The following is a 48807-nucleotide window of genomic DNA, read 5'->3' as shown; positions in this document are numbered from 1 at the left end:
CGACCGGCGGGCGCGGCGCCTCGGGCGCGGGGGCCACGGCGGGCGGCTGCGTCTCCCACGCGGCGCGGATGCGGAACTGCTCCTTGTCGCGCCCCCGGGTGACGGGCGAGGCGAACTCGACGCGCTCGAGCCGCGGGGAGTCTTCGAGGAGCGGGATGAGCAGGCTCGCCTGCGAGGCCTGGCCCGTGAGCTCGACGCCCTTGGCGTCGAGCGCGAGCATGGTGAGCCACGCGTCGCCCGGCAGGATCTCGGTCACCTCGCGCAGCACGGGCAGCGGGCGCATCGCGCCCGTCTCGAGGGCGGCGACCGTGGCGAGGAGCCGGCGCTTGCTCTCGAGCTCGCGGAGCACGCGCTCGACGGTGCGCACCTCGGGGTCGATGCGGGCGGCCTCCGCGTTGAGCACGCCGAGGTGCCGGCGCTCGCGAACGCCCGGGGCGAGCAGCGCCCCGAGGCCCAGGAGGAGCGTCGCCGCCGCCACGCCGACCGTGAGCCACTGGGGCCGCGTGAGGCGGCGCGGCTTCAGCGCCGCCGGGATGAGGTCGAGGGGCCGGATGCCGTGGCCCGACGCGACGGCCACCGCCAGCTCGGCCGCGCCGCGGGGCCCGTCGCCCGCGGCGTCCAGGCGTCGCCGCGCGCGGTTCGTGTACGGGGGCGCCGTCACGGGCGCGCCGAGCGCGGCGAGATCGCCGCCGAGCGCGTCGGCGTCATCGCCCGACGCCCAGACGGCGTCGCACTCACGCCAGCGGGCCACGGGGAAGCTCCGGCGGACCTCCGCGACGAGCGTCGCCCCGTCGGCCGCGGCGAGGCTCCGGCTGAGGACGAGGTCGGCGCCGCGGACGAGCAGCAGGTCGGTGGCGTCGCCCGCGCGATGGAGCCACGCGACGCGCTGCCCGCGTGCGGGGCGCACGAGCGCGAGGAGGTCGTGCGCGGCGACCGTCACCGACAGGGGGCGGAGCTTCGCCTCCTCCGCGAGCCGGAGCGCCGCGTCCACGACGCGCCGGTCGGCGGCCGCGACGAGCACGCGCCGGGCCTCGCCCGGCGGGGCGGGCGCGCCGTCGGGCGCGAGCGGCAGGAAGTCGAACGGCGCGTCCTCCGCGGGGAAGGGCAGGTGGCGGTCGAGCTCGAAGCGCACCATGTCGCGCGTCTCGCCGGCGACGGGCGGCAGCTCGATGGGCTTCACCGTCACCGCCGAGCGCGCCAGGCCGAGCGCGACCGCCCGCGGCGCGAGCCCCCGTGCGTCGAGCTCGGCGCGGAGCGCGGTCGTTGGGTTCTCCGCCTGGACGACGAACGTGTCCACGCGACCCCGCCGGACGGCGGCCACGCTCAGCCGATTGCCGAGCAGGACGACGCCGAGGCGGAGGAATCCGATTTTCATGCCCGTATAAAGTATGGTGTTTGACGGATCAAAGGGCCACAAATTCTTGCCCTCATTCGGGCCTCCGGTAATCTCCGTACGCTCAGCGGAGCCCGGACCACCAGAGGATCGCCACGGAGGTGGGAACGCCGGGGCGCTTCCGGATCACCGCGGTCACGCGCGCCGCGACGCGCCCGGCCACGATGCCCTCGGCCTCCACGCGGAAGGTCTGCGTCGAGAAGCCGAGCCCGCGGCCGCTGAACCGGTCGGGGACGGCGGTGTAGGGCGTGACGTGTCGCGCCTGCAGGATCTCCACCACCTGGGCTTCGGCGAGGCCGAGGGCCCTGAGCACGGCCGGCGACGCCGTGTTGATGTTGACCTGACCCGTCGCGTGGACCGCGAGGAGGTCCACGAGCCCCGGCGCTCCCGCCGTGCCGCGATAGATCTCGGGCGTCACGCCGCGGACCTGCAGGAGCTCCGCGACGGAGTCGAGGTTCGCGTTGTGCGAGCGGTAGGGTACGGGCAGGGCGAGGTAGTAGTCGCTCTCCGCGCCGTTGAGGCGGTGCTCCTCGTTCGCGTCGCGCCAGTCCTGGAGCGAGTCGCCGATGACGTCGCGCACGCTCTTGTCGAGGCCGAGGCCGAGCAGGAGCCGCTCCATCTGCTCGGGCGGGGCGGTGTTGACGTTGAGGCGCGCCTCCTCGTCGGTGATCCGGTAGGAGAAGCGGCCGCCGGGGAACGCCACCTGCTCGCGCGGAAGGTGCGGGAGCGGGAGCGGCGGCGTGCCCGTGTGGAAGGTGAGCCGGCCCTGGTCGTCCATGGCCACGTACGTCGCGTCGGCGACGAGCTCGCGCGTCGCCTGCGCGATCGCCGCCTCCGCGAGGTGGAGGGCGATGACGCCGTCGCGGTACGCGCGCACGGCGGAGGCCTCCAGGCGCATCGAGTAGGCGAACTCCGCCCCGACCACGCCGACGATCGCCATGACGAGGAGCACGACGATCAGCGCGATCCCCCGCTCGTCGCGCGTCATTGTAGCGGGGCTCGCGAGTCCGGCTCGCGTCGTGGGTGGCCTGCCGTAGGCACGTGGGGCGTCATTGGCCCGTGGTCTCCCCGACCCGCAGCGAGACGGTGAAGGGTGGGAGCGTCTGCGCCCGGCCGTCGAGCGTCGCGCCGACCGCGACGCGGACGGCGCGCGGCGTCGCGTTGTCGGTCCGCGCGTCCCACCGGTCGACCCACTCGCCGCCCACGTCCAGGTACTGGAAGGCGAGGGCGGTGACGCTCGGGTCGTGGAAGACGATCTCCGCGTCCGTGAACGGGTTCTGGTTCGGCAGCGGGCGCTGCCGGATCACGAGTCCCGGGCGGTCCGCGCTCTCGTCGAGCACGATCACGACCGCGGTGAACGCGATCGGCACGGCGAAGGGGAACGGCGGCGACTGCGTGACGAACTCGAGCCGGCTCGCGCCGCCGACGAAGAGCACGACCGGGTCCAGCGTGGGGCCGGGGGCGCCCCGGTACGGATAGGCGCCGCCGAGCGTGCGCGCGAGCGCCTGCGCGATGCCACGCACGTGCTGCTGGGTCTCGGCCCGATCCTCGCCGCGGCGCCAGGAGGCGAGCGCGACGCGCAGGCCGCCGAACGCGATCACGAGGAGCGTCGCCACGAGCGCGAGCGCGAGCAGCACCTCGAGGAGGGTGAAGCCGCGCGGGCGCGTCGCAGGTGCGGGTGGCGTCATCGTGTCACGGCCTTCTCGATCGAGGCGCGCAGCGTGACCAGCTCGACGTGGCTCCGGTCGCCCCAGCCCACCCGGACCGCGATCCGGTAGATCGTCCACGATGCCGTCGCGCGCGAGCGTTCGAGCTCGGGCGTCGGGTCCACCGTGATCGTCCGCTCCCACGTGAACGCTCCTTCCGTCCCCGACTGCTTCTCCTCGGCCGGAACCAGGACCTCGCGGATCTTCTGGTCGGCGAGCAGCATCGCCTGCTGGTGGTCGCCGGCGGTCTTGAGGAGCCGGAGGCCCTGCGCGAAGCCCTGGATGGACGCAACGATCGCGATGCTCAGGATCGCGAGCGCGACGACCACCTCGAGGAGCGTGAAGCCCGACTCGGGCGCGCCGGCCGTGGGCGCGCGGGGCGTCATTGTCGGATGCTCCGGACGCGGCCGGTGATGGGGTCCACGGTGACGCGGTAGCTCACGCTGCCCGAGGCGAGCCGGTACTCGCCCCCGGTGGAGGTTCCCTCGGGCGCGAAGCGAACCGTGCCCGCGTTCGACGACGCGGGGACGATCACGAGGCGCTCGGGGAAGACGCGCGCGCGCAGCACGTCATCCTCGCCGGCCAGGAGCGTCAGCCGGTGCGCGTCGGGCTCGACGACGACCCGGAGCGCCTCGCGGCGCGTGATGGCCTGTTCGCGCGCGTGGCGGAAGAAGGCGGCGAAGCCCGCGACGTCCGCGCGGGCGCGGACCGAGTCGGTGCTGCGGCCGATCGCGGGGCCGACGAGGCCGACCGCCAGCGCGATGACGAAGAGGGCGATGACCAGCTCGAGGAGCGTGAACCCGCGCGCGCCTACTTCTGCGCGTTTTCCCATGACATGATGTCGGCGTTCTCCCCTTCGCCGCCGGGCTGGCCGTCGGCCCCCTCCGACCAGAGGTCGTAGTCCCCGTGCTGGCCGGGACAGCAGCGGTACTTGTACGCGTTGCCCCATGGGTCCTTGGGCACGTCCTTCTTGAGGTAGGGGCCGTTCCAGTTGGCCACGTTCGGATTCCGCTGGAGCGCGTCGAGGCCCTGCGCGCCCGTCGGATAGGCGCCGGTGTCGAGGCGGTACTGATCGAGCCCGGCGCCGAGCAGCTCGATCTGCGCGCGCGCGGCCGCCTGCTTCGACTGGCCGACGCGACCGAACAGCCGCGGCCCCACCAGGCCGACGAGCAGCCCGAGCACGATGATCACCACCAGCAGCTCGATGAGGGTGAACCCGCGCTGATCGCGGCCGATCCATGCGCGCGCGGGCCGCCTCACCCCTCCTTCGCCAAGGATGATCCGGCGCCACGTCGGGCGCCCGGGGCGGCGAGCCTCTCCGAGACCCGTGTCGTAGGCGCACGGAGGCCGCCACGCTGGAAGACCGACGTGACGCGCCTGATGGCAGTCGTGGTCGACGAGGGGCTCGCCGGCCCCGGACGCGAAAGGTGACCGCCGGGTCATAGCGGGATCTCGTTGATCGAGAAGATCGCGAGCAGCATCGCGACCACGATGAACGCCACGATCAGTCCCATGCCGAGGATGACCACGGGCCCGAGGAGGTCGAGCGCGCGCTTCATCTCGGTGCGGACGTCCGCCTCGAAGGTCTCGGCCACCTTGAGGAGCATCTCCTCGAGCCGCCCCGTCTCCTCGCCGACGCGCACCATGTGGATCGCGAGCGCGGGAAAGCGCGCCTGTTCCTGCATCCCCGCCGCGATCGTGCCGCCGCGCTTGACGCCGTCGGCGAGCCGCCCCACGGCCCGGCCGATCGCCTGGTTGGTCATCATGTCGCCCACGACCGCGAGCGCGCCCATGACGGGCACGCCGCTCTTGAGCATCGTGCCGAGCGTGCGGGCGAAGCGCGCGGCCTCGATCTTCAGCGCGAGCCCGCCGATGAGCGGCAGCCCGAGCAGGGTCTGGTCCCACGCCACGCGGCCCTCGGGCGTCCCCGTCCAGACGCGCCAGCCGAGGACGACGGCGAGGAGGCCGAGCAGGCCGGCCCACCAGTAGCCCTGGACGACCGCGCTCACGGTCATGAGAATTTGCGTCGGCAGCGGCACGGCCTGACCGAGGTCGGCGAAGATCGTCGCGAAGCGCGGCACGACGAACGTCAGGAGGAAGACGATCGCGCCGAGCGCGACCGTGAGGAGGACGGCCGGGTAGGTGAGCGCCCCGATGACGGCCTCCGCGAAGACGGCGCGGGCCTCGAGGAACTCCGCGAGCCGCCGGAGCGTCACCTCGAGGACGCCGCCCTTCTCGCCGGCGCGCACCATGTTGATGTAGAGGCGCGAGAACGGGCGCGGGTGGTGCTTCGCGAGCGCCTCGCTGAGCGAGGCGCCGCCGCGCACGGTCACGAGGAGGTCGCCGACGAGCGCCCGGGCGCGCGCGTGCGGGGCCAATTCTTCCACGATGGCGAGCGCGCGGTCGAGCGGCAGCCCGGCCTCGACCAGCGTCGCGAGCTGCTGGGTCAGCGCGAGGAGGTCGCGCTGGCTGAAGCGTGCGGAACCGCCGAACGCGGGCCAGCCCGTGCGCTCGGCGTGGGGCGCGACGCGGATCGGGTAGTACGCGTCCTTCTGCAGCCGCTCGACGACCGCGCGAGCGTCGGGCGCCTCCATCACGCCGTCGATGGTCTGGCCGCGGCGGTCGGCTGCCCGGTAGACGAAGACGGGCATCGCGCGCTCAGGCGTCTTCCTGCGTGACGCGGAGGATCTCCTCGACCGTGGTGACGCCCGCGCACGCCTTCCGCCAGCCGTCGAGCCGGAGCGTGACCATCCCGTGCTCGACCGCCTGGCGGCGGATGTCGCGGCTCGGGGCGCGCCGGAGGATGAGGCTGCGCGCGTCCTCCGTGATCGGGAAGAGCTCGTAGATGCCGGTGCGCCCGCGGTAGCCGGTGCCGCGGCACTCGTCGCAGCCGCGCCCGCGCCAGAGCTTGGCGCCGGCGGCGCCCTCGATGCCGAGCGCCTCGAGGTCGGCGGCGTTCGGCGCGTCGGGCGTGCGGCAGGCCTGGCAGACGCGCCGCAGGAGGCGCTGGGCGAGGACGCCCTCCAGGACGGAGGCGACGAGGTAGGGCTCGACGCCCATATCTTGAAGTCGGGTGATCGCGCCCGGCGCGTCGTTGGTGTGGAGCGTCGAGAAGACGAGGTGGCCGGTGAGCGCCGCCTGGATCGCGATCTCGGCGGTCTCGAGGTCGCGGATCTCGCCGATGAGGATCACGTCCGGGTCCTGCCGCACGATGTGGCGGAGCCCGGTGGCGAACGTGAGCCCGATCTTCGGCTTCACCGGGATCTGGTTGACGCCCTTCAGCTGGTATTCGACCGGATCCTCGACCGTGATGATCTTGAGGTCCGTCGAGTTGATCTTGTCGAGCGCGCCGTAGAGCGTCGTCGTCTTGCCGGAGCCGGTGGGCCCCGTGACGAGCAGGATCCCGTGCGGCCGCTTGATGAGCGCGTCGAAGCGCGCGAGCGTGTCCGGCGCGAAGCCGAGCTTCTCGAGCGGCAGGAACACGCTCGCGCGGTCGAGGAGCCGCATGACGATCGATTCACCGTGCACGGTGGGCATCGTCGAGACGCGGATGTCGACGCGCCGGCCGTGGAGCGTGACGCGGATGCGCCCGTCCTGGGGCAGGCGCCGCTCGGCGATGTTCATCTCTGCCATGAGCTTGATGCGCGAGGTCACGGCGGCCTGGAGCCGGCGCGGCGGCGCCTCCTGCTCGAAGAGGATCCCGTCGAGCCGGTACCGCACGCGGAGCGTGTCCTCGAAGGGCTCGATGTGGATGTCCGACGCCTCGGCGCCGATCGCGTTCTCGATGAGGAGGTTCACGAGGCGCACGACCGGCGCCTCGAACGCCATGTCGCGCAGGTGGTTCACGTCTTCGTCGCCCGCGGCGCCGCCCTCGTCTTCCATGCCCTCGACGATGCGCTGGAGCGGCGTCGCCGCGCCGTCGTACGTCCGGTCGATCGCCTCGCCGATCGCGTCGGGGGCGCTGACGACGAGCTTGACCGCGAGGCCCGTGGACTGCTGGAGGTCGTCCACGACGAGCGGATTGAGCGGGTCGGCGGTCGCGACCGTCAGCAGCCCGTTCTCGACGCTGACGGGACAGACCGCGTACTGGCGGAGATACTTCGCCGAGAGGTTCTTGACCACCGGCAGCGCGGACGGCAGCTCGTCGCGCGAGAGGAACTGGAGGTTCTGCTGCCTGGCGAGCGCCCGCAGCACGTCCTCGGTCGTCACCGCACCGAGCGCGACGAGCGCCTCGCCGAGCCGCTCGCCGGTCGTCCGCGCGCGCGCGAGGCCCTGGGCCACGACGTCCGCGGTGGTGAGTCGCTCGGCGACGAGGATTTCGCCCAGCAGGCGGGGAGACTGCCCGGTGGCCATGCTATGCTCGCGTGATCATGGTAGCATACCTGCTCTTCACGGCCGCCGCGGCGGCCGCGGATCTCGCCGGCGCGCTGATCGTCGTCGGCGCCCATCGCAAGGGACTCGCGCCGCTCCGCTATTTCGTCGCCGCGGGCGCGGGCTTCATGCTGGCCGCCGCGTTCGTCCGGATGCTCCCCGAGGCGGCGCACGTGCCGCACGCGTTCCTCTTCGTGCTGGTCGGCTACTTCGGCGTCCACCTCTTCGAGCACACGGTGGCCCCGCATTTCCACTTCGGCGAGGAGGTGCACCCCGAGGCGCTGCTCGCGCCGTCGGCGGGCTACCTCGCGCTCCTCGGCCTCGGCGTCCACACGCTCTTCGACGGCGTCGCGATCGCGGCGGGCTTCATGATCGGGCCCGCCCTCGGCGCGATCCTGTCGATCGCGGTCTTCCTCCACAAGATTCCGGAGGGCTTCACGATCGCGTCCGTCATGCTCGCCGGCGGCCGCTCGCGGGCGGCGGCCGTCGCGGCGGGGGCGACGCTCGGCGTGCTGACGATCGCCGGCGCCGTCGCGACGAGCTTCGTCGCCGAGCGCCACGTGGGCGTGGCGCTCGCGCTGTCGGCGGGCGTGACGATCTACGTCGCGGCCTCCGACCTGATTCCGGAAGTCAACCGGGACGGGGGGCCCGCGCTCGCCTGGACGGTGTTCGGCGGCCTGGTCCTCTTCGCGGTCGCCGACTGGCTCCTGGCGCCCCTCGGCGCGTCGTAGTCCGGCTCAGCTCCGCGGGACGATCGTCAGCGAGGGGAGCGAGAGCGCCGGCGGTACCGGAGCGGCGGGGCCGTCGTGGCCGTCGAGCCACGCCTGATCCGGCTCCGTCACGCGTACGAGCTCGTCGTAGGCCACCCGGCCGTCGAGGACCTTCGTCAGGCCGTCCTGGAACATCGTCTGCGCACCCTCGGTCCCGCTGAGGCACTGCCGGAGCTCGGCCTCGCTCGCCCGCGCCACGATGAGCGCGCGGACCGCGGGCGTGACGACGACGAGCTCGAAGACGCCCATCCGTCCCACCGCGCCGAGGCCGCGGCAGCGCTCGCAGCCGGGGCCCCGCTGGAAGAGGCGACCCTCGCCTGCTCCGAGGCGCACGAGCAGCTCCGTCGGTTTCATCGCCGCGTCTCCTCGATCGCTCGGGCAAAGACCTCACACGCCTATCCGGTAATTGCCCGAGCGCAAGAGACGCAATTCGGATACCAGGACGGCACCGGGTTCAGGCCCAATGACGGCGGGGACTTCTGGCGCATCCGGGCCCGGAATATTCGGAAACGCCGCCGGCGGGTGACACCGCGGGTGACAACGAGTGACAAAGTTGGGCATGCCCGGGCGCGCCGGGGGGCCGTGTTATTCTGGCGCGCGATGAGCGTGCGAGCGGCGCTCGTGCTGCACGGGCCCAACCTCAACCTCCTCGGCACCCGCGAGCCGGCCGTCTACGGACGGGTCACGCTGGCGCAGCTCGACCGCCTGATCCGCGAGCACGCCCGGCGCCACGGGATCCGGGTCGACTGCCGGCAGTCGAACCACGAGGGCCAGCTCATCGACTGGCTCCAGGCGGCCGAGCGCGAGGGCTTCGGCGGCGTCGTCTTCAACCCGGGCGCGTTCACGCACTACTCGATCGCGCTCCGGGACGCGGTGGCCGCCATCGAGCTCCCGGTCGTCGAGGTGCATCTCTCCAACGTGCACGGGCGCGAGGAGTTCCGCCGCCACTCGGTGATCGCCGCCGTCGCGCGCGGCCAGATCTCGGGCTTCGGGCCGCAGAGCTACCTGCTGGGGCTCGACGCGCTCGCGGCGCTCGCGCGCCGGCGCCGATGACCCACCGCGGCCGCCCCGCCGTCTGAGCGACGGCGGGCCGGGGGAACGGGTGATCCGTGGTGGAGCTCGACGATTCCGCCCTGGTCGAGCGCGTTCGCGCCGGCGACGTCACCGCGTTCGAGCCGCTGGTCGAGAAGTACCGGCAGCGGGTCTATCGCCTCGCGTGCAACGTGCTGCGCGATCCCGAGGAGGCCCGGGACGTCGCGCAGGAGGCGTTCATCCGCGCGTTCCAGGCGCTGCCGAACTTCCGCGGGCAGTCGGCGTTCTACACCTGGCTCTTCCGGATCACCCTGAACGTCGCGTCCGACCGCGCGCGCCAGCGCGCCGCGCGCGGGCGCGCCCTGGGCACCGAGCGGGTCGAGGAGGGAGACTGGGAGCGGACGCTGGTGGACCCCGGGGAGACACCGGCCGACTCGGCGGCGCGGGCCGAGGACCGGAGCCGCATCGAGCGCGCCCTCGAGTCTTTGCCGGAGCATCACCGCGCGATTATCATGTTGAGTGATCTCGAGGGGCTCTCGTACCGCGAGATCGCCGAGGTGCTGGGGATCCCGATGGGAACGGTGATGTCGCGGCTGCACAACGCGCGCAAGCGCCTGCGGCGGGCGCTCGGGCCGCTGCTGCTCCTGCTTCTCGCGCTGCTGGCCCTCGCGGTCATCGCGGCCGCGGCGGAGGCGCAGCAGGTGGTGAGCTTCGGCGCCCGCGTGGTTCTGGCGAGCGACGCGCCGCCGCCGGTGGCGAGCCGGGGCCTGGCCCCGGCGGCTCCCGACGAGCGCCTCGACAACTTCCTGCCCAAGCTGCGCCGGCTCTTCCGCTACAAGGAGTACACGTCGCTCGAGCGCTACCGCGGCGAGGTGCCGATGGGCGCGACGCAGCGCTGGCCCGTGCCCGGCGACCGCCGGCTCGACATCACGCCGGAGGCGCTCGAGAAGGGCGCCGTGAGGTTCCAGGTGCGCCTCTCGAAGGGCAGCGTCACCGAGCTCAACACGCACATCCAGGCGCAGACGGGCAACCCCGCCGTGCTGGGCGGCCCCCGGCACGCCGACGGCGTGCTGATCATCATCGTCTGGCCGAACCCGGCCCCCTGAGCGGAGACCGCGTGGGCAAGGGCGAAGAGCGGTACTGGGAGGAGCGGGCCCGGATCGAGCAGGGCCACGTGAAGTACCGCGAGAAGCTGCGCGAGGAGGGCAAGCTCTTCGTCCGCGACCGGCTGAAGCTCCTGCTCGACCCCGGCTCCCCGTTCCAGGAGGACTGGCTCTTCGCGCGCTCCGAGGAGGCGGACACACCCGCCGACGGCGTGGTCACGGGCGTCGGCACGGTCGGCGGGCGCCCCGTCTGCGTCATGGCCAACGACTACACGGTCAAGGCGGGCTCCTGGGGCGAGAAGACCGTGCAGAAGATCGTGCGGATCCAGGAGAAGGCCGCGCGCCTCCGGGTCCCGATGCTCTACCTCGTGGATGCGGCGGGCGGGCGCATCTCCGAGCAGATCCGGATCTTCCCCGGGCGCTTCCACGCCGGGCGCATCTTCTACAACGAGGTGCAGCTCTCGGGCGTCGTCCCGCAGATCTGCATCCTCTTCGGCCCGTCGCCCGCGGGCTCGGCCTACCTCCCCGCGCTCACCGACGTCGTGATCATGGTGGACGGCAAGGCCTCCCTCTACGTGGGCAGCCCGCGCATGGTCGAGATGGCGATCGGCGAGAAGATCACGCAGGAGGAGCTCGGCGGCGCGCGCATGCACTGCGAGGTCTCCGGCTGCGGCGACGTCCTCGCGGCCTCCGACGAGGAGGCGATCGAGCTCGCCAAGCAGTACCTCGCGTACATGCCGCAGTCGTACCGGGAGCCGCCGCCGGCGCGCGAGGCGGCCGAGCCCCCGGCCGGGCGCGCGATCGAGGAGATCGTGCCCTACGACCAGCGCAAGTACTTCGACATGTACGAGGTCATCGGCCGCGTGGTGGACGCGGGGTCGTGGTTCGAGATCAAGCGCCTCTTCGCGCGCGAGGTGATCGTCGGCCTGGCGCGCCTGGGCGGCCGCGCGGTCGGGGTCGTCGCGAACCAGCCGAAGGTGAAGGGCGGGGTCCTCTTCAGGGACTCCTCCGACAAGGCCGCGCGCTTCATCTGGCTCTGCAACGCCTTCAACGTCCCGCTCGTCTACCTCGCCGACGTCTCGGGCTTCATGGTGGGCAGCAAGGTCGAGCGCGAGGGGATCATCCGGCACGGCGCCAAGATGATCTTCGCGACCTCGCAGGCGACGGTCCCGAAGATCTCCGTGATCGTCCGCAAGTGCTACGGCGCCGGGCTCTACGCGATGTGCGGCCCGGCCTTCGAGCCCGACGCCGTGCTCGCGCTCCCGCAGGGGCAGGTCGCGATCATGGGGCCCGAGCCCGCGGTCAACGCGGTCTACTACAACAAGATTATGGAGCTGCCCGAGGGCGAGCGGGCCGCGTACGTCAAGCAGAAGCGCGAGGAGTACGCGCGCGACGTGGACATCCACAAGCTCGCCTCGGAGATGCTCGTGGACGACATCGTGCCGGGCTCGGCGCTGCGCGACGAATTGATCAAGCGCTTCGCCTACGCCCGGACCAAGGTCCACGAGTTCCCGCAGCGCCGGAACGGCGTCTATCCCGTCTGAGGCTCACCGCAGGAGCGCGTCGGACTGGACGTAGAGCTCCTGGAGCTTCCACTGCCCGGCGCGCCTGACCGCCCGGAGGCGCAGCGTCGCGGGCCCGTTCTCGAAGGCCGCGTCCGCGGAGTAGGTCATGGTGACCACGGGGCCCTGCAGCGTGAAGTTCACGACGTAGTGCTGGCGGGTGGCGCCGCCGTAGCGCTGGAGGGCGCCGAGACGCTTGGAAAAGGCGTCCATCAGCGCGTCGATCCGCGCGCGGGGCGCGACGCTCAGGAGCTCCGGGCTCGCCTCCGCGACCAGCGCCTCCGCGCTCCACGCCGAGATGATCGGCGGCGTCACGCGGTCCACGTAGGCCTTGCCCGCGGCGTCGGCCCGGACCGCGACCCAGTAGGCCGCGGCGAACACCCCGAGCCCGGCCACGATCAGGACGAGGAACGCCGAGCCGAGCACGATGAGCGTCTTCTTCATCGCGGCCTCCGTGGCGCGCCGAGGCCCGGGCCCGACGGCGTCCAGGGATTACTATAGGTGGCGCTGCGACCGGCGGCCAAGCGGAAACGGCGGGGGATCGGCTAGCCGCCGAAGCGGCGCCGGGCCTCCGCGAGCTTCTCCGCGATCGGCGCGGGCAGGCGTGCGCCGAACTGGTCGTAGAACTCGCCGAGGTCGCCGAGCGCCTGCAGCCACTCGGCGGCGTCGCAGCGGAGCGCCTCACGCAGGCGCTCGGGCGGGAGGTCGAGCCCGTCGGTGTCGAGGGCGCCGGGCGCGGGCACCCAGCCGATCGGCGTCTCCTCCGCGCGCGCCGTGCCGCGGATGCGCTCGACCATCCACTTCAGCACGCGCATGTTCTCGCCGTAGCCCGGCCAGAGGAACCGGCCGTCGGCGTCGCGGCGGAACCAGTTCACGCGGAAGATGCGCGGCGGCGCGCCGAGCCGACGGCCCGTCGCGAGCCAGTGGGCGAAGTAGTCGGCCATGTTGTAGCCGCAGAACGGGATCATCGCCATCGGATCGCGGCGCACGACGCCGACCTTCCCCGTGATCGCCGCCGTCGTTTCGGTGGACATCGCCGAGCCGAGGAAGACGCCATGGGTCCAGTCGAAGCCCTCGAACACCAGCGGGATCACGTTCGAGCGGCGCGAGCCGAAGATGATCCCGGAGATCGGGACGCCCTGCGGGTCTTCCCAGTTGGGCGCGATCGACGGGCACTGCTGGCAGAGGACGGTGAAGCGCGAGTTCGGATGGGCGGCGGGCCCGTCCCCGGGCCGCCACGGCCGGCCCTGCCAGTCCACGACCCCGGCGGGCGCCTCGGGGGTGAGGCCCTCCCACCACGGCTCGCCCGCGGGCGTCAGCGCGACGTTGGTGAAGATCGTGTTCGAGCGCACCATCGCCGTCGCGTTCGGGTTGGTCTTGGGGCTCGTGTTCGGCGCGACGCCGAAGAAGCCGCGCTCGGGGTTGATCGCGCGGAGCTGGCCCTGCGCGTCCACCCACATCCAGGCGATGTCGTCCCCGAGCGTCCACGCGCGCCACCCGGGGAGCCGGGAGACGACCATCGCGAGGTTGGTCTTGCCCGAGGCGCTCGGCATCGCCGCGGCGAGGTAGGTCACGCGGCCCTCGGGGTCCTCGACGCCGATGATGAGCATGTGCTCGGCGAGCCAGCCCTCCCGGAGCGCCTGCGCCGACGCGATCCGGAGCGCGTGGCACTTCTTGCCGAGGAGCGCGTTGCCCCCGTAGCCCGACCCGACGCTCCAGATGAGCTTCTCCTCGGGGAAGTGGAGGATCAGGCGCCGGTCCGGCGACAGGTCGCCCAGCGAGTGGAGGCCCGCGACGAAGTCGTCGTCGCCGCGCATCTGTCTGATGGCCGCCGGGCCGACGCGCGTCATGATGTGCATGCTCGCGACGACGTACGCGCTGTCGGTGACCATGAGCCCCACCCGGCTCATCGCCGAGCCCGCCGGGCCCATCAGGTACGGGATCGCCCACATCGTGCGGCCGCGCATGCCGCTCCGGAACAGCGCGCCGGCCTTCGTCTTGGCCTCGGCCGGCGCCATCCAGTTGTTGGTGGGGCCCGCGTCCCCGCGCTCCCGCGAGCAGATGAACGTGAGCTGCTCCGTGCGCGCGACGTCCTGGGGGTGGCTCCGGTGGAGGTAGCAGCCGGGGTAGGTACGCGGGTTCAGCGGCAGGAGCGTGCCGTCGCGGAGCATCGTCTCGACGAGCCCGTCGTACTCGGCCTCCGAGCCGTCGCACCAGACGACCTCGGAGGGCCGGGTGAGGGCGGCGGCCTCGTCCACCCACTTCTCGGCCAGGCTGGTCACGCTCATGCGTGTCCTCTCTCCGTCCTCGGGTAAACGACCGATGCGGGCGCCGCCCGCTGCGGCTCGTGGCGATTGTCACCGCGGGTCCGCGCCCGTGTCAACGAGAAGCGGCGCGCGTGCTAGCATCGCCGCGTGACGGGTCTCGTCCGGGCCGTGCGCTATCTGACGATCGTGCCGGTGCCCGGGGGCGTGGCGCACGGCATGGAGGCGCTCGGCCGCGCCGCGCCGTGGTTCCCTGTGGTCGGGCTCGCGCTCGGGGCCGTGCTCGCCGGCGTCGAGCGGGTCGCGGGGGGCCTCTTCCCCCCGCTCCTGGCCGCGGCCCTCACCGTGACCGCCTGGAAGGCGCTGACCGGGGGACTCCACCTCGACGGCCTCGCCGACTGCCTCGACGGCCTCGCCGGCCGCGACGCCGAGCAGCGGCTCCGCATCATGCGCGACACGCGGCTCGGCGTCTTCGGCGCGGTCGGGCTCGTCCTCTTCCTGCTCCTCGAGACCGCCGCCGTGGCCGGGCTGCCGCCGAGCGCGCGCACGCGCGCGCTGCTCGTCCTGCCGGCGCTCGGGCGCGCGACGCCGGCGCTCCTCGCGCGGTGTTTTCGACCGGCCCGCGCGGACGGTCACGGCGCCGCGTTCAGGGACGGCCTCGGCGCGGGCGCCGCGCTCCTCGCTCTCGCGCTGGCGGCGGCCCTCGCGCTCGCCGTGCTGGGCGGCGTCTCGGGCTCGCTCGTCGTCGTGATGTCCGTCGCCGCGGCGTTCGCGCTCGCTTTCTTCATGGCGGCGCGGCTCGGCGGCGTGACGGGGGACGTGCTCGGCGCGGCGATCGAGGTCGCCGAGCTCGCCGGGCTCCTGGCGGTGTCGGTGTGGGCGCGCGCGCGACCCTGATCTACCTCCTGCGTCACGGCGAGGTGGTCCTCGCCGAGACGCGCCGCTTCATCGGCCACCTCGACGTGCCCCTCTCCCCGCATGGCGAGCGGCAGAGCCGGGCGCAGGCCGCGCGGCTCGCCGGCGTCAAGCTCACCGCCGTCTTCGCGAGCGATCTCATGCGCGCGCGGCGCACCGGCGAGATCATCGGCGCGCCCCACGGGCTCGCGCCCGTCGTGGTCGGCGCGCTCCGGGAGATGGCGATGGGCCGCTGGGAGGGGCTCCGCGCGGAAGAGATCCGGCGCCGCGAGCCCGCGGCGTTCGCCGACTGGATGGCGCGCGTCGGCGAGTTCCCGTTTCCCGAGGGCGAGAGCGTGGCCGACCTCGAGGCGCGGGCGTGGCCCGCGTTCGAGGCGATCGTCCGTGCCCACGCGGGCGAGGCCGTCGCGATCGTCGCCCACGGCGGGACCAACCGCGCGCTCGTCTGCGCCGCGCTCGGGCTGCCGCGCGCGCGACTCCTGGCGCTCGGCCAGGACTACGGCGCGCTCACGGTCCTGGCGCGCGTCGGCGCGCGCTGGGAGCTCCGCCGGCTCAACGAGCGCGCGGTGCTATAATCCGCGGGCGCATGCGGAGCGCGTGTGACGGGCCCGAATCGTGAGGCGCCTCTGCTCTCGATGTACGCGGGGATGCTGCGCGTGCGGCTCTTCGAGGAGCGCGTGCGCGAGCTGTTCGCCGGCGGCAGGATCCCAGGCTTCCTCCACACCTCGGTAGGCCAGGAGGCCGTCGCCGTCGGCGCGTGCGCGGCGCTCCGGCCCGACGACTACGTCCTCTCGACGCACCGCGGCCACGGCCACCTCGTCGCCAAGGGCGGCTCGCTCGGGGGCCTCATGGCCGAGCTCTACGGCAAGGCGAACGGCATCTGCCACGGCAAGGGCGGCACGATGCACATCGCCGACGCGTCCGTGGGCTACCTCGGCGCCAACGGCGTCCTCGCGTCGGGCTGCGTCTTGGCCCCGGGTGTCGGCCTCTCGATCAGGCAGCGGAAGTCGGGCCAGGTGGTCCTCACGTTCTTCGGCGACGGCGCCGCCAACCGCGGCCCGTTCCACGAGGGCGTGAACCTGGCGGCCCTCTGGAAGCTGCCGGTCGTCTTCCTCTGCGAGAACAACCGTTGGGCCTCGACGACGGCCGGCGCGCTCTCGGCCGCCGGCGGCTCGATCGCGCGGCGCGCCGCGGGCTACGGGATCCCCGGCGACTCCGTGGACGGCAACGACGTGCTCGCCGTCCACGACGCCGTCTCGCGCGCCGTGGCCCGGGCACGTGCGGGCGAGGGACCCTCGCTCGTCGAGGCGCACACGATCCGCTGGGTCGGCCACTTCGAGGGCGATCCGCAGGTCTACCGCGGCAAGGACGAGGTCGCCGAGGGGCGGCGCACGGACCCGATCGCGCGGCTCGAGCAGACGCTCCGCGCGCGGGCGCTGCTCGACGACGCGGGGGCGCGGCGGATCCGCGACGGGATCACGGCCGAGATCGACGCCGCGGTCGCGCACGCCGAGGCGAGCCCGCTGCCCGAGGCCCGCGACGCGCTCACCGACCTCTTCGCCTACTATCCATGGCGGGATTGATCGTCCTGGGGGGGAGCGATCGCCGCTCCTCCCCCAGACCCCCCCACCGGGACGGCGCTCCATGCCGGTGATGGACTTCGGCGACGCGCTCAACCTGGCCCTCCGCGAGGAGATGCGGCGCGATCCGCGCGTCTACTGCATCGGCGAGGACATCGTGCTCGGCGTGCCGTTCGGCGTCACCAAGGGGCTCGTCGACGAGTTCGGGCCCGAGCGCGTGCTCAACGCGCCGATCTCGGAGGCGGCGATCGTCGGCTCGGCGCTGGGCGCGGCGATGACGGGCCTCGTCCCGGTCGTGGACATGCACTTCGCCGACTTCGTCACGTGCGCGATGGACGAGGTCGCCAACCAGATCGCGAAGTCGCGCTACATGTTCGGCGGCCAGGTGGATTGCCCGCTCGTGCTGCGGATGCCCTACGGGATCGGCCGCTCGGGCGGCGGCCACCACTCGAACTCGGTCGAGGCGTGGTTCGTCAACATCCCCGGGCTCAAGGTGTGCATCCCGTCCACGCCGGCCGACGCGCGCGGCCTGCTGAAGACCGCGATCCGCGACCCCGACCCCGTGCTCCTCTTCGAGCACCGCGGCCTCTACCGCGTGACCGGCGAGGTGCCGGAGGCGGAGGCGCTCGTCCCGCTCGGCGCGGCCGACGTGAAGCGCCGCGGCCGCGACGTCACCGTGATCGCCACCGCGCGGATGGTGCACGAGGGCCTCGAGGCGGCGCGGCGGCTCGCGGAGGAGGGCGTCGAGGTCGAGGTGGTGGACCCGCGGAGCCTCGTGCCGCTCGACCGCGAGACGCTCGCCGCCTCGGTACGGCGGACGAACCGCGTTGTGATCGCAGAGGAGGGGCCGATGCGCGGCTCGACCGGCGCCTGGCTCACCTGGGTGATCATGGAAGAGTGCTTCGACGATCTCGACGCGCCGATCGCGCGCGTCGCCGGGCCGAACATCCCGATCCCGTTCAGCCCGCCGTTGGAGAAGTTCGCGACGCCCGACGCGGACGCCGTCGTCGCGGCCGTCCGCCAGGTGCTGAAGTAGCCCGTCACCGAAAGGAGTCGCCACTATGAGCCGACTGACCGGCCCCGGCGGCGTCGCCGCCCTCGCGCTCGTGCTGCTGCTCGTGGCCGGCCCGTCGCTCGCCGCCCAGGACCAGCCGAAGGCGGGAGGCGTGTTCAAGGCGGCGATGATCGGCGAGCCGCCGACGCTCGACCTGCACACGACGACCGCGGTGATCGTGCAGCAGATCACGTGGCACATGTACGAGGGGCTCTACACCTACGACGCGAGCTACGGCGCGATCCCGCTCCTCGCCGAGAGCCACGCCGTGTCCGACAGGGGCCGCACGTACACCTTCACCCTGCGGCGCGGCGTCAAGTTCCACAACGGCAAGGAGCTGACCTCGGCCGACGTGGTGCCCTCGCTCAAGCGCTGGGGCCGGCTGGCCACGCCCGGCAAGCAGCTCTGGAAGAACGTCGAGGCCGTGGAGGCCAAGGGGCCGTACGCCGTCGTCATCTACCTCAAGGAGCCCTCGGGCTCGCTGCTCATGGGCCTGGCCCGACCCAACAACGGCGCCGTCGTCTACCCCAAGGAGGTCGTCGACGCCGCCGGCGACAACGCCGTCAAGGAGTACATCGGCACCGGCCCGTACCGGTTCGTCGAGCACAGGCCCGACCGCCACCTGCGGCTGGCGCGCTTCAAGGACTACGTGGCCCGGACCGACCCCCCCGACGGCTTCGGCGGCAAGCGCACGGCGTACCTGGACGAGATCCTCTTCATCCCCGTGCCGGACGTGGCCGTGCGGCTCGCCGGCGTCGAGACGGGCGAGTACCACTACGCGCAGCAGATCCAGCAGGACCAGTACGATCGCGTGAAGACGACGCCGGGCGTCGTGCCCGCCATCATCAAGCCCTCGGCGTGGTCCACCGCCGTGCTCAACCACAAGCAGGGCCTGATGACCGACCGGCGGCTCCGCCAGGCCGTCCAGGCCGCGCTCGACATGGAGCCGATCATGGCCGCGGGCTTCGGCAACAAGGCGTTCTACCGCCTCGACCCCGGCCTGCAGTTCCAGGAGCAGCCGCAGTGGCACAGCCGGGCCGGCGCCGAGCTCTACAACCAGAAGAACGTCGCGAAAGCCCGGAAGCTCCTGCAGGAGGCCGGCTACCGCGGCCAGCCCGTGCGCTGGATCAGCACCAAGGAGTACCAGTGGATGTACAAGAACGCCCTCGTCGCCAAGCAGCAGCTCGAGGCCGTCGGCCTCACGATCGACCTCCAGGTGGTCGACTGGGCGACGCTGGTGCAGCGGCGCAACAAGCCCGAGCTGTGGGACGTGTTCTCCACCGGCTTCACCTTCAACCCCGAGCCCGCCTTCAGCACCGCCGCCATCTGCAACTGGCCGGGGTGGTGGTGCCACGAGGACAAGGAGCAGTGGATGGAGGCGCTGGGGCGGGAGACCGATCCCCGCAAGCGCCGGGCGATGTGGGAAAAGGTGCAGCAGATCCTCTACGAGGACGTCGGCCGCGTGAAGTTCGGCGATTATTTCACGCTGGAGGTCCTGCGCAAGGAGGTGCAGGGGCACCGCCCCACCAACGAGCTGAACCTCTGGAACGTATGGCTTAGATGAAGACCTACGTCGCCCGCCGGCTCCTGGCGCTCGTCCCGGTGGCGCTGGTGGTGGCGACGGTGGCGTTCGTGCTGATCCACCTGGCGCCGGGCGACCCCGCCTCGGTCATCGCCGGGCCCGACGCCTCGGCCGACGACGTGCGGCGCATCGAGCGGCAGCTCGGCCTCGATGCGCCGCTGCCCGTGCAGCTCGTGCGCTGGTACGCGCGGCTGGCCCGGGGCGACCTCGGCCAGTCGATCTTCCTGCGCAAGCCCGTCACCGAGGCGATCCTCGACCGCGTGGAGCCGACGCTGCTGCTCACGCTCTTCGCCATCGCCATCGCGGTGGCGATCGGTGTGCCGGCCGGCGTGATCTCGGCGCGCCATCACGACTCGGCGACCGACCAGGCGCTGATGGTGGTGGCGCTGCTGGGCGTGTCCATTCCCAACTTCCTGCTGGGGCTGCTATTGATCCTGTGGTTCTCGGTGTGGCTCGGCTGGTTCCCGGTGGCAGGCTACTCGCCCCTCGAGGACGGTCTGGCGAGGACGCTGCGCTCGCTGGTGCTGCCGGCGTTCGCGCTCGGTCTGGTACAGTCGGCGCTGATCGCGCGCATCGCGCGCTCGTCCATGCTGGACGTGCTCGGCGAGCCCTTCATCATGGCCGGCCGGGCCAAGGGGCTGGGCGAGCGGGCGGTGGTCTACAAGCACGCGCTCAAGAACGCGATGATCCCGACGGTCACGATCATCGGCATCTCGTTCGCCATCCTGATCTCCGGCGCGGTCGTCGTCGAGACCGTCTTCAACATCCCGGGGCTCGGGCGGCTCATCATCTCGGCGGTGCTGCGCCGCGACTACCCCGTGATCCAGGGCGTGGTGCTCTGCATCGCCGGCGTCTCGATGCTGATCAACCTGGCCGTGGACCTGTCGTATCTCGTCTTCGACCCGCGGGTGAAATACCGGTGACGGTGCGCCGCGCATGAGCGTCATCGCGCTGCCGCGCCCCGGGGCGGCCCGCGCCCGCGTCGGCCCGCGCTGGCTCGTCGCGCTGGTGCGGCGCAAGACCACGCTGGCCGGCGCGCTCGTGATGCTCGTCATCGCGGCCGTCGGCGCGCTCGCGCCGCTCCTGGCCGGCGACCCCGCCCACATGGACGTGGCCGGGCGCCTCGCGGCGCCGGGCCGCGCGCACTGGTTCGGCACCGACGACGTGGGGCGCGACGTCTGGAGCCGCGTGGTGTACGGCGCGCGGCTGTCCTCGCTCGTCGGGCTCGCCGTGGTGGCGCTGTCGTTCGTGGTCGGGGTGGCCTGCGGGCTGGTCGCCGGGTATTATCGCCGCCTGGACAACCTCGTCATGCGCGTGATGGACGGGCTCATGGCGTTCCCGGCGATCGTGCTGGCCATCGCGCTGATGGCCGCGCTCGGGCCGAGCGTGGTCAACGTGATCGTCGCCATCGCCGTGGTCTACTCGCCGCGCGTCGCCCGTGTCGTGCGCGGCTCGGTGCTCGTCATCCGCGAGACGTCCTACGTCGAGGCCGCGCGGGCGCTGGGCGCCTCCGACCTGACGCTGATCGGCCGCCACGTCCTGCCCAACTGCCTCTCGCCGGTGATCGTCCAGGCGAGCTTCGTGTTCGCCGCCGCCGTCCTCACCGAGGCGGCGCTCTCCTTCCTCGGCGTCGGCGTGCCGCCCTGGGTGCCCTCGTGGGGCAACGTCCTCGCGGAGGGGCGCCTCTACCTCCAGCAGGCCCCGTGGCTCGTCCTGTATCCCGGCGCCGCCATCATGCTCACGATCTTCGGCCTCAACCTGTTCGGCGACGGCCTGCGCGACCTGCTCGACCCCAAGATCCGCGGGCTCCAGACCGAAAAGCAGCGCGCCACCTGAGGAGAAACGACATGCCGCCACACCGGAACGCCTACCGTCCGACGGTCATGGGAACGCGGGGCGTCGTGACCTCCGCCCACCCGCTCGCCTCCATGGCGGGGATCCGGATGCTGCTGGCCGGCGGCAACGCCGTGGACGCGGCCGTCGCCGTCGGCTCGACGCTGAACGTCGTCGAGCCGTTCATGTCCGGCGCGGGCGGAATCGGCCTCATGCTGATCTCGCGCGGCCGCGAGCGGCACGTGCTCGACTTCATCGGGCGCGCGCCCAAGGCGGCCGACGCCGGGCGCTGCACCGAGGACGAGCTCGCGGGCGGCCCGAAGTCGTGCGCGACGCCGGGCAACCTCGGCGGCTGGCTCGCCGCGCTCGAGCGCTTCGGCTCGATGGATCGCGCCGCCGCGCTCCGCCCGGCGATCGAGCTCGCCGAGGGCGGCGTGCCGCTGACGTGGAAGAACGTGGACTTCTTCGAGGCGGCGCGCGCCACGCTCGGCCGCTCGCGGGAGGCGCAGCGCCTCTACCTCGGCAACGGTGGCCCGCGCGCTGGCGCCGTCGTGACCTACAAGGAGCTCGCGGTGACGCTCCGCCAGGTCGCGGAGGGCGGGAGCGAGGTCTTCTACCGCGGGCCCGTCGCGAAGGCGATCGCCCGCGCCGTCCAGGAGGCCGGGGGCTGGCTCGCCGAGGAGGACCTCGCGGGCTTCGCGCCCGAGTGGCGCGAGCCGGCGACGATCCGGTACCGCGGGCACGACGTCTACTCCGTCCCGCCGCCGTTCTCGGCCTTCCAGATGCTCGAGACGCTGAACATCCTCGAGGGCTTCGACGTGGCCGCGTGGGGTCACAACTCCGTCGAGTACCTCCATCACCTGATCGAGGCGATCAAGCTCGGCTCCGCCGACCGGCTGGCCTACGCCTACTCGCCCGACGTGCCGATCCGCGGGCTCCTGTCGAAGACCTACGCGTCCGCGCAGCGCGCCCGGATCGATCCCGCGCGCGCGGGGCGGAGCGAGGGCGAGCGCTGGAACCGCGTGCGGCTGCCCGACGAGATCCGCGAAGGCCACCCCGCGAAGTTCGAGAACGAGCACACGACCCACTTCGCGTGCGCCGACGCCGCCGGCACGGTCGTCTCGGTCACGCAGACGCTCGGCGTGCCGTTCGGCTCGGGATTCGCCGTGCCCGGCACGGGCGTCGTCCTCAACAACATCCTCAAGTGGATGGACCGCGACCCCGAGTCGCCGAACGTGGTCCGCCCCGGCAAGAAGGCGGGGACGATGATGTCGCCGACGCAGGTCTTCCGCGACGGCGCGTTCGCCGTGTCCGTCGGCACGCCGGGGTCCTACGGGATCCTCCAGACGACGCCGCAGATGCTCCTCAACGTCCTCGAGTTCGGCATGAACATCCAGGAGGCGATCGAGGCGCCGCGCGTGCGCGTCTACAGCGACCGGCTGCTCGACGCCGAGGCGCGCATCCCGGCCGAGACCCGCACGGCGCTCGCCGGGCGCGGCCACGAGGTCAACACGATCGCCGACTGGTCCTGGATCGTGGGCGGGGGGCAGGGGATCGTCCGCGACCGGGAGTCCGGCGCGCTCATGGCGGGCGCCGACCCCCGTCGCGACGGCTACGCGCTGGCGGTCTGAGGCCCGTCCCCGGCAATTCTCCGGCGTTCGGGGGGTGATTCCCGGCAACCGGACACCCGGTGATTACCTCACCATGCCCCTGGCCGGATTCTCGCCAGGCGGGCAAACCCGCCGTCCAAGTAGGCGTCGCGCAAGGCCCATTACCCGGCACCGGGAATGCATTCCGGAAGCGTAGGGCGCTTGAGGCGACCCTCGAAGGAGGCGGGCGATGGTCCGTGGCTGGACGCTCTCCCTGCTGTGCGGCGCGACGCTCGTGTGGGGCGCGGGTTCCACCGATGCGGCGGTGCTGCGCAGCGCCGTGGAGCGTGGGCCGGCTCCCCGTCTCGAGCGTCCTTCCAACACCACCGGCGCCGCCGTGGACGAGCTACTCGAGCTGTCGGGGCTCCGCGCCCAGCTCGGCGCGCTCGCCCTCGGCATCCGCGCCGAGCTCCAGGAGCTGCGCGCGGGGATCGACGCCCGCGACCGCGTCGAGATGGATCGGATCGCCGCGCGGCACTTCGACCCCGAGATGCTCTACACGCGCGTCCGGCTCGAGCTGGGCCGGCGCGTGGACAGAGCGAAGCTCGGCGCGGCGCTCGCCTGGTACCGCTCGCCGCTCGGCCGGCGGATCACCCGGCACGAGGTCGCGGCGATCTCGGCCGAGCGCGGCGGGACGCCGCTGCCGTCCGACGAGCGCCTCGGGCTGGTGCAGCGGCTCGACGAGCGCGCCGGCGCGTCGGAGACGACGCTCGACGTCGCGATGACGCTCGTCCGGAGCCTCGCGCGCTCGAGCGCGCCGCTCCGTGCCGCGCACCTCCGGCTCACGTCGGACCAGCTCGAGGAGCGGATCAGCCTCGCCCGGATCCAGGCGCTCACGCCGATTCGGATCGCGTGCCTGCAGCACATGCTCTTCGCCTACCGCGAGCTGACCGACGTCGAGCTCGCCGAGTACGTGCGGTTCGTCGAGTCGCCCGCGGGGCAGTGGTACGTCGAGGCGATGGACCGCGCCCTCGTGGACGCGGCGGGCGTGGCGGCGGAGCTCACGGCGGTCGAGCTGGTCACGCTCGTCCCGCACCTCACCGAGAGCCGCTAGGCGCCCCGCGACGCGCCGCGGTCGGCGCGGGCGCGGTGGGCGCGGTAGGCGGCGAAGACCCGATCGTTCATCTCCCGGCAGGCGGCGCGGGCGCTCGCCTGCCGTGCCGGCGTGTCGGCCAGTAGCGTGAGCGCCTTCCAGCCGATCGCGGCGTGCCGGTACTCATCGGGCAGGATCCGCGTCCGGTAGAGCTCGGCGGTCTCGGGGTCCACGTCCCGCGCCAGCGAGATCAGCGTCTCGAACCCCTCGCACGATTGGGTCTCGCCGGCGAACTGGAACATCGCGAGCTTCTCGAGCGTCGGGCGCGTCCGGCAGGCGATCAACCAATCGAAGAGCGCCTCCCACTCGGGCAGCGGGCGGTAGCCGTCGGGGTCCTCGCCGAGGTCCAGGAGCCGGGACCTCAGTAATTGGTAGTGGCGCTGCTCGTCCTCGAGCTGGCCCGGCAGGAGCTCGCGGATCTCGCGCTCGGGCACGTGCGGGATCCAGGCGGCGATCAGCTCGACCGAGCGGAGCTCGTTGTAGACGCCCTGGCGCATGCGGTAGCGGATCTGCTCGAGCCGCGCCGCGGGCGCCGCCGCGGGGTCGAGGCGGACGTCGCGGTCCCGCCAGAAGGCCGCGTTCTCGTCGGCGAGGCCGCTGACGAAGTGCCGGGCCGGGGGGGCACCCTCACCGCTCACGGCTTCTTGAAGCTGATCGCTCCGAAGTAGGCTTCCGCGGTGGACTTGGTGTCGTCGGAGTCGATCGCGATGGAGATGGCGCCCGGGTTGTCGGGCTCCTCGCCGTAGATCTTCTTGAAGTCCTCCACGACGTTGCGGCGCTCGGTGAGCCACTTGCCGAGCTCGGCCGGGCCCGAGCGGACGATGACGTAGGTGACCATGCTGGTCTTCTCGCTCGGCACGATGAGCCCCGCGGGCGCCGTCGTATCCCAGACGTAGCCGATGAGCCGCGAGCGCAGCTCCTTGGGGAAGCGTGGCCAGACGACGTAGAGCTGCGCCGCCTGGTCGTCCGTGCGCTTGTGGCGGGAGTCGGCGCCCTTGGGGAGCGCGACGGCCTTCCAGCTCCACTCGAGGATCGGCGTGTCCTTGAGGCGCCACTTGCCCTTGAGCTCTTTGGTGATCGTGGAGCTCTCGTCCTGGCTCCGGAGGTGGAGGACACGGTGGCCGTCGTTCTCGAGGATCGTGAAGTCGTGCTTCGGGTCGCCCCAGACCTGGTCGCCCTTCCAGCCGTCGGGAATTCCCTTCGCGCCCAGCGGAACCTTCGACCAGTCCTCGACGAGGAGGACGTCGGCCGCCCACGCCGCGGCGGCCAGCGACAGGGCGACGAGCAGCGTCGCGATGCGGGCCGGCATGGCCGCTATGATACCTTCATCCCGTGCCCGAGGCCGCCGATTCGCTCCGCGTGGACAAGTGGCTCTGGGCCGCGCGCTTCTTCAGGACGCGTAGTCTCGCGGCCGCCGCGTGCTCCGGCGGGAAGGTGGACGTGAACGCGGAGGCCGCGAAGCCGGCGAAGGCCGTGCGGGTGGGCGACCGGCTCCGGATCACGCTCCCGCGCGACCGGCGCATCGTGAGGGTGCTGGCGCTCTCCGACACGCGCGGGGCGGCGCCCGTCGCCCGCGCGCTCTACGAGGACCTGACGCCGCCGCGCCCGCGCCAGGCGCCCCCGCCGTACCGTCCGCCGGGCGCGGGCCGGCCGACCAAGCGCGAGCGGCGCGCGCTCGAGCGCCTGAGGGGATCTTGATGACCTACGACTGGCACGCGATCGTGGAAGGCCTGAACCAGTATCTCCGCCTGCGCTCGATCCCGATCGGGATGAAGCTCTTCGAGACCGTCGAGGAGATGGAGGCGATCCCGAAGATCCGCCGGCCGAGGGCCAGGCACACGACCGACCAGATCGTCGCCCAGGCGCGGCAGCTCGGCTGGACGGTCGGGGTCACGATGGCCGACCTCGCCGGCGCCCAGTGCGGCGCGGTCATCGGCCTGCATCCCCAGGACGCGGAATGGCTCTCCGGCCGGCGCATGGCGGGCGTGTGGTTCGAGACGCAGGAGGACGCGAGCCTCCACCAGCACGCGATGGACTGCGTGCCGCACGGGCGCTACCGCGCGATGGCGGTCGCGCCGCTCACGTCGGGGCGCCTCGACCCGCCCGACATCTGCCTGATCTACGGCACCCCGGGCCAGATGATCTTCTTCATCAACGGGCTGCAGTGGAGCGGCTACCGGAAGCTCAGCTTCACGTCCGTGGGCGAGTCGGCGTGCGCCGATTCGTGGGGCAAGGCGCTCAAGACCGGCGAGCCCGCCCTCACGATCCCGTGCTACGCGGAGCGGCGCTACGGCGGCGTCGCCGACGACGAGCTGCTCATGGCGATCCCGCCGCGTTATCTGCCGAAGGTGATCGAGGGCCTCGCCGCGCTCTCGAAGAACGGGCTGCGCTATCCGGTCCCGCCCTACGGTATCCAGACGGACGCCGCGGCGGGCCTGGCCAGGAGCTACGCCGACAAAGACACGAAGGGGGCGTGATGGGGCTCATCGGCCGGATGTTCGAGGGCTTCCGCGTCGGCCGCGACACCAAGATCCGGCACCTCGAGCGCGTGCCGCTCTTCGAGGACTACAGCGGGAAGGAGCTGCGCGCGATCGCCGACATCTCGAAGGTCGTCGAGGTCCCCGAGCGCACGGTGCTCTGCCGCCAGGGCGAGCCGGGCGAGGAGTTCTTCATCATCGTGGACGGCACGGCGCTCGTGACGGTCTCGCCGCAGAAGAGGGTGCGGCTCCGGCCCGGCGAGTTCTTCGGCGAGATGAGCCTGCTCGACGGCGAGCCGCGCTCCGCCACGGTCAAGGCGGAGACCGACCTGCGCCTGCTCGTCATCGAGCGGCTCCACTTCTGGACGTTCCTCAAGCAGGCCCCTGAGGTGACGGAGCGCATGCTCGTCACGCTCTCGCGCCGCATCCGGGCTCACGAGCGCTCGCAGACCGCCTGAGTCGCTCCCGCGCGTCCGCCTAGAACGTCTGCTTGTCGCCCGGGCTCAGCGGGAAGACCTGCGTCGTCGTCTGGCCGAGCGCCGCCTGGTACTCCTGGGGCGTGCCCTTGAGCACGGGGAACGTCCCGTAGTGGAACGGGATCGCGAACTTCGGCCGGAGCATCTCCTTCGTCGCGTAGGCCGCGTCGCGCGGGTCCATGACGAAGAAGCCGCCGATCGGGAGCATGACGAGGTCCGGTTTGTAGTAGTCGCCGATCAGCCGCATGTCGCCGAAGAGCCCCGTGTCGCCCATGTGGTAGATCTTGAACCCGTTCTCGAGCTCGACGATGAAGCCCGAGGGCTCGCCGGCCGCATAGGTCGTCCTCTTCTTGGTGACGGGGTCGGTGACGGTGACCTCCGACGAATGCTCCGCGCGCACCTGGGTGATCGTGATCTGCGGGCCGAGCGGATTCACGCGCCCGCTTTTGCCGAAGTTCACCGCCTTCTCGGGAGCTACCCAGCCGAGATCGACCATCCTCAAGCCGAGACCGACCGGGCTGAGCACCATCGCCCCGGTGCGCTCGGCGAGCTCCTTCACGTCGGTCGTGTGATCGAAGTGGCCGTGGGTCGCGAGGATCACGTCGACCTTGCCGAGCGCGTCGAGGTTCTTGAAGCCGGGCGGGGTCTTGGGGTTGGTGGTCATCCAGGGATCGATGACGATGACCTTGCCGGTGAGCGTCGTGATCTTCGTCGTCGACTGCCCGAGCCACTGCACCTCGATCTTCGACGTCTGCGCCCAGGCGGGCTCGGTCGCGAGCGAGTAGGTGAGCGCCCCGGCGGCCAGCTTCAGGAAGTCGCGTCGCTCCATCTCCATGGCCCGTTCCTCCCGTGGGTGGGAAAGCTGCAAGACGTTATCACGAGCGCGCAGGGGCGGTAAGGCCCTTACGCCGAGGAACGACCGCCAGCGCCCGCCGGTTCCTGCCGCGCCGCCGCGTTGCGGAGCCTCGGCGATTCTGCTACCGTCCCCGCGTAGCTCGCGCCCCGGGATGCCCCGACGGGCCCAGGGAAGGCGGTTGAAAGCCGCCGCGACCCCGTCACTGTAATCGGGGACGAAACCCGCGAGAGCCACTGGCCGCGAGGCCGGGAAGGCGCGGGGAGTAGGACGATCCGAGAGCCAGGAGACCTGCCCGGGCGCGCACCTCGAAAACCGGTCTTCGCGGGAGGACCCGGGAGTGGCTTCATCGCTCTTCGTTCTCGGCGGGGCGCGCAGCGGCAAGAGCCGCTTCGCCGTCGCCGCCCCCTCGCTCCGCGGGCGCGTCGCCTTCGTCGCGACGGCGCGCGCCGCCGACGCGGACATGGCGCGACGGATCGCACGCCACCGGGCCGAGCGGCCCCGGCAATGGACGACGGTCGAGGAGCCCCACGAGCTCGTGGCCTGCCTCGGCCGGCTCGAGGGCGCCTACGACGCGCTCGTCGTGGACTGTCTCACGCTCTGGGTCTCGAACCTGATCCAGCGCGGCGACGGCGACGACGCGATCCTCGACGAGGCCGAGGCCCTCGGGAAGCTCGTCGGCCGCCGCGCCTCGACGCTGACGCTCGTCTCCAACGAGGTGGGCGCGGGCGTCCACCCCGAGACGGAGCTCGGGCTCCGCTTCCGCGACCTCCTCGGCTTCGTCAACCAGCAGGTCGCCGCCGCGTGCGACCGAGTCGTCCTGATGGTCGCGGGCATTCCGGTCACGCTCAAATCCGCCACCCCGCCGTCGGGGCCCGGGAGGGACTCCAGTGCTGTCCAGTCTCCTTAGCTCGATCGTCGCTCCGCCCGCGGAGCTCGCGGCCGCGGCGCAGCGTCACCTCGACAGTCTCACCAAGCCACCCGGGAGCCTCGGGCGCCTGGAGGAGCTCGCGCTTGGGCTCGCGGTGCTGCGCGGCGGCGCGCCCGCCGTCGACCGGCCCGTGATCTTCACCTTCGCGGCCGACCACGGCGTCGTTGCGGAGGGCGTGAGCGCCTATCCCCAGGTCGTGACGGCGCAGATGGTCGAGAACTTCCTGCGCGGCGGCGCCGCCGTCAACGTGCTCGCGCGGCAGGCCGGAGCGCGCGTGGTCGTCGCCGACTTCGGCGTGGCGAACCCGATCGGCCGCTCGCCCGAGCTCCGCTCCTGCCCGATCGCGCCGGGCACCGCGAACATGACGGCGGGCCCCGCGATGACGCGCGCGCAGGCCGAGCGCGCGATCGAGCAGGGCGCGCGGCTCGCCCTGGAGGCGATCGACGGCGGCGCCGACCTGCTCGGCACCGGCGAGATGGGGATCGGCAACACGACCGCGGCCAGCGCGATCACGGCGGCGCTCACCGGCGCCCCGCCCGAGCGCGTGACGGGGCGCGGCACCGGCGTGGACGACGCGGTGCTCGCGCGGAAGGTCCACGTCGTCGCGCGGGCGCTCGAGGTGAACGCGCCCGACCCGCGCGACGGCCTCGACGTGCTCGCCAAGGTCGGCGGTTTCGAGATCGCGGGACTCGTGGGCGTGATCCTCGCGGGCGCGTCCCGCCGCGTGCCGGTGGCGCTGGACGGGTTCATCTCGGGCGCCGCGGGGCTGGTGGCGGTCACGCTCGCGCCGGCCGCGCGCGGCGCGCTCTTCGCCTCGCACCGCTCGGCCGAGCCGGGCCACGCGGCGGTGCTCGCCTACCTCGGTCTCGAGCCCTACCTCGACCTGGACATGCGGCTGGGCGAGGGGACGGGCGCCGCGCTCTTCGTCCACCTCGCGCGCGCGGCCGCGCGCATCTGGAGCGAGATGGCGACGTTCAAGTCGGCCGGCGTCACGGACAAGAGCTGACATGGCGCGCGCGATCGTGATCGGCGGCGTCGCGACGGGCGTCGGCAAGACGACGGTCACGCTGGGCCTGCTCGAGGCGCTCCGCCGACGCGGCCTCCGGGTCCAGGCGTTCAAGGCGGGCCCCGACTTCATCGACCCGGGCCTCCACGAGCGAGCGACCGGGCGTCCCTCCTACAACCTCGACGGCTGGATGTGCGGGCGCGAGCGCGTCCTCGCGTGCGTCGCGCGCCACGCGGCGGACGCCGACGTCGCGGTCGTCGAGGGCGTGATGGGCTGCTTCGACGGCGTCGAGCCCACGAGCGAGGCTGGGTCCACCGCGGAGCTCGCGAAGTGGCTCGGCGCGCCCGTCGTGCTCGTCCTCGACGCGTGGGCCCAGGCGCGGAGCGCCGCGGCGGTGGTGCGCGGCTTCGAGGTCTTCGATCCCGGGCTCGACGTCGCGGGCGTGATCGTGAACCGCGTGGGCGGCGAGGCGCACGGGCGGCTCGTGCTCGACGCGATCCGGGCCGGCTGCCGCGCCGTGCCCCTCGGCGCGCTCGCACGCGACGAGTCGCTCACGCTGCCCGAGCGTCATCTGGGCCTCGTCACGGCCGTCGAGGGCGCGCTCGACGCCGAGAAGCTCCGGCGCCTCGGCTCCGCGGTCGAGGCGTCCATAGATCTCGGCCGCCTCCTGGCGCTCGCGCGCGTCGCCCCGCCCCTCCTGGATTTGCCGGGAGAGGGCAGGTCCCCGAGTGAGTGTCTTTCCGAACGGAGGGGGCCCGCCCGCTCTCGAGCCGTCCGAATCGGCGTGGCTCGCGACGCGGCGTTTCAGTTCTACTACGCCGAGAACCTCGACCTGCTGCGCGAGGCCGGGGCCGAGCTCGTCTTCTGGAGCCCGCTCGCCGAGCCCGAGCCGCCCGAGGTGGACGGCCTCTACCTCGGCGGCGGCTATCCCGAGCTCCACGCGGCGCGGCTTGCCGAGAACGCCTCGGCGAGGAAGGCGGTGCGCCGGCTCGCCGAGGCGCGGCGGCCGATCTACGCCGAGTGCGGCGGCCTCATGTACCTGGCGGAGAGCCTCGAGGACGCCGACGGCGTCGCGCATCCGATGGTCGGCCTGCTTCCCGCGCGGGTGAGCATGCGGCCCCGCCGCATGGCGCTCGGCTACACGGAGGTCGCGTTCACCGGCGAGACGCCGCTCGGGCCGGCCGGCGCGGCGGCGCGCGGCCACGAATTCCATTACTCGACCCTCGGTCCGGTGCCCGAGAGCGTCGAGCGCGTCTACCGGATCGCTCAGCGCCGCGGGGAGCACCGCGCCGAGGGCTATCTGATCGGCCGCACGCTCATGAGCTACGTCCACCTCCACTTCGCCTCGAACCCGGCGCTCGCGCGCGCGTTCGTCGCCGCGTGCGCGGGATCCCGCGCATGAGGCGCGCGGTCTGGGCGCTCGCCCTGCTGCCGGCGCTCGCGTCGCCCGCGGCCGCGCTCACGGTGCCGGACATGCTCGGGCGCGCCGTGGAGCTCGCGGCGCCGCCCGCCCGCATCGTCTCGCTCGTCCCGAGTGTGACCGAGACCCTCTTCGCCCTCGGCGCCGAGGACCGTCTCGTCGGCGTGACCGACTTCTGCGACTACCCGCCGGCCGCCCGCCGCAAGCCGAGCGTGGGCGGCATGGTGAACCCGAACCTCGAGGTCATCGTCTCGCTCCGGCCCGACCTCGTCGTCGCGACGACGGAGGGGAACCGCGAGGAGACGTTCGCCCAGCTCCGGCGCCTCGGGATCCCGACGTACCTCGTCGCCGCCCACCGCGTCGCTGACGTCACGGCCCTGATCGCGCACCTGGGCGAGCTCACCGGCCGCCGGGCCGCGGCGGAGGCGCTGAGGGCGCGGCTCGATCGGCGCGTGGAAGCGGTGCGGCGCGCGGTCGCGCCGTACAAGCGCCCGCGCGTCCTCTACGTGCTCTGGCCCGAGCCCCTGATCGTTCCGGGCCGCGAGGCGCTCGTCACCGAGCTGATCCGGCTCGCGGGCGGCGACTCCGTCAGCGCTGCCGAAGCCGACGCCTATCCGCGCTACAGCCTCGAGGCCGCGGTGGCGAAGGCGCCGGAGGTGATCCTCCTCGCCAACCACGGCTCGAACACGGGCCCGGTCGAGCGCGAGCGCTGGGAGCGGCTCGCGGCGCTGCCGGCGATCAGGGCGGGGCGCCTCGGTCAGGTGGACGGCAATCTCCTCCACCGCTACGGCCCCCGGGTCGTGGACGGGCTCGAGCAGCTCGCGCGCGCGATCCACCCGGAGGCCTTCAGGTGAGCCAGCGCGGCCGGCTCCTCGTGCTCCTCGGCGCGCTCGTGGCCGCCCTCGCGCTCGCGGGCGCGGTGGCCCTGTTCCTCGGGAGCGCCGGGCTCCCGCCGCGCGCCGTGCTCGCCGCCGTGACCGGGCGCGCGCCGGCGGCGTCGGTCGAGAGCGTCGTCACCCTGTCGATCCGGCTCCCGCGCATCGCCGTCGCGATCCTGGCGGGCGGCGCGCTCGCGGTCGCGGGCGTCGCGTTCCAGGCGCTCACGCGCAACCCGCTCGCCGAGCCGTCGGTGCTGGGCGTCTCCGGCGGCGCCGCGTTCGGCGTCGTGATCGGCCAGAGCGTGGGGCTCGGCCCGGGCCTCCTCCAGGCGGCGGGGCTCACCGCGTTCGCCTTCGCGGGCGCGCTCGCCGCCGCCGGCGCCGTGTACCTCATCGCCGCCGCGGGGCGCGGCCTCCAGATCCAGACGCTGCTCCTCGCCGGCGTGATCGTCGGGATCTTCTTCTCCGCCGCGATCACCGTCGTCGTCTCGCTCCTCGACGTGAACCGGCTGGGCGGCGTGATCCACTGGCTCCTCGGCAACCTCGCGCCGATCCCGCCGCGGCCGCTGGCGCTGTTCGCCGCGCTCGCGGCCGTCGGCTTCGGGCTCGTCCTGGCGCGCGCGCGGGAGCTCAACCTCCTGGCGCTCGGCGAGGAATCGGCCCGGCAGCTCGGCGTGGACGCGGAGCGCCTCAAGCTCGTCATCTTCGTCGCCGCGGCGCTGCTCACGGCGAGCGTGGTCGCCTTCGCCGGGCCCATCGGCTTCGTCGGGCTCGTCGTGCCCCACGCGCTCCGCATGCTCGTGGGGCCGGACAACCGCCTGCTCGTGCCCGCGTCGCTCGTGGGCGGCGGCGTCTTCCTCCTCGCCGCCGACACGGTCGCGCGCAACATCGTGACGCCGGCCGAGCTCTCGGTCGGTGTCATCACCTCGCTCTGCGGCGCGCCCGTCTTCGTCTGGCTCCTGCGCACGCGCTACCGGGGAAGCGTGTGAGGCCGCCGCTCGTCGAGCTCCGCGGGGTCGGCTTCGCGTATCCCGCCGCGGGCGAGCGGCGGGCGCGCCCGTTCAGGCTCGCCGACCTCGCGTTCGAGATCGGCGAGGGCGAGATCGTCGGCGTGATCGGCCCGAACAGCGCCGGCAAGACCACGCTGATCCGCCTCCTCACGCGGGTGCTCGAGCCCGCCGCGGGCGCGATCGTCTTCGAGGGGCGCCCGCTCCGGCGCTGGGGACGGGACGCGCTGGCGCGGCGGGTCGCCGTGGTGCCCCAGGGCGTGCCGCGAGAGTTCCCGTTCACGGTCGAGGAGCTCGTCCTGATGGGGCGCTATCCGCACGCGCCGGGCCGCTACTTCGAGGACCCGGCCGACCGCGCGATCGCCCGCGCCGCGATGGAGGCGACGGGCGTCGCCGACCTCGCGGCGCAACGGCTCGAGAGCCTCAGCGGCGGCGAGCGCCAGCGCGCGGTCGTGGCCCGGGCGCTCGCCCAGGAGCCGCGGCTCCTCGTGCTGGACGAGCCGACGGCTCACCTCGACCTTCGCTATCAGGCGGAGTCGGCGGCGATGCTACGGCGGCTCAACCGCGAGCGCGGCGTCACCATCCTGCTCGTCTCTCACGACCTGAACCTCGCGGCCGAGGTGTGCGACCGGCTCCTGCTCATGGCCGAGGGCCGCCAGGTCGCCGTCGGCCCGCCCGAGGCGGTGCTGCACGAGGCGCTCCTCGGGTCGGCGTTCGGCTGCGAGGTGACGGTGGACAAGCACCCGACGACGCGCCGCCCGGTCGTTCAGCTCACGTGGCGGGTCGACACACCGGGCGTCGGGCGAGGCGACACCGCGACGACGAAAGGAGGACGAGCCAGAGCAGCTTCGAGCGAGTGAGCGAGCTCCGGGTCCGAGGGAAGCCGGTGAGAAGCCGGCGCGGTCCCGCCACTGTGAGTGGGGAGCGCGCGCCCAGACGAAGGCCACTGTCCGCCAGGCGGATGGGAAGGCCGGGCGCGGCGCGACGATCCACGAGCCAGGAGACCTGTCCGGAGCGACGACTTCCAACCCTTTCGCGGAAAAAAGGAGTGAAGCGATGCGATGGAGGCTTCTGATGGCGTGGGTGGCGGCGCTGGCGGCGTCGGCGACGGTCGGGACGGCGGCAGCCCAGGAGACGAAGAAGCTCGAGCCCGTGGTGGTGACGGCGACGAAGACGGAGGCGCGGGTCGGCGAGCTCGGCATGAGCGTGACGGTCGTGACCGAAGACGACTTCAAGACCTATCACTATCCGAGCGTGGACGAGGCGCTGCGCAACGTGCCGGGTGTCGAGATCCGGCGCTCCGGCAGCTTCGGCAAGACGACGGGCATCACGATCCGCGGCGCGAACACGAAACAGGTCCAGGTCCTGGTGGACGGCGTCCGTGTGAAGAGCCCGACGCTCGGCGAGGTGGACCTCTCCGACCTCTCGCCCGACATGATCGAGCGCATCGAGATCATCCGCGGCGCGCAGTCGACGCTCTACGGCGCCGACGCGATCGGGGGCGTGATCAACATCATCACCAAGAAGGGGAAGGGCCCCTTCTCCGGGTACTTTTCGCAGGAAGCCGGCAACTACGACACCTACGCGACCCGCTCCGGGTTCTCCGGCGCCTGGGGCCCCTTCGATTACGCGCTCGGCGCCTCGCACATGGAGTCGAACGGCCATTTCAAGAACGACGACTCGGACCAGAACGCGCTGAACCTCCGGCTCGGCGTCTCGCTCCCGTACCGGAGCTCGATCGGCTTCACGCTGCGCTACAACCGCACGGAGACGGGGCTCCCCGTGAAGTTCGTCTCCACGAACTTCGGCCCGCTGCCGATCGACCCGGTCATCGACAACAACAACCGGAACATCAGCGAGACGTACGTGATGACGCTCGCCGGCAAGACGCGGCCACTCCAGTGGTGGGAGACCGAGCTGCGCCTCGGGAAGTACAACAACACGAACACGTTCATCGACCTCCCCGACCGGGCGGACGAGTGCCCGTTCCCGCCGTGCGAGTTCCCGTCGCGGATCAAGGTGGAGCGGCGGGAGGCGGAGTGGCTCAACCGCTTCTTCATGGGGTCGTGGTCCACGAGCACCTTCGGCCTCGAGCTCCGGGGCGAAGAAGGGCACCTGCGGCCGGGCGCTCCCGGCTCGCCGACCACGCCCTTCGACGCGCACAGCCACACGACGGCGGGCTTCTTCGAGGAGCAGCTCCGGTTCTGGGAGCGGCTCTTCTTGTCGGCGGGCGTCCGCGTGGAGGACAATAGCATCTTCGGCCGCAACACCACCGAGCGCGGCTCGCTCGCGTACGTGGTGAAGGAGTGGGGGACCCGCATCCGCGGCGGCGCGGGCTCGGGCTTCCGCGCGCCGACCTTCAACGAGCAGTTCTTCCCCGGCTTCTCCGACCCGACGCTCAAGCCTGAGGTGAGCTTCTCCTGGGACGCCGGCGCCGACCAGCGCCTCTGGGCCGACCGGGTGCGCCTGGGCCTGACCTACTTCAAGACCGATTTCGAGAATCTGATCGGCCTGGTCTCGATCGCGACGCCGCCGTTCGTCAAGGGCGTCAACTCGGGTAAGGCGCGCGCCCAGGGAATCGAGTTCACGTCGGAGACGGACCTGCTCGACAACCTCGTGGCCTCGGTCAACTACACCTACACGAACAGTCTGGTGCTCGCGACGCGCCACCCGATCCCGCGGGAGCCCGACAACCGCTGGAATATCGGCCTCACGTGGGAGCCCGTCAAGCGCCTCTCGCTCTTCACGCAGGTGCACGTCGTCACCCGGCAGTTCGACGCCGGCGGGGGCGGGGTGTACAACACCGGCCACACCCGCGTCGACGTCGGGGGCACCTACCGGCTCGTCGACCGCTACGGTTATCTGCAATCGCTCGACCTGACCGCGCGCATCCAGAACCTCCTGAACGAGCGGTACTCGGAGGTGCGCGGCTTCCCCGCGCTCGGCCTGACCGCGCTCGCCGGGCTCCGGGCCGCGTTCTGATGGACGGCGTCGAGGTCGCCGTCGACCGGGAGGCCGTCGTGGTGACGGCGCGCGCGGCGCTCACCGCCGTCTCCTCGGCGCTGGTCGGCGGCGGCCTCGGCGCGGCGCGGGCGATCGTGAATCTCCACGTGCCGAAGGACGTCGAGCCCCACGACGTCGAGGCGCGGCTCGCCGCATTCGCGGCGCGCCGGGGCGTGCCCGCGCCGTGGATCGGGCTCCTCACGTCGGCGTGGACCGAGAAGGCCGAGGTCGCGGAGGCAGCCGGTCACGGCCTGGGCGTGCTCGCCGTCGTCACCGTGGGGCTCAGCAACCGCGTCGCCGCCGGCGTCCACCCGGCCGCGGTCTGGGCGTCCTCGACGATCAACGCGATCGTCGTCGTCGACGCGGCAGCCGAGCCCGCCGCGCTGGTCAACGCCGTCATGACGGTGACCGAGGTGAAGACGGCGCTCCTCGTCGCGTCGGGCGTGCGCTGCGCGGACGGCACGCCGGCCAGCGGCACCTCGACCGACGCCGTCGTCGTCGCGGCGACCGGCCGCGGGCGGCTGTGCCGCTTCGGCGGCCCCGTGAGCGAGCTCGGCTCCGTGATCGCGCGCGCCGCGCGCGCGGCGCTCACCGTCGGCGTCGAGCGCTGGCTCGCCGAGCATCCATGAGCCGGCCCAGACGGCTCGCGACGCTCGTGGCCTCGCTGGCGCTCCACGCGGCCGCCCTCCTCGCCGTGGTCCTGTTCGTCACGCGGGAGTCGGAGCTCGGCGCGCTCTACATCGATCTCACGCGCGGGGCGGACACTGAGGGGGGCGGGGCGATCGCGGCCGGCGGTGGCGCGCCCTCGGCGGCCGCCGGCGGCGCCCCGCGTGCCGTCGCGCGGACGGCGCGCGCGTCAGGCGCCCTCGAAGCTCTAGCGCCTCGCCACGCTCCGCCGGTGGCGCTCGAGCCATCGCCGCCGCGGGCGAGCGCCACCGAGCCCGCGGGCAATGGCGCGGTGCCCGGCGCCCCGGGAGGCGCCGGAGCTGTCGCGGCCGGCAGCGGCGTCACGTCGGCGGGCGCCGGCGCCCCCGGCGGAGTCGGCGTGCGCGGCCGCGGGATCGGCACGGCGCCCGACGTGAGCCGCGGCCTGGCGCTCGCCGGCCCGGGCACCGGCGGCGGTGCGCCGGGGGCCGAGTACGGCTCGTACCTCACGCGGCTCCGCGAGCGCATCCAGGAAGCGCTCCGATATCCGCCCGCCGCGCGGCGGCGCGGGCTCCAGGGCACGGTTGCGCTCGAGATCGTCATCCGCCCCGACGGCACGTTCGGTCTGGTCGGCCTCGCGGACTCCTCCTCTCACGCGCTCCTCGACGCGGCGGCGCTCGAGACGGTGCGGCGCCTCGCCCCGGAGCCGTTCCCGCCCGGCGTGCCGCCGCGCCACCTGCGCGTCCGCCTGCCGGTGGTGTTCACGCTCGAGTGACCGTATCCTCGTCCCGTGGACGAGGCCCCGCGGGACGACGCCGACCCGACCGGCGTCGAGCGCGAGCTCGACGGGACGGTCACCGCGTACTTCGACGTGCCCGTCGCCGGAGACGCGATCGAGCGGCTCCTGACCGGGCTCTTCACCGAGCATTGGGCCGAGGTGACCGTGGGCCCGCTGCTCGAGGGCGCGGCGTACGAGATCCGCTTCACGGCGCCGCCCAAGGTGACGATGCTCGACGGCTACCTCACCGTGGACCCCGGCGCCTGGCACTTCCACCTCTGCGTCGGCGAGCATCGCGGGACGCGGAGCCCGGAGCTCGCGCGCCTGCGCCGCGTCGCGCGTGCCGCGTTCTTCCGGACGGACGGCGGCTCGTGCGCGCCGACGACGTGGGGGCTCCGGCTCTGGAACGGGCGCGGCGAGCAGATGATCACGGTCCTCTTCCCGAGCCCTCACTTCGACGCCGAGGGCCGGCGTCTTCCGGCGCCCCGCTGGGAGAAGACGGCGCTCTGGCGGGAGCTCCGGCGCCGCCACGCGGCGCCCGGGCGCTAAGCGCTCGCCGTGCCCGCGCCGCCCGGCACCGACCCCGACGCGCTCCCGTTCGTCCGCGACAGGACGGCGTAGATCGCCGGCAGCACGAGCAGCGTGAGCGCGGTCGACGAGATCAACCCCCCGACGACGACGCGGGCGAGCGGCCGCTGGATCTCGGAGCCGATCCCCTGGGAGAGCGCGGCCGGCAGGAAGCCGACGATCGCGACGATGCCCGAGACGACGATCGGGCGGAAGCGAATCTCGCAGCCCCGGACGATCGCATCCCTCATCGGGAGGCCGTCGCCGTACGCTTGGCGGATGGACGACACGAGCACGACGCCGTTGAGCACGCTCACGCCGAAGACCGCGATATAACCCACGGCCGCCGAGATGTTGAAGTGGGTCCCCCAGGCCCAGAGCGCGAGGGTGCCGCCGATCAGGGCGAAGGGGAGGTTGAGCATGATCAGAAGGGCGTCTCCGACGGAGTTGAAGGCGCCGAAGAGCAGGACGAAGATGATGAAGATGACGAGCGGCACGATGACGTAGAGGCGCGCCAGCGCCCGCTGCTGGTCCTCGAATCGCCCGCTCCAAACGAGCTGGTAATCCTCGGGCAGTGTCACCGCGGCGTCCACCTTCCGCATCGCCTCGGCGACGAGGCTTCCCATGTCACGCTCGCGAACGCTCCACTTGACGGCGACGCGGCGGCTGTTGCCCTCGCGCATGATCTGGGCGAGCCCCTCGGTCTTGCTGATCTCGGCGAGCTGGACCACCGGGATCCGCTCGCCGCTCGGCGCGCTGACGGCCAGGCGCCTCAGGGCCGCCAGCGGGTCGCCGTCACGTGCGACGCGGACCGCCAGGTCGAAGCGCCGCTCGCCCTCGAAGATCTGCGTGACGCTGCGTCCCTTCGTCGCCGCCTCGATCACGTCCTGGACGTCTTGGACGTTGATGCCATAGCGCGCCACCGCCGCCCGGTCCACCACGATCTGGAGCTGCGGCTGGCCGACCAGATGGTCGTAGTCGAGGTCGGTCACGCCGCGGATCCCGTTCAGGACCGCGACGATCTCCTTCGCCTTGGCTTCGAGTGCGAACACATCGGGGCCGTAGATCTTGATCGCCAGCTCGCCCTTCACCCCGGCGAGGGCCTCGTCCACGTTGTCCTTGATCGGCTGCGAGAAGTTCGTGGTGATCCCGGGAATGGCCGCGAGCGACGCCGTCATCGCCTCGATCAGCGTGTCCTTGTCCTTGACCTTCCACCCCTCCCGCGGCTTGAGGCCGATGTAGAACTCGCAGTTGTCGGGACCGTTGGGGTCCGTGCCGTCGTCGGGCGCGCCGAGCTGTGAGACGACGACGCGCACCTCCGGGAACGTCTGCAGGCGCTCGCGGATCTCGTGGACGTAGGGGCGTGCCCCCTCCAGGGAGATCCCCACGGGGAACTTGACCCGGAGCCAGATGTCGCCCTCGTCGAGCTCGGGGAGGAACTCCTTGCCGAGGAGAGTGAAGACCAGGAGCGCGATCGCCAGGGCGGCGCCGGCGCCGAGGATCGGGACGAGCGGTCGGCGGACGCACCAGCGGACCGCGGGCAGGTAGGGACGCCGGAGCCATCTGAGGAGCGGACTCTCGCGCTCGGACGGCGGGCGACGAAAGACCAGGCTGCACAGGACGGGAATCAGCGTCAGCGTGAGCACGAGCGATCCGATGACGGCAAGGGAGATCGTGACGGCCATGGGGCGAAAGAGCCGGCCTTCGATCCGCTGAAAGGTGAGGATCGGTCCGTAGACGGTCATGATGATCAGCACGGCGAACGTGAGCGGGCGCGCGACCTCGACCGCGGCGTGCTGGACCTCGCGAACGACCCGGGACCCGGTCGCCTTTCGCTCGCTCAGGTGACGGATGATGTTCTCCGCCATGATGACGGCGCCGTCCACGATGATTCCGAAGTCGATCGCGCCGAGCGAGAGCAGGTTGGCCGGAATCCCCCTGAGGTCCATGAAGATGAACGCAAACAGGAGCGACAATGGGATCGTCAGGGCCACGATGAAGGCGGCGCGAAGGTCGTAGAGGAACAGCGACAACAGCACGATCACGAGCGCGGCCCCCGATACGAGGTTCTCCATGACGGTCGTGACCGTCGTCCGCACGAGCCGGTCGCGGCTGTAGTACGGGCGCAGCTGCACGTCTCCCGGCAGGAGTTTCTGGAGCTCGGCGATCTTCCGCTTGGTGCCCTCGATCACCTGGCCGGGGTTCTCCCCTTTGCGCATGAGCACGATGCCCTGGACCAGATCGTCGTCGTGATCGCGCCCGAGCACGCCGAAGCGGATCGCGTGGCCGATGCCGACGCGGGCGAGGTCGCGCACGCGGATCGGCGTGCCCTTCTGGGCGGCGACGACGACGTTCTCGATGTCGTCGACCGACTGGATGAGACCGATCCCGCGCACCATGAGGGCATACTCGCCCTGGGGGACGTAGCTGCCGCCGGCGTTCGCGTTGTTGCTGGCGACCGCGTCGAAGACTTGCTTGAGCGTCAGGTTGTACGCGCGGAGGCGCTCGGGATCGACCGTGACCTGATATTGCTTGATGCCACCCCCCCAGGAGACGACGTCCACGACCCCGGGGACCTTCCGGAACTCGCGCTCGAGCACCCAGTCCTGCAGCGCCTTCAGCTCGACGAGCGGTAGCGTTTTCGACTCGAGCGTGTAGCGGTAGATCTCGCCGATGACGCCGGAGAGCGGGCCCAGGCCCGGCTTGGCGTCGGAGGGGAGCGCCGCCTGCACCAGCCGCTCCTGCACCTGCTGGCGGGCCCAGTAGTTGTCGGCGCCGTCGCCGAAGACGACCCGGATGTTGGAGAGGCCGAAGTTCGAGATGGACCGGAGGAAGGTCACATGGGCGATGCCATTCAGCTCGTTCTCCAGCGGGATCGTGATGTAGCGCTCGACCTCCTCAGCCGCGTGGCCCGACCACAGCGTGATCACGTCGACCTGGACGTCGCCGACGTCGGGGTACGCCTCGATCGGCAGGCGGTAGAAGGACACGATCCCGCCGACGGTGAGGAGCAGCGCGAGCGCCAGCGTGATGAATCGCTGGCGGAGGGCGAACGCGATGACACGCGTGATCAGTGGCGACGCCTCCTACGCCCCGGCGAGCGCCGGCGGTTCGGTCGGTCGACGGGCGAGCACGGCGTAGACGGCGGGCAGCACGAGGAGCGTGAGAGCCGTCGAGGAGATCAGGCCGCCGATCACGACGCGGGCGAGCGGGCGCTGGATCTCGGAGCCGATGTCCTGCGACAGCGCAGCGGGCAGGAAGCCGATGATGGCGACGATCCCGGAGACGAGGATCGGGCGGAAGCGGAGCCCGCAACCGCGGACGATGGCCTCGCGCGTCGCCAGCCCCTCCGCGCGGGCCTGGCGGATCGAGGAGACCAGGACGACGCCGTTCAGCACGCTGACGCCGAACACCGCGATGTAGCCGACGGCGGCGGAGATATTGAAGTTGGTCCCCCAGAGGAAGAGCGCGAACGTGCCCCCGACGAGTGCGAAGGGCAGGTTGAGCATGATGAGGAGCGCATCGCCGACGGAGTCGAAGGCGGCGAAGAGGAGGATGAAGATGATGAAGATCACGAGGGGCACGATGATGTAGAGGCGCGCGAGCGCTCGCTGCTGGTCCTCGAAGCGGCCGCTCCAGACGAGCTGGTAGCCCTCCGGCAGCTTCACGGCCGCGTCGACCTTCTGCATGGCCTCGGCCACGAGGCTTCCCATGTCGCGCTCGCGGATGTTCCACTTGATCGCCACGCGGCGGACGTTGCCGTCACGCAGGATCTGGCCGACGCCCTGGGCGCGCGTGATCTCGGCGAGCTGGGTCAGCGGAATGCGCTCGCCGCTGGGCGCGCTGACCGTGAGGTTCCCGAGTCGCGTGAGCACGTCGCCCTCGGGCGCCGCCACGCGCACGGCCAGGTCGAAGCGCCGCTCGCCCTCGAACAGCTGGGTCACGATGCGCCCCTTGGTCGTCGCTTCGACCATCTCCTGGATGTCCTGGACGTTGATGCCGTAACGGGCGGCGGCGCGGCGATCCACCACGATCTGGAGCTGCGGCTGGCCGACGAGCTTGTCGTAGTCGAGGTCGACCACTCCGCGGACTCCCTGGAGGACATCCGCGATCTCTTTGGCCTTGGCTTGGAGGACGAACGGATCCGGGCCGAAGAGCTTGATACCCAGCTCGCCTTTGACCCCCGCGAGCGCCTCGTCCACGTTGTCCTTGATCGGCTGCGAAAAGTTCAGCGTGATCCCCGGGATCGCGGCGAGCGACCGGCTCATCGCCTCGATGAGCCGGTCCTTGTCCCGCGTGACCCACTCGCCGCGCGGCTTGAGGCCGATGTAGAACTCGCACGTGTCGGGACCGTTCGGATCCGTGCCGTCGTCGGGCGCGCCGAGCTGGGAGACGACGGTGCGGACCTCGGGAAAGGTGAGGAGGCGCTCGCGGATCTCGTGGACGTAAGGGCGTGCGCCCTCGAGCGAGATCCCGACCGGAAACTTCACGCGGAGCCACAGGTCCCCCTCGTCGAGCTCCGGCAAGAACTCCTTGCCGAGCAGCGTGAAGACGAACAGCGCCACGGTGAGGAAGCCGGCGGCGCCGAGGATCGGGAGGCTCGGGCGTCGGAGGCACCCGCGCACGGCCGGCAGGTAGAGGCGACGCAGGACGCGTAGGATCGGGCTCTCGCGTTCCGACGGCGGGCGCCGGAAGAGGAGACTCGCCAGCACGGGGATGAGGGTGAGCGTCAGGAGGAGCGAGCCGACCACCGCGAGCGAGATCGTCATGGCCATCGGGGTGAACAGCTTGCCCTCGATGCGCTGGAACGTGAGGATCGGCAAGTAGACCGTCATGATGATGAGCACGGCGAAGGTGAGCGGCCGCGCGACCTCGCTCGCCGCGTGCTGGATCTCACGAACGACCCGGTGGCGCGTCGGCCGGTGCTGGGCGAGGTGGCGGACGATGTTCTCGGTCATGATGACGGCACCGTCCACGATGATGCCGAAGTCGATCGCACCGAGCGAGATCAGATTCGCGGGGATGCCGCGGACGTCCATGAAGACGAACGCGAAGAGGAGCGAGAGCGGGATCGTGAGCGCCACGATGAACGCGGCGCGGACGTTGTAGAGGAAGAGGGAGAGGACGACGATGACCAGCCCCGCGCCCTCGATGAGGTTTCGCATGACCGTCGTCACCGTCGTCTTCACGAGGCGGTCACGGCTGTAGTACGTCTTCAGCTCGACGCCCGCCGGCAGGTTCCTCTGGACGTCGGCGAGCTTCTTCCTGACGCCGTCGATCACCACACCGGGGTTCTCCCCCCGGCGCATGAGGATGATGCCCTGGACCAGATCGTCGTCGTGATCGCGCCCGAGCACGCCGAAGCGGATCGCGTGGCCGATCCCCACCGTCGCGATGTCGCGGATCATGACCGGCGTGCCCTTCTGGGCCGTGACGACGACGTTCTCGATGTCGGCGAGCGACTGGAGGAGGCCGATGCCGCGGACCATCAGGGCGTACTCGCCCTGCGGGATGTAGCTGCCCCCGGCGTTCGCGTTGTTCGCCGTGACGGCGTCGAACACCTGCCGCGGCGTGAGCTTGTAGGCGCGGAGGCGCGCGGGGTCCACCGTGATCTGGTACTGCTTGATGCCGCCGCCCCAGGAGACGACGTCGGCGACGCCGGGCACCTTGCGGAACTCGCGCTCCAGCACCCAGTCCTGGAGCGCTTTGAGCTCGACGAGGGGCATCGTCTTCGACTCGAGCGTGTAGCGATAGACCTCGCCGATCACGCTGGCGAGCGGGCCGAGCTGGGGCTTCGCGTCCGAGGGCACCTCGGCCTGGAAGAGACGCTCCTGGACCTGCTGGCGTGCCCAGTACATGTCGGTGCTGTCGGTAAACAACACGCGGATGTTGGAGAGCCCGAAGTTCGAGAAGGAACGGATGAACGCGACGCGCGCGATCCCGTTCAGCTCCTTCTCGATCGGGATCGTGAGGTAGCGCTCGACCTCCTCGGCGGCGTGGCCGGGCCAGATCGTGATGACGTCCGTCTCGACGTCCGTGACGTCGGGATAGGCCTCGATCGGCAGGCGGGAGAACGAGACGATCCCCCCGACCGTCAGCAGGAGCGCCATGGCCAGGGTGATGAAGCGCTGGTGCAGCGCGAAGGCGATGATCCGTGCGATCACGTCGTCGCCGCGCCGCCGATCATTTTCCGGACTTCTTGAGGAGGATGCCCCCCGAGGTCACGACCAGATCGTCCGGCCCGACGCCCTCGATCACCTCGGCCAGCCCGTCAAAGGTCGCGCCCAGCCTGACGGGACGCCGCGTGTAAGCGTCCCGGCCCGTCTGGACCAGCACGAATGTCTTGCGCTCCTCGGTGTGGACCGCGCTCTCCGGGATCGCCAGGACTCGGCTCGTCCCGGTCCCGATCGCGACCTTGACGAACATCTCCGCCTTGAGCGCGCGGCCGCGGTTCGGCACGACGGCCCGGACCTTCACGGTGCGCGTCTCCTTGTCCACCGTGTCGCTGATGTAGCTGACGCGGCCCTCGTAGCGGTCGCCCGGGCAGCACGGGAGCGTGACCGTGACCGCCTGGCCGAGCCGCACCTTCGGCACGTCGGGCTCGTAGACGTCGGCGACGACCCACATCGTGGAGAGGTCCGCGATGACGAAGAGGTTGAGCGGCGTGTCGGACTGGCCGTACGCGACGACCTGACCGGGGGCGACGTTGCGCTCGACGATGATCCCGCTGCGGGGCGCCGTCACGACGATGCGGGTGGAGGCGTCGGCGCGGGCCGCGACCGCCTCGAGCTGCGCCGGGGGAACGCCGAGCGTGCGGAGGCGCGACGCGGCGCGCTCGCGCTCGGCGATGGCCTTGCGCCAGTCGTTCTCCGTCTCGCGGATCTCCTTCTGGGCGATCGCCCTGGCCTCGAATAGCTCGCGCGCGAGGTCGAGCGCCTTCTGGGCGCGCTCGACGTCGGCGGCCGCCTTCGCATAGTCGCTCTTGGCCTGGCCGAGGTCGGGGCTGTCGAGGACGAAGAGGCGCTGGCCGGACTCGACGAGGTCTCCGGGTCGGGCGAGGACCTCGACGACGCGGCCCGTGAGCGGCGCCTGCACGCGCGCGAGCTGCTCCTCATTGAACTGCGCCTTGCCGCTCGTCTCGATGGCGGTCGCGCGCGTCTTGTACTCGGGATGCACCGTCTTGACGACGGGCGGCGCGTGGGCCGCGGGCCCCGGCGCCGCGGGCGGCCCCGAGCTGGCGTCGCCGCAGCCCGCGGCGAGCGCCGCGCCGAGGAGGAGGAGCAGGAGCCGCGTCGGCATGCTAATTCCCCAGGGGACCGCCGACGGCGGCCTCGAGCTGATACACCGCCGTCCAGTAGTTGCCGAGCGTCTTCAGATATTCGAGCGAGGTCTCCCGGTACGTCCGCTGGGCGTCGAGGAAGTCGAGCAGATTGACGCCGCCGCGGCGGTAGGCGAACTCCATCGTGTCGCGGGCCTTCTGCGCCTTCGGCAGGTAGGTGTCGCGGAGGGCGACCAGCTTGGCGCGCTCGGTCGTGAGCGCGCCGAGCGCCGTGTCCACCTCCGAGAGCGCCTGGACGGCGACCGCCTCGCGCACCGCGTCCGCCCGATTCACCTCGGCGCGGGACCGCGCGATCTCGCCCTGGTTCCGGTCGAAGATCCGGATCGGCACGCTGAACCCGAAGCCGAACGTCTGCTCGTTGGTGTCGGTGCGCTTGTACTCGAGCTGCGGCGTCACGTCCCACCACGCGTTCGCGCGCGCCAGGCTCACGTCGGCGCGCGCCCGCTCGCGGGCCGCCTCCGCCGCGCGGATGTCCGGGCGGTTCTCGAGCGTCAGCCGGTAGAGATCGCCGCGGGTCGGCGCGAACTCCTTGAAGCCGAGCTCGCCCTCGACCTCGAAGTCGTCGGCGATCCGGTCGGCTCCGGCGACGGCGCGCAGCGCGATCCTGGCGACATTCGCCGCCTGGCGCGCGTCGGCCGCGTCGCGCCGGAACTGGTAGGTCTGGACCTCGATGCGGAGGAGCTCGAGCTCGGAGATGTCGCCCTTCTCGGCCCGCAGGCGCTGGACCTTCTCGACGTCCTCGAGCGCCTTGAGGTTCTGCTCGGCGAGCGCGAGCGCGGCCCTGGCGGTCAGCACGTCGGTGAACGTCTTCTTGACCTGGAAGACGACCTGGCGCCGCACGTCCAGGAGCTCGGCCTCCGTGACGCGCGTCCGCGCCCGGGCGCTGTCGAGGCGCCGCCCGCGCTTGCCGCCGAGCTCGATCGTCTGGCCGAGGGTCGCGGTCTGCTCGATGTAGCTGTTGCTGGCGCCGTATTTCTCGCTCGTGTACGAGCCGGTCGGGTTCGGGATGAGCCCCGCGGTCACCTCGCCGGCGCGCGTGGACTCGAGCTCGAAGCCCTTGGCCCGGAGCGTCGGGTTCTCGCGCAGGGCGAGGTCCACCGCCTGGTCGAGTGTCAGGCGCCCGAGGCGCTCCTGGGCACCCGCCGGCGGGCAGACGGGCAGCAGCGACAACGCGGAGACCACCAAGAGCACTCGGACCATGACCCTCCCCCTGAACGTGGAGCGAACGACCGGAACGACGCGCGCGGAGCGTTACGTGGGGGCCGGGACGTCGAGCGAGGAGCGGGCGAGGGTGACGCGGAAGGCGAGCGCGGTGGGCGGGCCCGCCACGGCCGCGGCGAGGCCCGTCGCGCGCTGGACGCGGAGCGAGACGTTGACGCCGCTCACCGCGGGGAGGTCGAGGTCGATCCCGAACTGCCCGGGGCCAGCGAGGTGCGTCCGCTTGATGTCGTGGCTCGACTCCGCCGGGTGGGGCGGCGCGACCGCCCGCATCGGCGCGACGGGGAAGTCCGACCCGTCGATATCGAGCACCTCGAAGAGAATGAACGAGAACACGAGCGTCACGCAGACGAGGTAGAACGCCAGCAGCACCGTGGACGCGCGACCGACACGGGTGCGACGCACCATGCGCCGGATTATCCCACAGGTGCGCGTCGATTCGACTATCATCGTCGCCGCGCCAATGCCGGTCAATGTGACGGAACCATGAGCGCGCCGGCGCCCTGCCTGATGGTCCAGGGGACGGGCTCGGGCGTGGGCAAGAGCGTCCTCGCCGCCGCCCTCTGCCGCCTCTTCGCGCGCGCGGGGTATCGCGTCGCCCCCTTCAAGTCGCAGAACATGGCGCTCAACGCCGCGGTGACGGCGGACGGCGGCGAGATCGGACGGTCGCAGGCGGCGCAGGCCGAGGCGGCCGGCGTCGAGCCGAGCGTGGACATGAACCCCATCCTCCTCAAGCCCGAGGCCGACGACCGCTCGCAGGTCGTCGTGCGGGGCCGGGCTGTCGGCACCATGGATTGGCGGGCGTACGTGAAACTTTTACCCGAGCTCCTACCGATCGTCGGCGAGAGCCTGGCGCGTCTCCGGCGCGCCCACGACCTCGTCGTCATCGAAGGCGCGGGGAGTCCCGCCGAGATCAACCTCGCGGCGACCGAGATCGTGAACATGCGCATCGCCCGGCTCGCCGACGCGCGTGTCGTCCTCGTCGGCGACATCGACCGCGGCGGCGTGTTCGGAGCACTCGTGGGCACGCTCGCGCTCCTCGATCCGGCCGACCGCGCGCGCGTGGGCGGCTTCGTCGTGAACCGGTTCCGCGGCGACGTGGCGGTGCTCCGTCCGGGGCTCGAGGAGCTGACCGCGCGCACGGGCGTGCCCGTGCTCGGGGTCGTGCCGTGGATCCCCGGCCGGCTGGCGCCCGCCGAGGACTCGCTCGATCTCGACTCGCTACGCGAGCCCGCGGGCGGCGAGAGCGCGGCGATCGAGATCGCGGTCGTCAGGCTCCCGCGCCTCGCGAACTTCGACGACTTCGAGCCGCTCGCCGAGGAGCCCGGGGTCCGCGTGCGCTGGGTCACGACGCCGGCCGAGCTCGGCGCGGCCGATCTCGTCGTCGTGCCCGGGAGCAAGAGCACGGTCGCGGATCTTGGCTGGCTCAGGGCGACGGGGTTCGCGGCGGCGATCCGCGGCGCCGCGGCCGCGGGACGCCACGTGCTCGGCGTCTGCGGCGGCTTCCAGATGCTCGGCGAGGCCATCCTCGATCCCGAGGGCGTCGAGTCACCGGCGCCGTCCACGCCGGGCCTCGGCCTCCTGCCGGCGGTGACGACCTTCTCGCCGTCGAAGACCACCGTGCGCGTGCGCGCGCGCGTGGCGGGGACGCCGGGGCCGTTCGCCGCCGCGGCCGGCAGCGAGGTCACGGCGTACGAGATCCACGCGGGGCGGACGCGCCCGGCGCCTGGCGCGCCCCCGCTCTTCGCCGTCGTCGAGCGCGGCGGCGCGTCCGCCCACGACGCCGACGGCGCCGTCAACGCCGCGGGGAACGTCGCCGGCACCTACCTGCACGGCCTCTTCGCCAACGACGCGCTCCGCCGCGCGCTCCTCCGTCACCTCGCGGCGCTCAAGGGAAGCGCGCCCGACGGGCGCTGGGGCGCGCCGCGGGGCGATCCTTACGAGCGGCTCGCGCGCGTCGTCGGCGGGGCGCTCGACCTCTCCGCCGTCGCGAAGCTCGTCGGTCTCGCGTTCCCGAGAGCCTGAGCCGATTCTCTACGCGGTCGTGGTCCTGCTCTCCGCCGTGGCGCTCGACCTGGCGTTCGGCGATCCGCCGAACCGCGTCCATCCGGTCGCGTGGCTCGGTCGGGCGCTCGCCCTCGGCGGTCGCGCGCTGCGGCGCGGCGGCCCCGCGGCGCTCCTCGGTGGCGGCGCCGTCACGGCGCTGGGCGCGGCCGCGCTCGCGGGGCTCGGCGGCTTCGCCGTGAGCGCGCTCGCGGCGCGGCTCGGCCAGGCGGGCGCGCTCCTCGAGGCGGGGGTGCTC

Annotated in this window: 47 protein-coding genes and 2 riboswitches; of the genes, 28 read left to right on the top strand and 19 right to left on the bottom strand. The window is 72.3% G+C overall.

Features of this window, described 5'->3' with window-relative positions; all coding sequences use genetic code 11:
• From VKG64_01335 to gspE, 8 genes are all read right to left on the bottom strand, one after another.
• On the bottom strand, positions 1-1375 hold a 1375-nt coding region (locus VKG64_01335; protein HKB23668.1), incomplete at its 3' end, for a PilN domain-containing protein.
• Between the two features lie 82 nt (positions 1376-1457).
• Positions 1458-2381 (bottom strand): hypothetical protein, encoded by a 924-nt coding sequence (locus VKG64_01330; GenBank protein HKB23667.1) that lies wholly within the window; start codon positions 2379-2381, stop codon positions 1458-1460.
• Between the two features lie 61 nt (positions 2382-2442).
• The gene (locus VKG64_01325) at positions 2443-3081 is read right to left on the bottom strand and encodes a prepilin-type N-terminal cleavage/methylation domain-containing protein (protein HKB23666.1); all 639 of its coding nucleotides are present in this window, start codon (positions 3079-3081) and stop codon (positions 2443-2445) included.
• Positions 3078-3485, bottom strand: a complete 408-nt coding sequence (locus VKG64_01320) for a type II secretion system protein (GenBank protein ID HKB23665.1) — start codon at positions 3483-3485, stop codon at positions 3078-3080. The genes VKG64_01325 and VKG64_01320 overlap by 4 nt, the downstream gene beginning before the upstream one ends.
• Entirely contained in the window at positions 3482-3931 is a 450-nt protein-coding gene (locus VKG64_01315; protein HKB23664.1) for a GspH/FimT family pseudopilin, read from the bottom strand. Before VKG64_01315 ends, VKG64_01320 begins: the two co-directional genes overlap by 4 nt.
• Entirely contained in the window at positions 3910-4359 is a 450-nt protein-coding gene (gene gspG / locus VKG64_01310) for a type II secretion system major pseudopilin GspG (protein ID HKB23663.1), read from the bottom strand. Before gspG ends, VKG64_01315 begins: the two co-directional genes overlap by 22 nt.
• A 179-nt stretch (positions 4360-4538) precedes the next feature.
• The gene (locus VKG64_01305) at positions 4539-5750 is read right to left on the bottom strand and encodes a type II secretion system F family protein (protein ID HKB23662.1); all 1212 of its coding nucleotides are present in this window, start codon (positions 5748-5750) and stop codon (positions 4539-4541) included.
• A gap of 7 nt (positions 5751-5757) precedes the next feature.
• On the bottom strand, positions 5758-7452 hold the full coding sequence (gspE, locus tag VKG64_01300) for a type II secretion system ATPase GspE (protein ID HKB23661.1): 1695 nt from the start codon (positions 7450-7452) through the stop codon (positions 5758-5760).
• A gap of 17 nt (positions 7453-7469) precedes the next feature.
• Between gspE and VKG64_01295 the strand changes: the two genes are divergently transcribed.
• Positions 7470-8201: a ZIP family metal transporter gene (locus VKG64_01295; GenBank protein ID HKB23660.1), complete on the top strand. Its 732-nt coding sequence runs from the start codon at positions 7470-7472 to the stop codon at positions 8199-8201.
• A gap of 6 nt (positions 8202-8207) precedes the next feature.
• Here VKG64_01295 and VKG64_01290 read toward each other — a convergent pair whose 3' ends face one another.
• Positions 8208-8594 carry a hypothetical protein gene (locus VKG64_01290; GenBank protein ID HKB23659.1) on the bottom strand — a complete coding sequence of 129 codons (387 nt, stop codon included), beginning with the start codon at positions 8592-8594 and terminating at the stop codon, positions 8208-8210.
• A 246-nt stretch (positions 8595-8840) separates the two neighbouring features.
• Here VKG64_01290 and aroQ point away from each other — a divergent pair, with 246 nt between their 5' ends.
• Genes aroQ through VKG64_01275 form a run of 3 tightly spaced genes read left to right on the top strand, consistent with a single transcriptional unit; the run spans position 8841 to position 11919 of the window.
• Positions 8841-9293, top strand: coding sequence for a type II 3-dehydroquinate dehydratase (gene aroQ / locus VKG64_01285; GenBank protein ID HKB23658.1), 453 nt, complete (start codon positions 8841-8843; stop codon positions 9291-9293).
• 56 nt (positions 9294-9349) lie between these two features.
• The gene (locus tag VKG64_01280; protein ID HKB23657.1) at positions 9350-10378 is read left to right on the top strand and encodes a sigma-70 family RNA polymerase sigma factor; all 1029 of its coding nucleotides are present in this window, start codon (positions 9350-9352) and stop codon (positions 10376-10378) included.
• 11 nt (positions 10379-10389) lie between these two features.
• On the top strand, positions 10390-11919 hold the full coding sequence (locus tag VKG64_01275) for an acyl-CoA carboxylase subunit beta (GenBank protein HKB23656.1): 1530 nt from the start codon (positions 10390-10392) through the stop codon (positions 11917-11919).
• A gap of 3 nt (positions 11920-11922) precedes the next feature.
• Here the strand turns inward: VKG64_01275 and VKG64_01270 are convergent, their stop codons facing one another.
• A complete protein-coding gene (locus tag VKG64_01270; protein HKB23655.1) occupies positions 11923-12381 on the bottom strand; it encodes a hypothetical protein in 459 nt (152 codons plus the stop codon).
• Between the two features lie 101 nt (positions 12382-12482).
• Positions 12483-14225 (bottom strand): phosphoenolpyruvate carboxykinase (GTP), encoded by a 1743-nt coding sequence (locus VKG64_01265; protein HKB23654.1) that lies wholly within the window; start codon positions 14223-14225, stop codon positions 12483-12485.
• Between the two features lie 126 nt (positions 14226-14351).
• Here VKG64_01265 and cobS point away from each other — a divergent pair, with 126 nt between their 5' ends.
• The 9 genes from cobS (at position 14352) to VKG64_01220 (ending at position 23868) form a co-directional block, all read left to right on the top strand.
• Positions 14352-15098 carry an adenosylcobinamide-GDP ribazoletransferase gene (gene cobS, locus VKG64_01260; GenBank protein HKB23653.1) on the top strand — a complete coding sequence of 249 codons (747 nt, stop codon included), beginning with the start codon at positions 14352-14354 and terminating at the stop codon, positions 15096-15098.
• Positions 15077-15691 (top strand): histidine phosphatase family protein, encoded by a 615-nt coding sequence (locus VKG64_01255; GenBank protein ID HKB23652.1) that lies wholly within the window; start codon positions 15077-15079, stop codon positions 15689-15691. Before cobS ends, VKG64_01255 begins: the two co-directional genes overlap by 22 nt.
• A 60-nt stretch (positions 15692-15751) precedes the next feature.
• Positions 15752-16699, top strand: a complete 948-nt coding sequence (locus VKG64_01250; protein ID HKB23651.1) for a thiamine pyrophosphate-dependent dehydrogenase E1 component subunit alpha — start codon at positions 15752-15754, stop codon at positions 16697-16699.
• 61 nt (positions 16700-16760) lie between these two features.
• The gene (locus VKG64_01245; protein ID HKB23650.1) at positions 16761-17732 is read left to right on the top strand and encodes an alpha-ketoacid dehydrogenase subunit beta; all 972 of its coding nucleotides are present in this window, start codon (positions 16761-16763) and stop codon (positions 17730-17732) included.
• 25 nt (positions 17733-17757) lie between these two features.
• Complete coding sequence (locus VKG64_01240) at positions 17758-19314, top strand: ABC transporter substrate-binding protein (protein HKB23649.1); 1557 nt, start codon at positions 17758-17760, stop codon at positions 19312-19314.
• Positions 19311-20255 carry an ABC transporter permease gene (locus VKG64_01235; GenBank protein HKB23648.1) on the top strand — a complete coding sequence of 315 codons (945 nt, stop codon included), beginning with the start codon at positions 19311-19313 and terminating at the stop codon, positions 20253-20255. Before VKG64_01240 ends, VKG64_01235 begins: the two co-directional genes overlap by 4 nt.
• Positions 20256-20268: 13 nt before the next feature.
• A complete protein-coding gene (locus VKG64_01230) occupies positions 20269-21168 on the top strand; it encodes an ABC transporter permease (GenBank protein HKB23647.1) in 900 nt (299 codons plus the stop codon).
• 11 nt (positions 21169-21179) lie between these two features.
• Entirely contained in the window at positions 21180-22796 is a 1617-nt protein-coding gene (gene ggt / locus VKG64_01225) for a gamma-glutamyltransferase (GenBank protein ID HKB23646.1), read from the top strand.
• A gap of 208 nt (positions 22797-23004) precedes the next feature.
• Positions 23005-23868, top strand: a complete 864-nt coding sequence (locus VKG64_01220; GenBank protein ID HKB23645.1) for a hypothetical protein — start codon at positions 23005-23007, stop codon at positions 23866-23868.
• On the opposite strand, the gene VKG64_01215 is transcribed toward VKG64_01220, so the two are convergent.
• Together VKG64_01215 and VKG64_01210 are read right to left on the bottom strand one after the other, a co-directional pair.
• Positions 23865-24545: a ferritin-like domain-containing protein gene (locus VKG64_01215; GenBank protein HKB23644.1), complete on the bottom strand. Its 681-nt coding sequence runs from the start codon at positions 24543-24545 to the stop codon at positions 23865-23867. The two genes, VKG64_01220 and VKG64_01215, sit on opposite strands and share 4 nt — an antisense overlap.
• On the bottom strand, positions 24542-25216 hold the full coding sequence (locus VKG64_01210) for a DUF3047 domain-containing protein (protein ID HKB23643.1): 675 nt from the start codon (positions 25214-25216) through the stop codon (positions 24542-24544). The genes VKG64_01215 and VKG64_01210 overlap by 4 nt, the downstream gene beginning before the upstream one ends.
• 23 nt (positions 25217-25239) lie before the next feature.
• On the opposite strand from VKG64_01210, the gene VKG64_01205 reads away from it, so the two are divergent.
• Genes VKG64_01205 through VKG64_01195 form a run of 3 tightly spaced genes read left to right on the top strand, consistent with a single transcriptional unit; the run spans position 25240 to position 26842 of the window.
• Positions 25240-25605, top strand: a complete 366-nt coding sequence (locus VKG64_01205; protein HKB23642.1) for an RNA-binding S4 domain-containing protein — start codon at positions 25240-25242, stop codon at positions 25603-25605.
• Positions 25605-26384 carry a DUF169 domain-containing protein gene (locus tag VKG64_01200; GenBank protein HKB23641.1) on the top strand — a complete coding sequence of 260 codons (780 nt, stop codon included), beginning with the start codon at positions 25605-25607 and terminating at the stop codon, positions 26382-26384. Before VKG64_01205 ends, VKG64_01200 begins: the two co-directional genes overlap by 1 nt.
• The gene (locus VKG64_01195) at positions 26384-26842 is read left to right on the top strand and encodes a cyclic nucleotide-binding domain-containing protein (protein ID HKB23640.1); all 459 of its coding nucleotides are present in this window, start codon (positions 26384-26386) and stop codon (positions 26840-26842) included. Before VKG64_01200 ends, VKG64_01195 begins: the two co-directional genes overlap by 1 nt.
• Before the next feature lie 19 nt (positions 26843-26861).
• On the opposite strand, the gene VKG64_01190 is transcribed toward VKG64_01195, so the two are convergent.
• On the bottom strand, positions 26862-27695 hold the full coding sequence (locus VKG64_01190) for a metal-dependent hydrolase (GenBank protein HKB23639.1): 834 nt from the start codon (positions 27693-27695) through the stop codon (positions 26862-26864).
• Between the two features lie 188 nt (positions 27696-27883).
• Positions 27884-28006, top strand: a riboswitch (cobalamin riboswitch).
• A 47-nt stretch (positions 28007-28053) separates the two neighbouring features.
• Here VKG64_01190 and cobU point away from each other — a divergent pair.
• From cobU to VKG64_01140, 10 genes are all read left to right on the top strand, one after another.
• Complete coding sequence (gene cobU / locus VKG64_01185) at positions 28054-28623, top strand: bifunctional adenosylcobinamide kinase/adenosylcobinamide-phosphate guanylyltransferase (GenBank protein ID HKB23638.1); 570 nt, start codon at positions 28054-28056, stop codon at positions 28621-28623.
• Complete coding sequence (cobT, locus tag VKG64_01180) at positions 28604-29650, top strand: nicotinate-nucleotide--dimethylbenzimidazole phosphoribosyltransferase (protein HKB23637.1); 1047 nt, start codon at positions 28604-28606, stop codon at positions 29648-29650. Before cobU ends, cobT begins: the two co-directional genes overlap by 20 nt.
• A gap of 1 nt (position 29651) precedes the next feature.
• Positions 29652-31052 (top strand): cobyrinate a,c-diamide synthase, encoded by a 1401-nt coding sequence (locus VKG64_01175; GenBank protein ID HKB23636.1) that lies wholly within the window; start codon positions 29652-29654, stop codon positions 31050-31052.
• Positions 31049-31924 (top strand): cobalamin-binding protein, encoded by an 876-nt coding sequence (locus VKG64_01170; GenBank protein HKB23635.1) that lies wholly within the window; start codon positions 31049-31051, stop codon positions 31922-31924. The genes VKG64_01175 and VKG64_01170 overlap by 4 nt, the downstream gene beginning before the upstream one ends.
• Positions 31921-32937 carry an iron ABC transporter permease gene (locus VKG64_01165; protein ID HKB23634.1) on the top strand — a complete coding sequence of 339 codons (1017 nt, stop codon included), beginning with the start codon at positions 31921-31923 and terminating at the stop codon, positions 32935-32937. Before VKG64_01170 ends, VKG64_01165 begins: the two co-directional genes overlap by 4 nt.
• Positions 32934-33815 carry an ABC transporter ATP-binding protein gene (locus VKG64_01160; protein ID HKB23633.1) on the top strand — a complete coding sequence of 294 codons (882 nt, stop codon included), beginning with the start codon at positions 32934-32936 and terminating at the stop codon, positions 33813-33815. The genes VKG64_01165 and VKG64_01160 overlap by 4 nt, the downstream gene beginning before the upstream one ends.
• Before the next feature lie 16 nt (positions 33816-33831).
• Positions 33832-33962: riboswitch (cobalamin riboswitch) on the top strand.
• Between the two features lie 49 nt (positions 33963-34011).
• Entirely contained in the window at positions 34012-35937 is a 1926-nt protein-coding gene (locus VKG64_01155) for a TonB-dependent receptor (GenBank protein HKB23632.1), read from the top strand.
• Positions 35937-36587 (top strand): adenosylcobinamide amidohydrolase, encoded by a 651-nt coding sequence (locus VKG64_01150; GenBank protein HKB23631.1) that lies wholly within the window; start codon positions 35937-35939, stop codon positions 36585-36587. The genes VKG64_01155 and VKG64_01150 overlap by 1 nt, the downstream gene beginning before the upstream one ends.
• On the top strand, positions 36584-37378 hold the full coding sequence (locus VKG64_01145; protein ID HKB23630.1) for an energy transducer TonB: 795 nt from the start codon (positions 36584-36586) through the stop codon (positions 37376-37378). Before VKG64_01150 ends, VKG64_01145 begins: the two co-directional genes overlap by 4 nt.
• A gap of 15 nt (positions 37379-37393) precedes the next feature.
• Positions 37394-37930 (top strand): hypothetical protein, encoded by a 537-nt coding sequence (locus VKG64_01140; GenBank protein ID HKB23629.1) that lies wholly within the window; start codon positions 37394-37396, stop codon positions 37928-37930.
• Here the strand turns inward: VKG64_01140 and VKG64_01135 are convergent.
• From VKG64_01135 to VKG64_01115, 5 genes are read right to left on the bottom strand one after another with little or no spacing between them, the layout of a single operon-like run.
• Entirely contained in the window at positions 37927-41007 is a 3081-nt protein-coding gene (locus VKG64_01135) for a CusA/CzcA family heavy metal efflux RND transporter (protein HKB23628.1), read from the bottom strand. The two genes, VKG64_01140 and VKG64_01135, sit on opposite strands and share 4 nt — an antisense overlap.
• Before the next feature lie 27 nt (positions 41008-41034).
• Positions 41035-44112, bottom strand: coding sequence for a CusA/CzcA family heavy metal efflux RND transporter (locus VKG64_01130; protein ID HKB23627.1), 3078 nt, complete (start codon positions 44110-44112; stop codon positions 41035-41037).
• A 19-nt stretch (positions 44113-44131) separates the two neighbouring features.
• Positions 44132-45247 (bottom strand): efflux RND transporter periplasmic adaptor subunit, encoded by a 1116-nt coding sequence (locus tag VKG64_01125; GenBank protein ID HKB23626.1) that lies wholly within the window; start codon positions 45245-45247, stop codon positions 44132-44134.
• Position 45248: 1 nt separating this feature from the next.
• Positions 45249-46487, bottom strand: coding sequence for a TolC family protein (locus VKG64_01120; protein HKB23625.1), 1239 nt, complete (start codon positions 46485-46487; stop codon positions 45249-45251).
• Positions 46488-46538: 51 nt separating this feature from the next.
• A complete protein-coding gene (locus VKG64_01115) occupies positions 46539-46913 on the bottom strand; it encodes a hypothetical protein (GenBank protein HKB23624.1) in 375 nt (124 codons plus the stop codon).
• Between the two features lie 78 nt (positions 46914-46991).
• On the opposite strand from VKG64_01115, the gene VKG64_01110 reads away from it, so the two are divergent.
• Together VKG64_01110 and VKG64_01105 are read left to right on the top strand one after the other, a co-directional pair.
• Positions 46992-48530, top strand: a complete 1539-nt coding sequence (locus VKG64_01110; GenBank protein HKB23623.1) for a cobyric acid synthase — start codon at positions 46992-46994, stop codon at positions 48528-48530.
• 19 nt (positions 48531-48549) lie between these two features.
• Positions 48550-48807: cobalamin biosynthesis protein (locus VKG64_01105; GenBank protein ID HKB23622.1), on the top strand; the 258-nt coding region annotated here is incomplete at its 3' end.

The sequence above is a fragment of the Candidatus Methylomirabilota bacterium genome (assembly GCA_035260325.1).
Classification (GTDB): Bacteria; Methylomirabilota; Methylomirabilia; order Rokubacteriales; family CSP1-6; genus AR19.
The sequence above is the reverse complement of the archived record's forward strand: the minus strand, read 5'-3'. Positions and strand labels throughout refer to the sequence as shown.

What these genes read in the sequence shown, in the direction of transcription:
- VKG64_01295 (HKB23660.1), top strand. Translation starts at nt 7,470, where the DNA reads ATGGTAGCATACCTGCTCTTCACGGCCGCCGCGGCGGCCGCGGATCTC.
- VKG64_01210 (HKB23643.1), bottom strand. Translation starts at nt 25,216, where the DNA reads ATGCCGGCCCGCATCGCGACGCTGCTCGTCGCCCTGTCGCTGGCCGCC.
- VKG64_01265 (HKB23654.1), bottom strand. Translation starts at nt 14,225, where the DNA reads ATGAGCGTGACCAGCCTGGCCGAGAAGTGGGTGGACGAGGCCGCCGCC.
- VKG64_01115 (HKB23624.1), bottom strand. Translation starts at nt 46,913, where the DNA reads ATGGTGCGTCGCACCCGTGTCGGTCGCGCGTCCACGGTGCTGCTGGCG.
- VKG64_01235 (HKB23648.1), top strand. Translation starts at nt 19,311, where the DNA reads ATGAAGACCTACGTCGCCCGCCGGCTCCTGGCGCTCGTCCCGGTGGCG.
- VKG64_01190 (HKB23639.1), bottom strand. Translation starts at nt 27,695, where the DNA reads ATGGAGATGGAGCGACGCGACTTCCTGAAGCTGGCCGCCGGGGCGCTC.
- VKG64_01125 (HKB23626.1), bottom strand. Translation starts at nt 45,247, where the DNA reads ATGCCGACGCGGCTCCTGCTCCTCCTCCTCGGCGCGGCGCTCGCCGCG.
- VKG64_01245 (HKB23650.1), top strand. Translation starts at nt 16,761, where the DNA reads ATGCCGGTGATGGACTTCGGCGACGCGCTCAACCTGGCCCTCCGCGAG.
- VKG64_01250 (HKB23651.1), top strand. Translation starts at nt 15,752, where the DNA reads ATGTACGCGGGGATGCTGCGCGTGCGGCTCTTCGAGGAGCGCGTGCGC.
- VKG64_01200 (HKB23641.1), top strand. Translation starts at nt 25,605, where the DNA reads ATGACCTACGACTGGCACGCGATCGTGGAAGGCCTGAACCAGTATCTC.
- VKG64_01290 (HKB23659.1), bottom strand. Translation starts at nt 8,594, where the DNA reads ATGAAACCGACGGAGCTGCTCGTGCGCCTCGGAGCAGGCGAGGGTCGC.
- VKG64_01325 (HKB23666.1), bottom strand. Translation starts at nt 3,081, where the DNA reads ATGACGCCACCCGCACCTGCGACGCGCCCGCGCGGCTTCACCCTCCTC.
- VKG64_01220 (HKB23645.1), top strand. Translation starts at nt 23,005, where the DNA reads ATGGTCCGTGGCTGGACGCTCTCCCTGCTGTGCGGCGCGACGCTCGTG.
- VKG64_01320 (HKB23665.1), bottom strand. Translation starts at nt 3,485, where the DNA reads ATGACGCCCCGCGCGCCCACGGCCGGCGCGCCCGAGTCGGGCTTCACG.
- VKG64_01270 (HKB23655.1), bottom strand. Translation starts at nt 12,381, where the DNA reads ATGAAGAAGACGCTCATCGTGCTCGGCTCGGCGTTCCTCGTCCTGATC.
- VKG64_01145 (HKB23630.1), top strand. Translation starts at nt 36,584, where the DNA reads ATGAGCCGGCCCAGACGGCTCGCGACGCTCGTGGCCTCGCTGGCGCTC.
- VKG64_01120 (HKB23625.1), bottom strand. Translation starts at nt 46,487, where the DNA reads ATGGTCCGAGTGCTCTTGGTGGTCTCCGCGTTGTCGCTGCTGCCCGTC.
- VKG64_01175 (HKB23636.1), top strand. Translation starts at nt 29,652, where the DNA reads ATGGCGCGCGCGATCGTGATCGGCGGCGTCGCGACGGGCGTCGGCAAG.
- VKG64_01170 (HKB23635.1), top strand. Translation starts at nt 31,049, where the DNA reads ATGAGGCGCGCGGTCTGGGCGCTCGCCCTGCTGCCGGCGCTCGCGTCG.
- VKG64_01305 (HKB23662.1), bottom strand. Translation starts at nt 5,750, where the DNA reads ATGCCCGTCTTCGTCTACCGGGCAGCCGACCGCCGCGGCCAGACCATC.
- VKG64_01155 (HKB23632.1), top strand. Translation starts at nt 34,012, where the DNA reads ATGCGATGGAGGCTTCTGATGGCGTGGGTGGCGGCGCTGGCGGCGTCG.
- VKG64_01230 (HKB23647.1), top strand. Translation starts at nt 20,269, where the DNA reads ATGAGCGTCATCGCGCTGCCGCGCCCCGGGGCGGCCCGCGCCCGCGTC.
- aroQ (HKB23658.1), top strand. Translation starts at nt 8,841, where the DNA reads ATGAGCGTGCGAGCGGCGCTCGTGCTGCACGGGCCCAACCTCAACCTC.
- ggt (HKB23646.1), top strand. Translation starts at nt 21,180, where the DNA reads ATGCCGCCACACCGGAACGCCTACCGTCCGACGGTCATGGGAACGCGG.
- gspE (HKB23661.1), bottom strand. Translation starts at nt 7,452, where the DNA reads ATGGCCACCGGGCAGTCTCCCCGCCTGCTGGGCGAAATCCTCGTCGCC.
- VKG64_01330 (HKB23667.1), bottom strand. Translation starts at nt 2,381, where the DNA reads ATGACGCGCGACGAGCGGGGGATCGCGCTGATCGTCGTGCTCCTCGTC.
- VKG64_01195 (HKB23640.1), top strand. Translation starts at nt 26,384, where the DNA reads ATGGGGCTCATCGGCCGGATGTTCGAGGGCTTCCGCGTCGGCCGCGAC.
- VKG64_01150 (HKB23631.1), top strand. Translation starts at nt 35,937, where the DNA reads ATGGACGGCGTCGAGGTCGCCGTCGACCGGGAGGCCGTCGTGGTGACG.
- VKG64_01315 (HKB23664.1), bottom strand. Translation starts at nt 3,931, where the DNA reads ATGGGAAAACGCGCAGAAGTAGGCGCGCGCGGGTTCACGCTCCTCGAG.
- VKG64_01240 (HKB23649.1), top strand. Translation starts at nt 17,758, where the DNA reads ATGAGCCGACTGACCGGCCCCGGCGGCGTCGCCGCCCTCGCGCTCGTG.
- VKG64_01110 (HKB23623.1), top strand. Translation starts at nt 46,992, where the DNA reads ATGAGCGCGCCGGCGCCCTGCCTGATGGTCCAGGGGACGGGCTCGGGC.